This is a genomic window from Streptomyces sp. CBMA156 (genome assembly GCF_014596515.1).
Lineage (GTDB): Bacteria > Actinomycetota > Actinomycetes > Streptomycetales > Streptomycetaceae > Kitasatospora.
In genome coordinates this window covers 1-45,695 of sequence record NZ_MSJQ01000407.1, presented here as the reverse complement: position 1 = coordinate 45,695, position 45,695 = coordinate 1, and the positions used below count along the sequence as shown (strand labels likewise).

Here is a 45,695-nt window from a genome sequence, read left to right as displayed (position 1 = left end):
GTCCACCTGCGGCTGTGGACCGCCGAGCGGCTCGCCGAGCTGAGCGGCGCGGACTCGCTGTCCGGCGCCTGGCTGCTGCGCTACGCCCGGGCGCTGGGCGCCAAGGTCGCGCCCGACGTGGACCTGCACTCGCTGCCGCCGGTCACCGGGATGCTGAAGCTGGGCCGCGGCTGCGCGGTCGAGGCCGAGGTGGACCTGTGCGGCTACTGGCTGGACGGCGACCGGCTGCTGATCGGCCAGGTCAAGATCGGCTCCGGTGCCGTGGTCGGCACCCGTTCGACGCTGCTGCCCGGCGCCCGGGTCGGCAAGCGCGCCCAGGTGGCGGCCGGCTCCAGCGTCGTCGGCCAGGTGCCGACCGGCCAGCGCTGGGGCGGCGCCCCCGCCGTCAAGCTGGGCCGTGCCGAGCGCGTCTGGCCCAAGGAGCGCCCGGAGCGCCAGGCCCGCTGGGCCGCGCTGTACGGCGCCAGCGGCGGCATCCTCGGCCTGCTCCCGGTGCCGCCCGCGCTCGCCGCGCTCGCCGTGCTGTCCCGGTTCGTCGACCAGGGCGCCGCCCTCGGCCCGGCGCTCGGCGGCGCGCTGCTCGGCCTACTGCCGGCGACGCTGGCGTTCGGTGCGGTGTACGCGGCGCAGCTGGTGGTGCTGGTGCGGCTGCTGAGCGTCGGCCTGGTGCCCGGCACCCACCCGCTGCACGGCCGGGTGGGCTGGCAGGCGTGGACCGTCACCCAGCTGATGGACCGGGCCCGCGAGGTGCTGTTCCCGCTCTACGCCGGACTGGTCACGCCGCTGTGGCTGCGCGCCCTCGGGATGCGGGTCGGCCGGGGCGCGGAGGTGTCCACGGTGCTGGCGCTGCCCAGCCTGACCACGGTCGGCGACGGCGCGTTCCTGGCCGACGACACCCTGATGGCCCCGTACGAGCTGGGCGGCGGCTGGGTGCGGCTCGGTGAGGCGAAGGTCGGCGAGCGGGCGTTCCTGGGGAACTCGGGGATGACCGCGCCGGGCCGCTCGGTGCCCAAGCGCGGCCTGGTGGGTGTGCTGTCGGCGACGCCGGCGAAGGCGAAGAAGGGCGGCTCGTACCTGGGCATGCCGCCGATGCGGCTGCCGCGCTCGGCGGACCAGGCCGACCAGAGCCTGACCTACGAGCCGCCGGCCCGGCTGCTGTGGGCCCGCGGGCTGGTCGAGGTGGGCCGGCTGGTGCCGGTGCTTGCCTCGGCGGCGCTGGGCCTGCTGACCGTGGCGGCGATGTCCTGGCTGGCGGCCGGTTCGCCGCTGACCGCCGCCCTGCTGTCCGGCCTGGTGCTGCTGGCGGCCGGCGCCGTGGCCTGCCTGGTCTCGGTGGCGGCGAAGTGGCTGCTGGTCGGCCGGTTCCGGGCGGTGGAGCACCCGCTGTGGAGCGGCTTCGTGTGGCGCAACGAGCTGGCGGACACCTTCGTGGAGATGCTGGCGGTGCCGTGGCTGGTCGGCGCGGTGCCCGGCACCCCGGTGCTGAACCTGTGGCTGCGCTCGCTCGGCGCGCACGTCGGGCACGGGGTCTGGTGCGAGAGCTACTGGCTGCCGGAGGCCGACCTGGTCACCCTCGGCGACGGGGTCACCATCAACCGGGGCTGTGTGGTGCAGACGCACCTCTTCCACGACCGGATCATGCGGATGGATACTGTGGTCCTCCGCGAGGGCGCCACCCTGGGCCCGGGCGGCATCGTGCTGCCCGGCAGCACGGTGGGCGCGCGCAGCACGCTGGGCCCGGCCTCGCTGGTGATGCGCGCCGAGTCCGTCCCCGACGACACGCGGTGGCTGGGCAACCCGATCGAGGCGTGGCAGACCACGTCGTGACCACCTCCCCGACCCCCCGTCCCGGCCCGCAGGAAGTGCACGTCCCCGTGAAGTCCAAGCACGCCCCCGTGACCGCCGGCGCCCCTGACCCGTACTTCCCGGACAGCGGCGACCACCGCTACCGGGTCCACCGCTACGAGCTGGCGCTGGACTACCGGCCCGGGCCCAACCGGCTGGCCGGCTCGGCCCGGCTGAGCGCGGTGGCGGACGCGGCGCTGTCGGAGTTCGCGCTCGACCTGGCCGAGTTCCGGATCGGGCGGGTGCTGGTCGACGGCCGGGCCGCCCGCTACGCCCACCGCGGCGGCAAGCTGCGGATCCGCCCGGCCAGGGCGCTCGCGCCGGGCGCGGCGTTCACCGTCGAGGTGCACTACACCGGCAACCCGCGCCCGGTGCGCAGCCCGTGGGGCGGCCTGGGCTGGGAGGAGCTGACCGAGGGCGCGCTGGTGGCGAGCCAGCCGGTCGGCGCGCCGTCCTGGTTCCCGTGCAACGACCGGCCCGCCGACAAGGCGACCTACCAGCTGGCGGTCACCACGCCGTCCCCGTTCACCGTGGTCGCGAGCGGCCGGCTGCTGACCCGCACCACCAGGGCGTCCAGCACCACCTGGGTGTACGAGCAGAGCGCGCCGACCCCGACGTACCTGGTGACGGTGTCGATCGGGCACTACCGGCCGGTGCCGCTGGCGGTGCGCCCGGCCGTGCCGCAGACCGGGTACGTGCCGGAGCCGCTGGCCGCCGCGTTCGCCCGGGACTTCGCCCGGCAGCCGGAGATGGCGGCGTACTTCGGCGAGGTCTTCGGCCCCTACCCGTTCGGCGAGTACGCGGTGGTGGTCGCGGACGAGGAGCTGGACGTCCCGGTGGAGGCGCAGGGCGTCGCCACCTTCGGCACCAACCACCTCGGCGGCGGCTGGGAGCGCGAGCGGCTGATCGCGCACGAGCTGGCCCACCAGTGGTTCGGCAACAGCGTCACGATCGCCGACTGGCGTCACATCTGGCTCAACGAGGGCTTCGCCAAGTACGCGGAGTGGCTCTGGTCCGAGCACTCCGGCGGCCCGGGCGCCGCCGTGCACGCCGCCGCCGCGCACCGGCTGCTGGCCGGGCTGCCGCAGGACCTGCGGCTCGGCGACCCGGGCCGGAAGCTGATGTTCGACGACCGGCTGTACCAGCGTGGCGGGCTCGTGGTGCACGCGCTGCGGCGGGCGCTCGGTGACGACGCGTTCTTCGCGATGCTGCGGGACTGGACGAGCGCCAACCGGCACGGGGTGGTCGCCACCGCCGACCTGCGAGCGCACGCCGCCCGGTACACCACGACCCCGCTCGGCCCGCTCTTCGAGGCGTGGCTGGAGCGGCCGGAGCTGCCGCCGTTGGCGGGCTGAGCGTTCCGCCCGGGGCCGGGTGTCCGGTCGGCTCCGGGCCCAGGTGTCCGGTCGGCTCCGGGGCACGGTTATTCACTCGGGCCCGGGGCCGGGCTGGGCTACTGTCCGTAGACATGTCGACGAGTCCGCAGGCCCACATGACCGACCTTCCCAACGAGCTGCTGCCCGCCACCCGCCGAGCCCTGCTGCACCGGCTCGCCGTCGCCCAGGCCGAGGGCCGCACACCCTCGATGACCGCCGGGGTGCTGCGCGACGGGCAGCCGGTGTGGAGCGGCGCCCGCAGCATGGTCGACGGGCACGCGCCGACCCCGGACATCCAGTACCGGATCGGCTCGCTCACCAAGACCTTCGTCGCGGTGCTGGTGCTGCGGCTGCGCGACGAGGGCCTGCTGGACCTCGCCGACCCGCTCTCCCGCCACCTGCCCGGTACCCCGGCCGACGACGCGACCGTCGCCCAACTGCTCTCGCACTCCGCCGGCCTGGCCGCCGAGACCCCGGCGCCCTGGTGGGAGCGGAGCGAGGGCACGCTGCGGCCCGCCCTCGACGACCTCCTGGAGGCCGGACAGCCGCTGGTGCACCCGGCCGGGCGGGTGCACCACTACTCCAACCCCGGCTACGCGCTGCTCGGCGCGCTGGTGGCGAAGCTGCGCGGCGAGCCCTGGGGCGAGGCGCTGCGCCGCGAGGTGCTGGCCCCGCTCGGCATGGACCGCACCACGCTGCTGCCCGAGCACCCGCACGCCGGGGGCTTCGCCGTCCACCCGTGGGCCGACGTGCTGCTGCCCGAGCCGCTCACCGACACCGGTCTGATGGGCCCGGCCGGCCAACTCTGGTCCACCGTCGCCGACCTGGCCCGCTGGGCGGCCTTCCTGGCGGCCGGCGACGACAAGGTGCTGTCCGCCGACACCATCGCCGAGATGCGCCGCCCGGCCGTCGCCCCGGACGACGCCGAGTGGACCACCGGCTACGGCCTCGGTCTGCAACTGCGCCGCCACGAGGGCCGGTTGCTGTACGGGCACACCGGCTCGATGCCCGGCTTCACGGCGGGCCTGTGGATCAGCGAGGCCGACGGCCTGGCCGCGTACGCGCTCTCCAACGCCACCAGCGGCGCCAGCGCCGCGACGCTGGCCGCCCAGTTGATCGCGCTCACCGCCGAGCACGAGCCCCGGCTGCCCGAACCGTGGCGTCCGGCGGCCGAGGCGGACCCGGAACTGCTGGAGCTCACCGGCCCCTGGTACTGGGGCGCCGCGCCGACCGCCCTGCGGCTGCGGCCCGGACGGGTCCTGGAGCTGACCCCGCTCACCGGTGGGGGCCGGGGCTCGCGCTTCCGTCCCGGGCCGGACGGTACCTGGACCGGTACGGAGAACTACTACGCGGGCGAGACCCTGCGGGTGGTCCGCCACCCCGACGGCACGGTCAGCCATCTCGACGTCGGCTCCTTCGTCTACACCCGTGAGCCGTACGGCCCGGCCGACGCCGTCCCCGGCGGGGTGGACCCGGAGGGCTGGCGGGCCTTCTGAGCCGCGCGTCCCGACGAGTCGGTCATCCCCATGAGTGGGCCGCCCCGACCGTGATGGCCCGGGGGCGTGCGGCGGAGTCCGTACGCCCCCTCGGTGCGTCTTGTCCACCCCCGGCACACGAGCGCCTGATGCCCGGCAGATGACCGGCGGACCACGGGTGGTCCCATTCAACAGGTGCACATCTGCGCTCCTCCGGGCCGCAACATGAATGCCAACCGACTCGGAGAGACATACGGGGACCGGTTCGCGTCCATTCCCAACCGCCTGCGAACCGGGACGGTGCCCTGGTGATCCACGGCACCGCCGATCGTGCTGCCCTGGAGGGTCCGCCATGACCACCGTCCCCACGTACGCTCCGTCCGCAGTCGCCCCCACCCACGACATCCCGGCGGTCCCCGCGCCTCGCCCCCGGCCCGTCGCCCCGGCCGCCTACACCGTCTCCCTCGCCCGCGACGAGGACGACGTGCGTGCCGCCCAGCGGCTGCGCCACCAGGTCTTCGGCGCCGAGATGGGCGCCGTGCTGCACAGCCCGGTCGCCGGCCTGGACGTCGACCCCTTCGACGAGTACTGCGACCACCTGCTGGTCCGCGAGGGCGAGCACGGCGCCGTGATCGGCACCTACCGGCTGCTGCGTCCCGAGGCCGCCCGCCGGGCCGGCCGACTCTACTCCGACGGCGAGTTCGACCTCTCCGCGCTGGCCCCGGTCCGCCCCGGCCTGGTCGAGCTCGGACGCTCCTGCATCCACCCGGACCACCGCGGCAACGGCGCCGTCATCAACCTGATGTGGGGCGGCATCGCACGCTACCTCGCCGACACCGGCAACACCTGGGTCGGCGGCTGCTGCTCGATCGGGCTGGAGGACGGCGGCGCGACCGCGGCGCGGGTCTGGGACTCCGTCAGCGCCAAGCACCTCGCACCGGCGGAGTTCCGGGTCACCCCGCGCCACCGCTGGGACGCCACCGGGGTGCCGCGCGCCGAGCGGGGCGCGCTGCCGGCCCTGCTCCGCGGCTACCTGCGACTGGGCGCCTGGGTCTGCGGCGAGCCCGCCCACGACCCGGACTTCGACTGCGCCGACCTGTACGTGCTGCTGTCGCTGGAGCGCACCGACCCGCGCTACCTGCGGCACTTCCTGTCCGGCGTACCCGCCTCGGGCGCCTCGTCATGAGTGTCTGGCTGCCCACGGCGACCTGCCGGCCCGAGGTCTGCCTGGCCGAGGCCGCGCCGGAGGTCTCCCACCCCCGGCGGGCGCTGCGACTGACGGCCTGTCTGGTGGTGGTGCTGGCCGGCCTGGTGCTCAGCCTTCCGGTCCGGCTGTTCCCGTACCGCTCCAGGAACGGGCTGATCCGGCTCTGGGCGCGGGCACTGCTGCACACCCTCGGGGTGACCGTCCACCTCGCCGGGCCTCCCGACGACGGCATGGACGGCCGGGCGGGCGACGGTGCGGACGGCCGGGCGGGCGGCCGCGGGGTGCTCGTGGTGGCCAACCACGTGTCCTGGCTGGACATACCGCTGCTCGCCGTCGGCCGTCCCGGCCGGTCGCTGGCCAAGACCGAGGTCCGGCAGTGGCCGGTGCTCGGCCCGCTGGTCGCCTGGGGCGGCACCGTCTTCCTGGACCGCGACCGGCTGCGGACGCTGCCGGACACGGTGGCGGCGGTGGCCCGGGTGCTGCGCGCCGGGTACCCGGTGATCGTCTTTCCGGAGGGGTCGACCTGGTGCGGGCGGGAGAGCGGCCGCTTCCGGCCCGCGCTGTTCCAGGCCGCGGTGGAGGCGGAGGCCGACGTCCAGCCGGTGACCATCCGCTACCGGCTGGCGGACGGGCGGCCGACCAGTGTCCCCGCCTTCATCGGGGACGACGGGCTGCTCACCTCGCTCGCCAGGGTGGTCGCGGCGCGCGGGCTGGTCGCCGACGTGACCTTCCTGACGCCGATCCCGCCGCCGGGCCCGCAGCCCACCCGGGCCGGTGCCCGGCGCGAACTGGCCCGTGCGGCGCAGGCGGCGGTCGAGGGCATCCACTGACGAGCCACCGGTGAGCGTGCGGCACGGGCCACCGGTGCGGCGACGACCCGACGGCAGGCCCGATGGTCAGTCCGATGATCGGCCTGGCGATGAGTCCGGCGATCGGTCCGGCGATCGGTCGAACGGTCGGTCAGGCGGAGCGGGCCCCGGCCGGCTCCGCCGGTCACGGACGGACGGCCTCCTGCGGGGCGACCGGGCCTGCGACCTCCGGCGGGACGACCGGACGGGCCCGGCCGAGCAGGACGGCGACCAGGCCGGCGGTCCCCGCGAGCGCGACCGCCCCGCAGCGCACCGCGAGGTGGATGCCGTCGACGAAGGCGCCGTCCACTGCCGCCTGGAGCGGTCCCGAGAGTGTCGTGGCCGCGCCTCCGTGCGCCGCCCCGGTGGGCACGTCCGCGATCGGGCCGACCGCGTCCGGCGGTACGCCGAGCCGGTGCAGGGCAGCTGTCAGGGAGTCGGTCAGCCGGCCGGTCAGGACGGCGCCCAGTACGGCGATCCCGAGCACACCTCCGAGTTCGCGCAGGGTGTTGACGGCCGCCGAGGCCATCCCGGTCCGGGCCGGGGAGACCCGCTGCATCACCCCGATCGACACCGGCGTGAACGTCAGCCCCATGCCGAGGCCCATCGCGAACAGCGTCCAGAGGTACTCGGGGTAGCGGGCGTGGTCGCCGTACAGCGACAGCCCGCCGAGGCCGGCCGCGCAGAGGAGGAGGCCGAGCACCAGTGGCAGCCGGGGCCCGTGGCGGGCGGTCAGCCGGCCGGAGAGCGGCGCGGCGACCACCAGCATCGCGGTCATCGGCAGTCCGGCGTAGCCCGCGGCGGCCGGGGACCAGCCGAGGGTGCCCTGCATCATCAGCGGCAGGAAGAACAGCGCGCCGAACATCCCGAAGCTGACCATGAACCCGCTGAGCAGCGCGCCGCCCAGCATCCCGTCGCGGAACAGCCGGAGCTCCAGCATCGGCTCGGCCAGGCGCAGTTCGAGCATCACGAAGGCGAGCAGCAGCACGCCGGCCGCGGCGCCGCAGCCGAGCACCCGGGGGTCGGTCCAACCCCGGGACGGGCCTTCGACCAGCGCGTAGACCAGCAGGCCCAGTCCGGGGGCGGACAGGGCGAGGCCACCCAGGTCGATCCGGCGGGCGCGCGGCGGGATGTCCGGGAGCACCCGGGCGGCGAGCAGCAGTCCGACGGCGCCGATCGGCACGTTGATCCAGAACACGCTGGCCCAGCCGAGGTGTTCGACCATCGGGCCGCCGACCACGGGGCCGACCGAGAGGCCGAGCGCGGAGACCCCGGACCAGGTGGCGATGGCCTTGGCCCGCTCGCCCTCGTCGGTGAAGACGTGCCGCAGCAGGGCGAGGCTGCCCGGGGTGAGCAGCGCGGCACCGACGCCCTGGAGCATCCGGGCACCGACCAGCACGCCGATCGTCCCGGCGAGCGCGGCCACGGTGGAGCCGACCGTGAACAGGGCGAGCCCGAGGCGGAACACCCGGGTGCGGCCGTACCGGTCGCCGAGCGCGCCGCCGGTCAGCACGAAGGCGGCGTAGACCAGGCTGTAGCCCTCGGCGACCCATTGCAGCCCGCTGATTCCGGCGTCCAGCTCCTGGCCGATGCGGGGCAGGGCGTTGTTGACGATGACGTTGTCCAGCATGGACATGAACATGGTGACGCAGAGCGTGAGCAGCGCGAGCCGTCGGCGACGGGCGCTCGATTCGCCCATGGTTTCCCTCCCGGTCATGAGTCCCTAACACCGTTAGGGATCGTGCGGCAGCCAGAGTGCACCTAACGGTGTTAGATTGCAAACGGAAACCAAGCGGGAATCCCCCCACACCGCCGGAGGCGTCCGCACAGTCATGCCGCAGAACCACACCGGCACGCCCGGGAACGACGACGCGACACCAGCCCTGACCAGGGAGGCCCTCGCCCAGGCCGCACTGCGGGTGCTGGAACGGGACGGCCTCGCCGGACTGTCCATGCGCAAGGTCGCCGCCGAGGTCGGCGTCAAGGCGGCCTCGCTGTACTGGCACGTCCGCAACAAGCAGGAGCTGCTCGACCTGCTCACCGACGCGGTGATGGGCTCCGCCGAGCCCCCGCCGCGCGAGGGCGGCTGGCGCGAGCAGTTCCACGCGTACTGCCTGCGCTACCGTCGGCTGCTGCTCGACAACCGGGACGCGGCCAAGGTCGTCGCCGGCCGCCTCGCCCCCGGGCCCAACCTGCTCGGACTGATGGAGGACCAGCTGGACCGGCTCCGCGCGGCCGGCTTCTCCGACGCCGACGCCGCCATGGCCAGTTACCTGCTGGGTGCCTTCGTCCAGGGCTTCGTGCTCCAGGAGCAGTCGCCGATCTCGGCCTCCGAGGTGCTCGGCACCAGCCGCCGGGACATCGCCGACGCCGCCGGGGACCTTTTCCGCGCCCTGCCCGTCGAGACCTTCCCCAACCTCGTCGACCTGGCCGACGACCTCACCGAACCGGACATGGACACCCGCTTCGAGTTCGGCGTGCACCGGATCCTCGACGGCCTCGCGGCCCTGCTGCCGCCCGAGCGGCGCTGACCGGACTCCCCGGCGCCGGCTCCCCGACCCCAGCCACCCGACCCGCGGGAGGGCTCCGGCCGCTGCCGCCTGCGGGCCGAACTCCAGCCCCCGGCCACGGGGTAGGCTCACCGGGCCCTGCCCGTACGACCACGGAGGAGTCACCGATGCCCGAGCCGTACCCCCTCTACGAACCCTACGCACAGGGCCTGTTGGACGTCGGCGACGGGCAGCTGATCCACTGGAACGCCTCCGGCAACCCGGCGGGCAAGCCGGCCGTGGTGGTGCACGGCGGGCCCGGCTCCGGCCACAACCCGTCCTCCCGGCGGTACTTCGACCCGGCGCGCTACCACCTCGTCCAGTTCGACCAGCGCGGCTGCGGGCTCAGCCGCCCGCCGGCCGCCGACCCGTCGACCGGCCTGGAGCACAACACCACCGCGCACCTGATCGCCGACATGGAGCGACTGCGCGAGCACCTCGGCATCGACAAGTGGCTGCTGTACGGCGGCTCGTGGGGATCCACGCTGATCCTCGCGTACGCACAGGCCCACCCGGAACGGGTCTCCGAGATCGTGATCTGCGGGGTCACCATGACCCGACCCGAGGAGACCGACTGGCTCTACCGGGGGGTAGGCCGCTTCCTGCCCGGGCCCTGGGAGGCGTTCCGGGACTTCCTCCCGGCCGCCGACCGGGACAGGGACACCTTCGAACTGCTCGCCGCCTACAGCCGACTGCTCAACAGCGCAGACGACTCGGTCCGGTACGCCGCCGCCCAGGCCTGGGCCACCTGGGAAGACGCGGTCATCTCGCACGAGACGCTGGGCAAGCCCAACGCGTACACCGACCGCCCCTCCGAGGCGCTGATGACCTTCACCCGGATCACCGCACACTACTTCTCACACCAGGCCTTCCTGCCGGACGGTCAGCTGCTGCGCGACGCCGGACGGCTGGCCGGCATCCCCGGTGAGCTGATCCACGGCCGACTGGACCTCGGCGGACCGGTCCACACCGCCTGGCAGCTGGCCAGGGCCTGGCCGGACGCCCGCCTGACGGTCATCGACGAGTCCGGGCACACCGGGAGCCCGCGGATGGGCGACGCAGTCCTGGCCGCGATCGAACGCTTCGCCTGAGTTCCGTCGGAGTTCCGCATGAGCCGCGCCGGGCCCCGAGGGCGGCTGGTCCGTTCGTACGAATGGTCCAGACCGAGGAAGGCCTACCATACGACCCATGATCGCCTATGCCCCAGCCGCCCTGTTCTTCCTGTTGTTCGGAATCGGGGTACTGCGCGACCGTCGCCAGTTCAGCAACGCCGTCCTGCTCGGCATCGCCGTCTCCCTGCTCTCCCTCGCCCTGCTCGCCGAACTCCGCAAGGCGCCCAGCATGGTGGTCATGATCGTGGCGGCGGTCATCGTTCTCCTCCCCGCCGTCGGCACGGCGGCCCTGGTCTGGTTCCTGCTCGCCAACGGCCTGACCATGATCCGCAAGGAGGGCAGGCGGCCCGCCAACCTGCTGTCGCTGCTCGCCGGGCTGGGCATCCTCGGGGTCATCGCACTGCTGGTCGCCGCTATCGCCCTCCAGTCAAGGCAGTTGGCCGCCCTGGCGGGCACCGCGGTCCTGGTCGTCGGCTACGTCTCCTTCCTGTTCACCTGCTTCGTCGGCTACGCCTTCCTGTACGGCCGCCACCGACCGCGCCGGGACGTGGACTTCGTGGTCGTGCTCGGCTCCGGACTCGTCGGCGGCGAGCGCGTTCCGCCCCTGCTGGCCAGCCGGCTGAACCGGGGCCGCGAGGTGTACGAGCGGCAGGCCGCACGCGGCAACCCGCCGGTAATGATCACCTCGGGCGGCCAGGGGCCGGACGAGAAGCTGCCGGAGTCCCACGCGATGGCCGACTACCTGGTCGAACGCGGTTTCCCGACGGAGCACATCGAGCGGGAGGACTGCTCGCGCACGACCGAGGAGAACCTCCTCTTCAGCAAGGCCATCATGGAACAGGCCAAGCCGGGCTACCGATGCGTCGTGGTCACCAACAACTTCCACGCCTTCAGGGCCGCACTGCTCGCCCGGGAGACCGGTGTCAACGGACACGTCTTCGGCTCGCCCACCGCCCGTTACTACTGGCCGAGCGCCACCATCCGCGAGTTCGCCGCGATCTTCCTGTCGCACAAGCTGGTCAACTTCGGGATCTGCGGCTTCATCGCCCTCTGCGGAGTGCTCGCGGCCCTCTGAACCACCCCAGGAGTCCCCGGGCAAGCCCCGGTCGCCACCGCGGCCGGGGCCGGGGCCCGCCCGTATCCGGTGCATGGTGCGACGACCGGTCGGGCCACCGGGCGGGGCGGCAGGACTGCTCAGGACGTATGGCGGCCCGCGCCATGCCGGGGCGGCGGACCTCGGATGACCGCCACATGGCCGCGCGGCACCGGGCGGGCCACGCTGCACGGGAACGGCCCCCACTCCTCCCCCACATAGGAGTCCCCATGCCACTGCGCCCCGCCGTCGCGGCGCTGCTCACGGCCGCCGCCCTCGCGGTCGGCACCGCCACCGCCGCACCCGGCTCGGCTGCCGCCTCCCCCAGGGCGACCTCGGCGTCCGCGTCCACACCGACGAACGTTGCCGCCACCGCCGACCCCACGACCGGGAGCTTCCGCCAGGTCACCGGGTTCGGCACCAATCCGGGCAACCTCGCGATGTACACGTACACCCCCGCCGGGCTGCCCAGCGGCGCTCCCCTGGTGGTCGCGCTGCACGGCTGCGTCCAGAGCGCCACCGACTACTACCGCAACTCCGGCTGGACCAAGTTCGCCGACCAGTACGGCTTCACGGTGGTGTTCCCGCAGACCAGCAACGCCAACAACAGCCTCTCCTGCTTCAGTTGGTTCGACACGAACAAGGCCGCCAGGGGCGTCGGCGAGGCCAAGTCGGTGGTCGAGATGGTCACCAAGGCCGAGTCCCTGTACGGCTCGGACGCCCGCCGGGTGTTCGTCACCGGACTCTCCGCCGGTGGCGGGATGGCCGCCGACCTGCTGGCCGACTACCCCGACGTGTTCGCCGGCGGGGCGATCGACTCCGGCCTGCCCGCCCACTGCGCCACCACCCAGGCCGCCGCCTCCGGCTGCCAGAACTCCGACCAGGGGCTCACCCCGGCGCAGTGGGGCGCCAAGGTCCGATCCGCGTACCCGGGTTACACCGGGCCGTGGCCCAAGGTCGCGATCTGGCAGGGCAGTGCCGACACCGTGGTCAGACCGGTGAACGCGACCGAGCTGCGCGACCAGTGGACGAACGTCCAGGGCATCGGGCGTCAGCCGACCGGCACCCGGAGCCTTCCCGGGGGCACCACGCAGGAGTTCTACGCCGACGCGGCCGGACAGCCCGTCGTGACCGTGTTCACGGTCAGCGGGATGGGGCACGGCCTGGCCGTCCACCCGGGCTCCGGAGCCGACCAGTGCGGGGCGACCGGCGCCTACTTCCTCGACACCGTCTGCTCCAGCTACCACACCGCCCGGTTCTGGGGACTGGACGACGGCTCCGGCCCCACCGGTCCCGGACTGCCGGCTCCGACCGGACTGACCGCGACCGCGACCACCCCGGGCTCGATCAGCCTCGGCTGGCAGGCCGTCAGCGGCGCGGCCTCGTACCAGGTCCTCCGCGACGGCGCTGAGGTCGGCAGCCCGACCGGCACGGCCTTCACCGACACCGGACTCGCCGCCGGCACCGCCTACGGCTACACCGTGGCGGCGGTCGACGCGTCGGGTGCCGTCGGCTCCCGGTCGGCGGCCGTGACGGCGACCACCCAGAGCGGCGGCACACCCCAGTGCTTCACCGCCAGCAACTACGACCAGGTCCTGGCCGGCCGCGCCACCCGGAGCGGCGGCCTGACCTACGCGCTCGGGTCCGGCCAGAGCATGGGGCTCTGGAACACCTTCGTCACCCACACCCTGAAGCAGACCGGCCCCGGCTACTACGTACTCGCCGACGGCCAGTGCTGAGCGGGCGACAGCCGAGACGGCGCCGAGCAGCACGGCGAGAACCCACGCCGCCACGCCTGCCGTGATGCTCATCCCGCCCCCGCCCCCGCCCCCGCCCGGAGCCCGGCGAACAGGTCGGTCTCGGCCCCACCGGCCTCCGTCAGCCCACCGGCGTCGGTCGGCCCACCGGCCCCTGACACCGAGGTCCGGGCCAGGTGGTAGTCCTCGGTCGGCCAGACCTCGCGCTCGATGTCCCGCGAGTGGGCCATGAAGGCCACGCCCGGCTGAACCTGGGTGGCGTGCGCGAGCATCGCCGCGTCCCGTACGGCGAACTGCTCGGCGCAGGCCACCCGGGTGGTGGTGGCCAGGGCGGGCGGGGTGTCGGGCCAGCCGGCGAGCAGCTCCCCCATCCCCGAAGGGGCACCCCGTTCCGTCATGGCCTCGTGCAGGGCCAGGAACCAGGCCCGGGACAGCGCCAGGTGGTAGTAGAGCTTGGACACCTGCCAGGGCTCGCCCAGCCCCGGATGGCGCTCCGGGTCCGCGGCGGCCTCGAAGGCCGCCACGGTGACCCGGTGGGTCATCACGTGGTCCGGGTGGGGGTAGCCACCCGTCTCGTCGTAGGTCACCACCACCTGCGGGCGGAACTCCCGGATCAGCGCGACCAGCGGCTCCGCCGCGGTCTCCACCGGCCGGACGGCGAAACAGCCCTCGGGGAGCGGTTCGCCCAGCCCTGGCATCCCGGAGTCGACGAAGCCGAGGAACCGCTGGCGCACACCGAGGATCTCCCGGGCGGCCGCCATCTCCTCGCGCCGGATCCGCGCGATGTCGGCCCGGACCTCGGGCCGGTCCATGGCCGGGTTGAGCACCGAGCCGCGCTCGCCGCCGGTGCAGGTGGCGACCAGGACGTCGACGCCCTCGGCCGCGTACCGGGCAAGGGTCGCCGCGCCCTTGCTGGACTCGTCGTCGGGGTGGGCGTGCACGCTGAGCAGGCGCAGGCCACCGGAGTGACTGGTGAACACGGATACCTCCCACGGTGGGTGATCGGGTGACGGAACTGCGGTCACGGAGAAACTTAGGACGGAGCCACAGATTGGGTCAAGCATAATTACTGTGCCCGACCCAGCGAACTGCGCTACGCTCCTGCCATGACCGACACCGGGACCACCGCGAACCCGACTCCGCCCCCGACGCCGAACCTGCGCGAGCTCAACAAACGCCGCACCCGTGAGGCGATCTCGCACACCGCGACCAGGCTCTTCATCGAGCAGGGCTTCGACCGGACCACCATCGCCGAGGTCGCGGCCGCCGCGGGCGTCGCCAAGATGACCGTCACCAACCACTTCCCGCGCAAGGAAGACCTCTTCTTCGACCTCTACGAGGAGCTCGTCGACCGGCTCGCCGGGACGGTCGCCGGGCGCGCGCCGGGCGAGTCCGCACTGGCCGCACTGCGCCGCGACTGCCTCGCCGGGATCGACCGGCACGACGCCGGGCTCGGCTTCGCCGGACCGGCCTTCGCCCGCACCGTCTTCGACAGCCCCGCCCTGGCCGCCCGGCTCCGCGAGCTGCACGAGCAGGGCGAGACGGCACTCGCCGAGGCGCTGGCCGAGGCGGTGCACGAGATACCCGTCGGCTTCGAGTGCCGGGTCGCCGCCGCGCTGCTCGCCGCCGTCGACCGGGCGGTGTTCGCCGAGGTGTTCCGCCGCACCCTGGCCGGCGAGGAGCACGCCGCGATCGCCGCCGCGGTGCGCCCCTCGGCGGTGCAGGCCTACGACCGCCTGGAGGGCGCCCTGGGAAGCTTCGCCGTCCGAACGTCCTAGAACAAGCCCCGGAGCCCCATGCCGTACCCCGCACCGCAGCACCAGAACACCGCCGGCCTCGGTACTGGTGGGCTCGCGTATTCAACCGTCGCGAGTTGCCCCATCTCGTTCCGGTATTGCTACTGATCGTGACAGCCTTGGGGGGAGATTCTGGATGTCAGGGGCATCCGGTTGTATGAGTACGTGACTGTCTATGACGTAGCTCGCCGGCTCCCTTCCATCGCTGACCTGCGGAACCTGTGCCGCTCGTTGGCGATGCTCGATGCGATCTTGAGCCCGGACTGGGAGGGCCGGTACTACTCCTTCAACGCCGGCTGGGCTGACGGCGAGGAGATGGCATCGATGCGCAACGGCTCGGGGGACGAGTACTCCATCGTGTTCTCGGCGGCCGGGGCCTATATCCGTGGCTTCGACCACGAAGCACCGATGAGCCCATACGGCAACGACGGCGAGCCCTGGCCGGGAGTGATCGACGAGGTTCCGGGAGCCTTCAAGCCCTTCGTCGAGGAGCCCGCGTTCACCGATGAGGACGACGTGCCCGTCGTGACGGCCTGTCTGTGGCGGGAGGCGACGGACGATCGGTGGCGGCACGGCGTGATCGACTTCCCCGCCGGGTGTTCCGACCCCGATGGGGCGGCGGGCCTGTTCGAGCTCCTGGTCGACCGTTCGCCGGAGGCGTTCCAGCGCTTCGCCGAGGACTACTACGAGGTTTCCGTGGACCTGGAAGCGGTGCGCGATGCATATGCCTTGCGACCGCTGAGCCATGAGCTCGTGTCGTCGCTGAACCCGGAGGTCACCCTCGCAGACCTGGCCGAGGACATCGCCGAGATCGGTTACCCGCAGCTGGTCCAGGATGTGATCTGAGCTTCAACCGTCGGTGAGTCGGTGGGGAGCCCAGCCGGATGGCGACCGGAGGCGGTCGCCTGCGGCGTATCGGCTTCAGGTCCCTCCGCTCTCTCCGAGGAGGAGGCTGGTGGTCGCGTCGTCGTAGCCAAAGGCGTCCGCGACGACGGGGGCCGCCGCAACGACGTCATCGACTTCGACCTGATTGAGCCCCAGTTCCGGCACCTGATGCGGGTGGCCGTCTCCATACGCGAGGGCGCCATCTCCGCGCTGCTGCTGTGGTGCCTGCAGGCCGGCTCCCGCGAGAACGCCACCTGCACCGCGTTCCGCGAAGTCCGCCGGGTCATGGGGGTTGGGACTGGTAGGCGCGCATGTCGAGGTGTCGCGTGTTCACTGCCGGGCCGTGGTGGATGTCGCGCTCGGTAGTTGTGGCTAGCGTGAGGGAACCCAGACCGGCGCGGTCGAAGTCGCGACTCCGAGGTCGTCCAGGGTGGAGTCCTCGCCTGACAGTGCCAGCAGGAGGAACCTGGCCATGCCCATGTCGTAGCGGTGCCAGCCGTCGGGGAATTCGCCTCGCAGCCACACCACGACGGGTCAGCGGTCCGGGTCGTCCCCTTCGGTGAGCCAGAAGCAGTGGTCTCCGTAGTAGTTGCTCGCCCAGCACAGCAGGCCGCCGGGCTCGGGGTAGACGGGGTACGGGCAGAGGTCGGGCGAGTCCTCCCGCATCTGCTTGAACGCGGCCCCGGTGTCGTTGATCAGCTCGTTGACCTTGCGGGAGAGAGCACCGACGCCGATGGGTCGGCCTGGAAGCGGCCGCGGAGTCACGACGCCGAGTTCTCCCCGTAGCTCGCCAGGACCGAAGAGGTCGACGAATGCTCGGTAGTCGGCGGGGAACCGGATTCCGGCGACATCCTGGGCCAGGTCCCACGGAAGCAGTGGCTCGGCGGTTGCCGGGTCCAGGCCGGCGAGTCGCGCGAGCCCGACAACGTCCGGCCGCGGGACGCTGTGGTGCACTGTCCGTCCCCGGAAGTCGCGTCGGGCGATCCACAGGATGAGGTCTCGCGCGATCTTCTCGGCGCTGGTCTCCGTGGCCACAACGTGTTCCCGACAGGACGGATCACGCAGGACGACCTCGTAGCCGCCTTCGTCCTCCAACGCGACCGAGGCGTACCAGGAAGGCTCGTCCTCTCCGGTTTGGAGGATCACGAACGTGTTCTCCGTGTTGTCGAGCCCGCTGAGCAGAGTGCGTACGGCAGCTTCGGACGGGTCGTCGAGACGTACGCCTTCCTCGTTCTCGGCGTGACAGAAGTCGGCGGCCAAGCGCCCCTCCCCGGGTAGCGTTTCGGCAGGTCCGTCAGTGCAGTCTGACGTATCCGGCTGACAGTGCCGTTGCCGAGGGCCAGGTTCCAGCACGTGGTTCAGAGCGTCGTCTTCGGAGTGGTTGGCGTCTGCGGTGTCACCGTTCGTGGTCGCCTGGGGCGTATCGGCTCCAGGTTCCGCCGGCCTTGGTGACGAGACGGTTGGTGGTCCTGTCGTGGTAGCCGAGGGCCCGGGCGATCACGGGTGCGGGGGCTTGGAGGACCAGTTGGCGGATTGCTGAGGTTCTGCCGCGCTGGACGGTAGCTCCGGCGGCTCGGATCTGGTCGATCAGGCTGGTCGGGTTCATTGGAAGCCCGGGCTGCCGACCGGGGAAAAGCCAGGCCGAGCTGCGGCTGCTGGCGCGGGCGCAGGACGTGGTCGATGGTGCGGCGGGCGAGCGCCCAGTGCCCGGGGTCCGGGTGGTGTCAGGGCCGGACGGTACTCCTCGAGTCACATCCTTCTTTGCGGGACGCGGCACGCTGACCGCGTTGATCGGGCAGCGGCCGGCGAGGAGGCCCGGACACCGCCCTTCCGCGAGCGACGCGATCGCGGCGCCGAGATCACTCTCAGCCGTCGATGAGCCGCTGGACGGCGTCGCCGTAGTGCGCGACCAGCGCCGTCCGGTCGGCGGAGACGAGCATCTCGTCCTCCACCACGTGCAGGGAGGTGAGGAGCCCGCCGATCTGGGCGGCGATCAGATGGGCGCGCAGTTCGGCGTCCTCGCCGGCGAGGCGGGGGGCGAGCGGATCGGCGAAGGCCCGCTCGATCGTGGTCCGCAGGCTGCGCTGGACCTCGGCACGGTCGGAGGCCCGGAACAGGGCGGCGAGGGAGGCGACGGCCAGCGAGCCCGCGGTCGAGGAGGACAGGTCCACCACATGAGCGACCAGTGCCCGGCCCATGCCGTCCAGCGGGCCCTGGAGGATCCTGGCGGCCGGTAGGTCGACGCTCATCGCCTCGACGAAGAGCCGCTCCTTTGATCCGAAGTACCGGATCACCAGTGCGGCGTCCACTCCGGCCCGCGCGGCGACCGCGCGGATGCCCACGGCGCCGAAGCCGTCCCGGTTGAACAGTTCCCGCGCCGCGTCGTGGATGGCCTGTCTGGTCAGGGCCGAGGACCGGCGCGGCCGGGGGGTTGGTGACTCGCTCACGCCGGGTTCTCCTTCACTCGTCGAAGAAGTCATCATAGATGACTTACCCTTGTCATCAATGATGACCAACGGCTCGACGAGGAGTGGAACCATGGACCGACTCAAGGACAAGACCGCGCTGATCACCGGCGCCGGCAGTGGGATCGGCCGCGCCGCGGCCGAGCTGATGAGCCTCGAGGGGGCCGCCGTGGTGGTCGCCGACCACCACCCGGCCGCCGCCGAGGAGACCGCGCGTCTGGTGGAGGCGGCCGGCGGCCGTGCCCTGCCGGTGACCGTCGACGTCACCGACGACGCCTCGACGGCTGCCGCCGTCGCGGCCGCCGTGCGTGAGTTCGGCGGACTGGACGTGCTCTGCAACCACGTGGGCGGCAGCGACCCCCGCAAGGACCTCGACCTGCTCCGGCTCGACCTTGACGAGTTCGACCGCGCCGTCGCCCTCAACATGCGCAGCACCCTGCTCGGCACCCGGCACGCGCTGCCGCACCTCATCGCGGCGGGCGGCGGGTCGATCATCAACACCGCCTCGGTGGCCGGCCTGGTCGGCGACGTCGTCCAGATCTCCTACGGCGCCGTGAAGGCCGCCGTCGTCAACCTCACCAAGTCGATCGCCGTGCAGTACGGCCCGCAGGGCGTGCGCTGCAACGCGGTGGCCCCCGGGGCCGTCATGACGCCCGCCCTGCGGGACAACCTGCCTGCCGAGGTCGTCGAGTCGCTCCTGGCCTGCAACGCCCTGCCGTATCTGGGCTCCCCCGAGGACATCGGCCACGCGATGGTGTTCCTGGCCTCCGACGAGTCGCGTTACCTGACCGGGCAGCTCCTGGTGATCGACGGCGGGATGACCGTGCAGTCCCCCGCCGCGCCCGGCCGGCGCGCCATGCTCCCGGCCGCCTGAGCCCCGCCCGGCGCGTCCGCCGGCCAGGGACGGGCCGACGGGCAGGGCCGGGGACGGGTACGGGCCTGCGGGCCGCACGGCGGCGCTACGGCGTGCGGACGTTCACCGATCTCGCGATCACCGCTTCTGGAGGCACCCGTCGCACGCGCCCTGGGCATGCGCGATGGACCGTCCGGCCCTGCCCAAGACCGTCCGCGGGCCGGGCGAACGGCCCCGCCCCTATCGCAGCCCTGTGAGAAGTACTGATGAGCACGATCAAGACCGCCGACGTGGCCCTCGCCGCGCTGACCGCCCTCGCTCCGGGTGCCGCCCCGGCCATGGCGGCGGGCGACCGCGACCAGGCCCCGCTGGTGCCCGAGGCCTGCAACGCCAGCGGCGGCACCTTCCACTGCGGCGGCGACTACGGCGACGGCACCGAGCAGCTGTTCGTCATCGGCACCGACTTCGACGTGTGGACCGGCTGGTTCCCGCCGAAGGGCGGGCAGGCCCCGTGGATGTCTCTCGGCGGCGATCACGACTTCGTCGACAAGGTGAAGATCAACAACAAGAAGGGCGACGCGTTCACGATCGGTGCAAGGTCCTTCACCATCGGGGCCGGCCTGTACCGCGACCGCAGCGCCGACGGCAGGCAGGGCTTCTGTTGGCCCTGGGCGTGCCACGAGGCTGACACGTCCGCACTGCCCGAGCGGCCGGATGACCCTCGCAGGGCCGGCGAGAGCCCCGGAGCGGCCGTGCGGGGGACTCCTGTATCGGACGGGGCCACACCACACCGTGCCGACCGCCCCGTGTGAGCCGGTGCCGGCGGCGGCCCCTATGGTGCCTCATGTCCCGTACCAGGAGGATCACATGAGCTTTGCCGAGAGCGTGGCGGTACCGGTCACCGACCGGTGGGGGCCGTGGCTCACCTACGCGGACGCCCTGACCGCGGCAGGTGACCCACGGGGAGAGGCGGTCCGTCTGGAACACCTCCACGACACCGGCGGCGCGAAGGGCACCACCGCCGACCCCGGCGCCGCGTACGTGCGCGTGGAACAGGACCTCGGCCTCGACCGCCTGCGCGCCGACGGTTCCTGGCAGTTCACCTGGTCGCGCGGCTTCGTCGACACGGCCGTCTTCCGGCCCGCGGCGGAGACCGCGTCCCGGCGCGGCGCCCTGGTGGAACGGCTCCTGGCGGACCTGCCCCACACCTGGACGTACGATCCGGCCGACGCCGAGCAGTGGGAGGCCGCGCTGATCGACGTCCTGCTGTCCCACCCGGCGACCCGCCTGTTGGGCGAACTGGAGCTGCACCTCACCGACTACCACCACTCCGCCGAACGCGCCGCGGTCGCTCTGTCCCGCCGCTCCTGGCCCCGGCTCGAAGCCCTGCACTTCGGGCACGACTTCGACCTGCTCCTGGAACTCCACACGACCTCGACCGGCAACCGGGTCGACCCCGAGACGTACCTGAACGACCCGGTGGTGCCCAAGCCGGTGGAACGGGCACTGTGGGCTTCGCTGCCCGCGCTGCGCAACCTGGCCCTCGAAGGCGCGTACCTGTTCGACGACCTGGAACACGACGCCCTGACGCATCTGCGGACCCGAGGGTCCGTCTTCGCCGACGGCTCCCTGTTCGACTTCTCCACACCGGCCCTCGTCTCGCTGGAGGTGGTGTCCGACCACGACGTCCACGGCACCGTGGCTTCGAACGCCCAGCTGGAAGCGCTCGACGCGGCCAGGTTCCCCCGGCTGCGGAGCCTGGACCTGAGCGAAGCGGAGTTCGAGGCCGACGAGGCCGGCCACTTCGTCGTCCTCGCGGAGAGCTCGCTCCTCCCCCAACTGAAGTACCTGAGCATCCGGGACCTGGTGATCGAGGACACGGACGAGGACCGGACCCCGCTGGCCGTTCTGGCCGACCTGGCTCCCCGGTTCGCCCACCTCGACTTCCACGTGTGGGGCGACATCGACGTCGAAGGAGCGGACGGCGAGGACGTCGAACTCATCCTCTCCGCCCACGGCTTGAGTCAGTACGCCGACAGCAGCGACACGGGCGATGACACGGGTGACGACACCGGCACCGGTTGAGCGACGGCGCGCGACGTCGGCACCCCGGGGCAGGCCACCGGCCGACTCGCCGTGAACGACTTCGCCCGGAGGCCGAACCCGGTCACTTCGCGCCGGGCCCTGAGACCTGCCCGCCGGGCGAAAAGAGGGTGCGGGTATGGAGCTGTCCTGGGACCTGCTGCACCCCGTCAGGACATCGCCCGGCTCTCCCCGCTCAAGCACCGCAACCTGACCTCCTCGGCCGCTTCAGCTTCACCGCCGGCGTCCCGGCCGCCGGCGCCCTGCCTCCGCTTCGGGACCCTGATGCGCCAGAGCCGGACGAGCCGGTCGGCTCGGAGTGATTCGGGGCCGTCACTGCCTGCTTCCCTACCGGCCGTCGCCCGGCGTCACAGGAGGGCGCCGCCGGAGACCTCGATGCGCTGGGCGGTGACCCAGCGCAGTCCCTCGGAGGCCAGCGTGGCGATGGCGTCGCCGATCTCCTCGGGTTCGCCGACGCGGCCGAGCGCGGTCTGTCCGGCCAGAACCTGGCGCGTTCCGGCGTCGTCCCGCATCGCTCCGCCGTTGAAGTCGGTGGCGGTCGGCCCCGGGGCGATGGAGTTGACCCGGATGCCGCGAGGTCCGAGTTCTGCGGCGAGGGTGCGGCTCAGAGCTTCGACGGCGGCCTTCGACGCGGAGTAGACCGAGGTGGCGGGGCTGGTGTGGCGGGTCAGTGACGTCGAGACGTTGATGACCTGGCCGCCCTGGGCCAGCAGCGGCACGAGCGACTGGATGAGGAAGAACGTGCCCCGGACGTTGGTGCCCATCACCGTGTCGAAGTCGTCGGTCGTGACAGTCTCCAGCGGCCCGAAGACTCCCACTCCCGCGTTGTTGACCAGGATGTCGAGCCGCGAAGTACCCCAGCGCTCCAGCTGCGCGCCCAGTTCGGAGGTGAAGGACGCGAAGGAGGAGACGTCGCTGATGTCGAGCCGGAGAACAGCGGCCGTCCCACCCACGGCCCGCACCTGTTCCACCGTCTTCTCAGCCCCGGCCGCATCACCGCGGTGGGTGACCACCACCCGCACCCCGCGGGTGGCCAGGGCGATGGCCGCGCTGCGCCCGAGGCCGCGATTCGCACCGGTCACCAAAGCGATCTTGTCGACTGTCATGAACTTCCTCCACCGTACGACGACCAGGATGCGCCCAGGTGCCGCAGCTCAGAGGCGAGTCACTCGACTCGCCTTACTGCTGCACCGTAAGCGGGCCTCCGAGGCGAGTCAAGTGACTCGCCTCGGGGCTGCGGCATACTCTTCGCATGGCAGCAGAACTCACCGCGCATCACCGCAGGCTCGCCCAGCAGAAGCGCGAGGCGATCACCTCCGCGGCCACAGAACTGTTCTTGGACCGTGGCTACGACGGCACCTCCCTCGCGCGGATCGCCGAAGCGGCCGGGGTCTCGAAGTCCACGCTGTTCAAGCAGTTCCCCACCAAGGCGGCCCTCTTCGAGGCCATCGTCACCGAGTCCTGGCAGCGCGACGCCGGCGATACCGCCGCGCGGCCACAGACGGGAGATCTGCGCTCCGGGCTGACAGCCATCGGCCACCGCTACGCCGAACTGATCGGCCAGCCCCGCATGGCAGGCCTGTTCCGGATCGTCATCGCCGAACTGCCTCGTTTCCCCGAGCTGGGACGGATGCAGTTCCAGCTCGGCAAACTGCCCTACTTCGCCTCCGTCCAGCACTACTTGGAATCCGAGCATGAGGCGGGCAACGCCGATGTGCCCGACGCCGAGAGCGCCGCGAACCAGTTCCTCGGCATGATCGCCAACTACGTCCTGTGGCCCCGCATGCTGCTGACCGGCTGGAACCCCGCAGCCTCCGACATCCACAACGCCGTCGAAGAGGCCGTCCAGACCATGCTCGCCAGATACACCCCCGACCCGCCGGCCTGACCCGAAGCCGGAATTTCCACACTGCCGCGCAATGCCAAAGACCGCGACGCCTTCACCCGCGACACCTGTCGGCAAACGATGGCGGGCTCAAGCGATAGCCAAGGGCCGCGAGGGCGGGCGCCGTCCCGCCCTCGCGGCCTCGGGACTGGTAGGCGCGCATGTTGAAGTGTCGTGTATTCCTGATGCCGGGCGATAGGCCTGGGCGGCGGCCGGGGAAGAGCCAGCGGGTGGATAGGTTCACCGCCGGTGCGTGGGCCGGGAGTGAGCGAAGGTAGCCGCGAACGAGAGCGGCGACAGGCTCGGGCAGGGGCGAGGGCGGGTCTCCGAGTCGGAGGTGGACCTGCTGGCCGTCGTCCAGGACGTCGCCGGTCGTCAGGCGGACGACGCGGGTGAGGGGCTGGGCGAACAGCAGGACGAGACTGGCGGCGACCCGGACCCTCAGCGGCGCGGCTTCGTTGCCGAGGACGCAACGGAGGGCGGTCAACCGCTGGTGCTGGCCAAGCGGTAGTGGGTTGGCCGTCGCCTGGTAGGGGATGGCCAGGCGCGGCATGCGCTGCGTGTCCATGCACCAGCGCAGGAAGGGTTGTGCCGCGCGGCGGGTGGCGTAGTTCTCGGTGTGCCAGGCGTCGAGATCGGCTTGGATTGCCGTTGCCGGCGTGCTGCCTCGGCGGGTGAGCCAGGTGAGGAAGGCGTCGGCCTGGGTGGTCTGCTGGCGGTGGTCTGCTGGCGGTGCTGACGCTCAGCGGGCCGGTGTCGGCCTTGACGCGCAGCTTGCGGAGCTGGTGCCAGTGGGCGAAGTGCCGCAGGAACTGCTCGTGTTCGGGGTCCGTGGTCGCCGCGAGCCGTTCGGCCAGCCAGCGTTGGAAGAGAAGGAGCTGGCGGTCCTGGCGGGGCAGGACGCCGCATTCCATGAGCAGATCGCGCAGGTAGGCGGCGGTCCGCCAGTTCGGCACCTGCTGGATAGCCTCGTGGGTGAGGGCGATGTTGCCGGTGGCGAGGTCCCTCAGCAGCGCGGGGACCTGCGGGTTGTTCAGCCGGACGAGGCGGCCCTTGGGCCGGTCCATCCCGACGAGCAGGTCGTGCAGCGGGAGCAGGCGCGGGCCGGTGCGGGTGTCGGGGCCGCGATGCACAAGGCGAACCCGGGGCTGTTCTTCGACCTGGCCGACAGCGCATCCATGTACTGCTACCACTGCGACCGCGAGATGACCGAGCTGTGGGAGGACTGACACCCAGCGCCGGCCGGGGCGGAGACCACTTCGCCGCAGCCCCACCGCCCCCACCGGCCAGGCCGGGCATCCCGGAGGACTGAACCCCCGGACGGCCAGACTCGCCAGCTCGCCTCCCGGGAGAGGGCCGGCCCGCGTTCCGTGACGACGGGCGGCCGGTCGGAGCCCGAGCCCGCTTCCGCTCCGCCCGCGCGGGACGCCGGGCCCCGCCCCCACCCCGGGCGGCAGCGGCGCGAGGTCCTGGGACACCCTTCCGTCCCAGCTGTGATTCACGTCACTGCCGACGGCTCGGTGCAGCACCCGGCCCCGTTCCGCCGTCATAGGGGCAGTGATCGGGACGGGACGAGGAGAGGAGGTCGGCGGGTGAGGTTTCGCAGGAGCGGTCCGGGCAACGGATTCACGGAGTTCGTCGCACATCGGTCGGGAGCGTTGTTCCGCACCGCGTATGCGCTGACCGGTGACGTGCACGTGGCCGAGGATCTGGTGCAGGAGGCACTGGAGCGGGCGTGCCGACAGTGGCGGAAGGTCGCGGTGGCGGACTCGCCGGAGGCGTACGTGCGCAAAGTGCTGGTCAACCTGGCCAACGACCGCTGGCGGCGGCTGTCGCGCCTGGGCGAGCGCCCCGGGCTGTCGGGGGTGCCCGAGACGGCCGACCCCCGGGACCGGTTCGGGCAGGTGGATCTGCGCGCGGAACTGATCGAGGCACTGCTCGGGCTGCCGATGGGCATGCGCAGCGTGGTGGTCCTGTACTACCTGCACGATCTGGACGCCCGGCAGGTCGCCGACGTCCTGGACATCTCTTCGAGTGCGGTGAGGTCCCAGCTCGCCCGCGGCCTGGCCAAGCTGCGCGATTCCGTATCGGGCGCCCAGGCGCCGCACACCCCGTCGGCCGCTTTCGGAGGTACGAAGTGAGGAGCACGTCGTCCGGACCCGCCCCGTTCGAGCCGGGCCTCGAAGACGAGCTGCGTGCCGCGGTGGCCTCCTTCGCCGACGGGCCGACGGCGCCGGTCGTCGACGCGGCCGCGATCGAGCGAGTCGTCAGCCGCAGCCGCACCCGCCGGGCGCTCCTCGGCACCGCTGCGGCGTGCTGCGTGCTGGCGTGCGCCACGGTGGGGTTCTTCGCGCTGAAGCCCGTGCCGCCCGCGCCCGGCGCCTCCCCGTCCCTGTCCCCACCGGCGAACGGGGCGTGCACCCCGCTCGCCACCGGCACCCCCAAGAGCGGAAGCGCCGATGCGACTCCGACACAGGAGCAGGAGCAGACCGCGGGAGCGGGCATCGCGCTGCCGGACCTGGCCGGCATGCCGGTCGAACAGGCCGGAAGCCTGCTGCGCGGACTCGGACTGAGCTGCACGATCATGCGGCACACGGACTGGAACGCTCCCGCCGGGCAGGTGATCAGCAGTGCCCCCCGGGGTGGCGCAGAACCGGTGGCACCGGGCTCGTCCGTCCTCCTGCTGGTCTCGACGGGCAAACCCGGCAGAACCTGAGCGACCGGGCCCTTCGGCCCGCGCACCGGCGGACGGCGCCCCGTCCTGCCGGGCAGGGGAGCCACCCGGAGCGGGGGAACGGCTGCGGGTGGCGGGCTCCGATGCCGTCAGCCGCGCAGCTCGCTCGGCATCGTCTTTGGGTTGCGGAGGTCCTGCCCGAGGCCGCGGCCCCGACCTGCGCGGACGCGGGCCCGGCGCGCCGCGTCCGCGCAGGTCGTACCGGACGCCGGTCGACCGGCGTCCGGTGGTGCTGCCGCCCTATAGAAAGAACCGGGTAAAGAACCCGCCCTCCCTCCCGGAGCGGGAAGGGAGGGCGGGTGGGGGCGTTTCCCCGAGGAGGCCTGTCACCAGCAGCCGGGTACCGGCAGCGGCCGAAGACGGGCCGGGGCCCGATGCGTCATTTCGCCTGCGGGGTGACGACGGACACCAGCGCGGGGAACAGCACGGTGGCGAGCGCGATGGCGGGCAGGGCGGCGAAGCTGGGGGTCGGTACTGGCGTATTCAACCGTCGCGAGTTGGCCCACCTCGTTCCGGCATTGCTACTGAACGTGACAGCCTTCTGGGGTCCGACCGGGCGAGGTGCGTCAGAGAGGAAGCGCCCCATCGACCAGGGCTTTCAGGTCTACTGGCAGATCAGGTGAGTCCCGCCAGTGCTGGGCGATCAACAAGAGCGCAATCCACGAGTCACACGCCTCGTCGTTCGGCTGCCCGGATGACAGCGCGTCCAGCACCGGCCTGCCGAGAGCGTTCACGACCTCGTACAGGGCATTTGCGACCTTGCTCACGTCGTCCAGGGGCGACCCCTCGGCATGAGGCGGAGCGCCGTCGAGCCGGATGGCGACCGAGGCAGCCGAGTAGGTCCTTCCATGGACGAAGTCCCGCAGGCTGGCAAGTTGCCGGCGGGATGGGAGAGGCGGCTGACCAGAACGTTGAGGCACGGCGTCACCCTATTCGGAACCGGAACGTCACTCACGTCCTTCTCGTCCGCCGGCCCCCGCACCGGCAGCGACGGGGCCCGGTGGCGGTGCGGCTTGCTCGCCCGGTCGGCGATGGCCTCCGCCGAGGGCTTGAACGGCCTCGGTACTGGTGGGCTCGCGCATTCAACTGCCGTGGGTTCCCCGGGGAGCCCAGCCCGTTGGTGACCGGGTGTGGTCGCCTGCGGCGTGTCGGCTCCAGGTCCCGCCGGTCTCTCGGAGGAGTCGGCTGGTGGTCTTGTCGTGGTAGCCGAGGGCGTCCGCGACGACGGGGGCGGGCAGTTCGAGGAGTTGCTGTCTGACGGCGGCGCCGCGGGCGGCGGCGACTGGGATGCCGATCTCGCCCAGGAGCGCGGAGAGGTGGTCGGGGCGGGCTGGCTGGCCGGCTCGGCGGCCGGGGAAGAGCCAGCGGGATGCCTGGTTGGTGGCGGTGTTCATGTTGCCGCGGTTCGCGATGTACGCCAGCAGCAGGGCCGCTACCGGTGTGGGGACGGGCGAGGCGGGTTCCCCGAGCCGCAGCAGTGTGGTCTCTCCGTTGTGGAGCACGTCGTCGACTGTCAACTGGACGACCCGGGTGAGGGGTTGATCGTAGAGGAGGACGATGACCCCGGCGACGCGGAGGCGCATCGATGCGTCTGTGTCGGTCAGCAGCCGGCCGAGTGTGGCCAAGCGTTCGTCCTCGCTCAGGGCGGGTCGCCGGGAAATCCTCTGTGCGGGGATGGAGAGGGAGCGTGGGCATCGGCAGCCCTGCATGGCCCAGTTGAGGAAGGGTCTCAGGGAGGTGCGGCCGCGTTCGGTGTTCTCGGCGAACCAGGCGTCGATGTCGAGCCGGCCCAAGGACGCGAGGGTAGTGTTCCGTGCGCTGAGCCACTGCAGGAATGCTGTCGCGCAGGTGATCTGCTCGGCTGCGAAGCCGCGGACGCTCGGTGTGATCCGACTGCGATCGGCTCGTTCACGCAGGTGGGGAAGGACGCGCCAGGTCGCGAAGAGCTTGATCGTCTTGACGTGCTCGGGATCGGCGATGCTGGCCAGGTGGCCGGGCAGCCATCGTTGGAAGGAGCAGATGTACTTGTCGACGGCGGGCAGGACTTTGCTGGCCATCAGGAGTTCTTCCAGGTGAGCCGCTGCCCGCCAGGGCTGGAGTTCGTGGAAGGCATCGTGGGTCAGAGGGATCTCGCCGAGACCGAGCCGCCGCAGTAGCTGCGAGGCGTTTCCGGGATGGCCGCGGCGCATCTCCAGCCAGGCCAGGCCGCTTCTGGGCTTGTCCATCGCCGCCAGCAGGTTGAACAAGGGTGTCAGCGCGGGCCGGACGCGGCCGGTGCCGTCGTCCAGGAGGGCGGTCAGCCGGTCGGTGAGTGTGCAGCGTTCGCAGAGCCGGCCGCCCAGCAGTTTGCCCTCGAAGCCGCAGCGCGAGCAGTCGAAGGTCTGGGAGAAGCCGGCGCAGGTCGTGCAGATCGCGGAGCCGTCGGCGGGGTGACGTCCGGGCAGGGCACGGTCCTGGCCGCATCCCGGGCACGTGCCTCGTGTTCGCACCGCGCGGTCCGAGCAGGTGCGACAGACGTATCCGTCCGGCCAGGTGCCGGCCTTGTGTCTGCGCTGGCTGCAGCGGCAGCACTCGGCCATGTACCAATGCTCGTACTGCTCGTCGGTGGCGTAGGGGCGGCTCATGCGTCGGGCAGGATGCGGGCCGCGCGGGGCCGGAGCTTCGCGACGTTGTCGGGCGGGGTGGGCAGGTCGCCCGTGGCGGTCTTGCGGACACCGGCGTTCTCGGCGGTGGTGGCCACCAGCTCGGCCGGAGTGCAGGAGAGGATGTCGCAGAGCGCCGACAGGACCTGCAGCGACAGCCGCTCCGGGGTTCCGGAGACCAAGCGGTGGACCTGGGAGGCGGACAGGTCGATGCCGCGTTCGCGCAGCAGCGGGACCAGTTCGGTCGCAGTGAAGATGCGGTGTTGGGCCATCACCTCACGCAACCGCCAGGTGTAGCCGACCTTGCGCTTCATGCCTGCTTCCCGTTCTGGGCCCGGAGGGCGGCGGCGACGGTGGCATCCAGGTGCCGGCGCAGGGTGCGGGTGCGGAAGTCCGAGGAGACGCAGGTGTAGATGGACGTGGTGCTGGCGTGCTCGTGACCGACCTGTTCCTGGACGAAGCGGGGATCCCAGCCGTCCTCGATGAGGTGGGTGACGTAGGACCTTCGGAAGGAGTGGTAGTCCAGCCCGTCGTCCAGGCCCAGGCCCTTGCGGTAGGTGATGAAGCGGGAGTTGATGCGCTGGCAGCCGATCCGCAGTCCGCGCTCGGACGGCCAGGCCGCAGGGTTGCCGTCGGTGCCCAGCAGCGGGCGGACCTCGGTGAACCACTCGTCCAGGACATCGGGGGTCCAGCCGAACACGGTCAGCACGCCGCGGCGCTTGGGCGGTGAGCCCTTCTTGGCCTTGCCGAACCGGACCTGGCAGCGGCCGAACCCGCCGAACTCGGCGCCGTGCGGGTTGCGGCCGAAGTCGGCGGCGTCGAGCATCCGCGTCTCGTTGCGCCGCAGCCCGTAGGCGTAGGCGGTCTTGAACAGGGTGGCGTCACGGAACGCCGGCAGCCAGCCCTTGCGACCGAAGGCCCTGATCCGGGCGACCTCGTCGTCGCAGTGCTCGAAGAACGCGTGCAGCTCGGCCTTGGTGAACGCCCGCTTCTTCGCATCGGCCTCGTTGTCCTGGACGTGCACCGCGGTGTTCCACTCATGCACCACCTGGACCGGGTGGGTGCCGAACCGCTCCTCGCACGTGGCCGCCCAGTCGTAGAGCGGGTCGGTGACGAAATGGCAGAACGCCCGGACCGCCTCCGAGTAGGAACGGATCGTGGAACGGCGCAGATCCCTCAGCGAACGCAGGTCACCCAGCCACTCGTCGACCATCGCCGGCGTCCAGTACCACGGGTAGGTGTTCACGTACGCGGCGAACGCCTTGACCGTGTTCTCCCGCCCCTCCACCGTCGTCCGGGCCAGATTCCGCGCGAGCTGCTGGTTGGCGAACCCGGTCAGCATCGCGGTGAAGACCTGTTCCTCCGGCCGCAGCAGCGCGACTCCGTCCACCAGGTGCAGCCGTGCCGCACCTGGGATCGACCCGTTGAACCCCACCGGTCCACCACCCTCCGTCACTCGCGTCGTATGCGAGAAAACCGCATCTGATGCGAGTCGGTGGGCAAATCGCAGGTCAGTCAGCCGGACGAGTGACACCAGCTGGCGTCGCGCTCGCGTCCGTCGCTACGGTCGCCACCAGCAGGCGGGGCCAACTTCACTGGTCAGCGTGCTGGTTGGCGCCGCTGGCCACGACGATTCGCGAACCGTCGCGAGTTCGCATCAGATGCAATTGGCGGCGCTTGGAACATCGGTACAGCGGTGGACGCCAAGCCGGTGATCATGGTCCGGTCGCTGAGAGAACGCTGACACGGTTCTCGACCGCAGCACCGCCACCCACCGGAGCGCCGACGATCACCCCTGGTCAGGGCGCCTTTGACGAAAGGTTGACCTGCTCACGGCAGAAGGTTGACGATCACCGCGCCTATCGTCGGCCCATGCCCTCACAGCCCATCAGGCCCACCGCCCTGCCGGTCCTGCCGTACCGCAAACCCACCAGGGGCCGGGACTACTGGGTCCTGGACAACGTGCTGCCCGATCCGGACGCCGTCCGGGATCGTTGTCTGGCCCGTGAGGACTGGACCGAGGGCTACCCGCACCGTCCCGAGACCTGGCCCGGGCTCCGCACCATGCCGGGCCTGGAGCCCGGGGAACTGGCCCGGGTCGAATCGCTGGTCCGCAAGGCCACCGGCGCCTCCCGGCTCTGGGTGCAGAGCGCCCCGGGCGGCGGCACGCTCAACCACAACTGCGTGCAGGTCGTCGGCGCCGGCGAGTCGGAGTCCCGCCCGCACACCGACTCCCGCGCGCTCTGCCGTTACGCCGCCGTCCTCTACCTCAGCCCGGGCGCCCCCAAGGACGCCGGCACCAGCTTCTACCGCCAGCAGTTCCCCGGCGGCCGTCTCGGTGGCAACCTGGTCAACGCCCCGCACAACAACCTGGTCGAAGCGCTCGGCACCCGGCACGTGCCCGGCGACCACTTCACCGAGGACGTCCGCGTCCCCAACCGCTACAACCAGTTGCTCCTCTACCACGCCAACCTGATCCACAGCGCCACCGGCTACTACGGCACCGAGCTGCCAGAGCGTCGGATGACGGCGGTCTTCTTCTGGATGGCCTGACCCCGCGCCCACCCCCGCACCCGGTCCTGCACCCACCCCCGCGCCCGGTCCCGTACCCGCCTTCTGGACGCCACCCCTCACCCGACCCCGACGTGCACCAGGCTCGCCCGGGTCAGCGCCGCCGCCAACCAGGCCTGCTCCCCCGGCCCGACCAGCGCCGCCAGCCCGTCCGGTTCGCCCGGCAGCCCCAGTACCCGGGCCTCCACCAGCGCCCGCTCGTCGAAGTACGGCCGCAGCGACGGCCAGACCGCCTGCGCCTCGCGCCGGAAGATCCCGGCGCCGACCGGCCCGATCCGGGGGAACTCCCGGAGCAGCTCGCCGATCCGCTCCGGCTCGCCCCCGGCCTCGTCCCGCAGGCGCCGCAGGTCGCCGTGCCAGCGGTCGAGCAGCAGCTCGGCCCCCTGCTCGAGCGCGGTGGCGGTGCTCTCGTCGTAGCGCACGTAGTGGGCCCGGCCCAGGGCGGCGATGAGCGTCCCGCGCCGGGCGTCGGCCATCGCGCGCGCGGGGTCCGCAGCCCGGCGGCCGACAGCTCGCGGGCCGCCGCCGTGGCGGTGACGGCGCTGATCCGCGCCGAGCACAGCACGGTCAGGACGAGCAGCCGGTAGAGCGGCGAGGGCTTGTCGCGCAGCGTGATCCCGGCTTCCTCCGCATAGGTGCGGCCGAACCGTTCCAGCAGCTCGGCGACGGTCGGTTCCATCTCCATCGCCTCCCTCCCCTTCACGCCTGCCCGGATTCGGCCGCCACGCACCCGGGGAGGCTCGCGGCATGAGCCATGACTCCGCACCCGCGACCGAGACCATCCGCCCCGACTGGGCCGCGATCGACCAGCTGCCCACGGTCGGACTGCTCCGCCTGATGAACGCCGAGGACCACAGCGTGCCCGCCGCCGTCGCCGGGGAGCTGGAGCGGATCGCCGCCGCGGTGGACGCCGTGGCCGCCCGGATGGCGCGTGGCGGCCGGCTGGTCTACGCCGGCGCGGGGACGGCCGGTCGGCTCGGCGTGCTGGACGCCGTCGAGTGTCCGCCGACCTTCGGCACCGATCCGACGCTGGTCGTCGGTCTGATCGCGGGCGGGTACTCGGCCGTCACGGCCGCCGCCGAGGGCGCGGAGGACCGCACCGACCTCGCCGAGGCCGATGTGGCCGCGCTCGCGCTCACCCCCGACGACACCCTGGTGGGCGTCTCCGCCTCCGGCCGTACGCCTTATCCGCTGGCCGCCGTCCGCGCCGCGCGGGCCACGGGGGCGCTGACCGTCGGACTGGCGTGCAACCGGGGTTCGGCGCTGGCGGCCGCGGCCGAGCTGGGCATCGAGGTGGAGGTCGGCCCCGAGGTGCTGGCCGGATCGACCCGGCTCAAGGCCGGTACGGCGCAGAAACTGGTGCTCAACCTGCTGTCCACGGCCGTGATGGTCCGGCTCGGCCGCACGTACGGAAATCTGATGGTCGACCTCCGCGCCACCAACGACAAGCTGCGCCACCGCGCCCGACGGATCGTCGCCGAGGCGACCGGCGCCGATCCGGCAGCGGTCGACCGCGCCCTGACCGCGACCGGCGGCCGGGCCAAGGACGCGATCCTGGCCCTGCTCGCGGACGTGGACGCGCCCACCGCCGCCCGCCTGCTCGCGAGCTCCGACGGACGGCTCCGCGAGGCCCTCCGACTCGCCGGAGCGTAGCGGCCCGCCGAGGCCTCACGCCGGCCCGGCCACCGCCCGGCCACCGGCCGACCCGGCACCCGGCACCCGGCACCGCTCAACCCCCCGCCGCCTCCCGCGCGATCTCGCCCCGGAACCCCTCGATCAGCACCCGCAGCCCGTACTCGAAGTCGGCGTCGTGGTCGGTCATCCGCAGCACGTCGACCGCCTCGCGCAACAGCGGCAGTTCACTCAGCGCCGCGTCCGGGAACGGCGGCTGGTCCCGGTCCGCGGCGTCCTGCCGCCAGGCCTGTTCCTCGGTGACCCAGCCCATGATGTACCGGTCGACGGTCAGCAGCAGCCGCAGCGCCGTACGGGGGCGCAGCCCGGCCCGGCAGAGGGCACTCAACTGGGCCTCGACCGCAGGGAGTTCGCCCTCGGTGGGCAGGGTGCCCGCGTGCACCCTGGCGCCGTCGCGGTAGGCGAGCAGAGCGTTCCGCTTGGCGCGGGCGTCGGCGGCGATCCACTCGGGCCAGTGCTCCGGGTCCGGCTCGCGGTCGGGCGGGAGCGCCTCGGCGAGCATCGCCTCGGCCATCATGTCGAGCAGTTCCCGCTTGTTCCTGAAGTGCCAGTACAACGCCGGTGACTGCACGCCGAGTTCGCGGGCGAGCCGGCGGGTGGTGACCCCGTCGATGCCCTCCTCGTCGAGCAGGCGCAGTGCCGTGCGCACCACCTCGTCGCGTGTCAGCGCCATCCGGTCGGCCTCCTGAGATATCCGCTTGCCAGATCCACCTTATCGCCGATAAGTTCCCGAGCCGTAACTTATCAGCGATAAGGAGAGCCGTCGCGACCCCGCCGACGGCAGCGAAGGGACCTCACCCCTCATGACCACCGGGCCGAACCCGACCTCCGAACCGAATCGGACCTCTGAACCGAACCCGACATCCGAACCGACCGCGACTCCCGGAACGGGCACAACCTCGGGAACGGGCACGACCTCAGGACGCCTCCGGACCCGACTGCTGCCGAACACCACGCCCTGGCGCTCCTCCCGGGACTTCCGGCTGACCTGGACCTCCGGCACCGTCACCCTGCTCGGCTCGATCTTCACCATGACCGCGATCCCGCTCCAGATCGCCGACCTCACCGGCTCACCGCTGGCCGTCGGCGCGGTCGGCGCGGTCGAACTGGTGCCCGCCATCCTGTTCGGCCTCTACGGCGGCGTCCTGGCCGACCGCGCCGACCGCCGCACCGTCGCCCTGGCGACCGAGGTCGCGCTGGCCGCGCTCAGCGCCCTGCTGCTGGCCAACGCGTTGCTCGGCACCCCCGCCGTGTGGCCGCTCTACGCCGCCGCCGGGGTGGCGGCGGCGATCCAGGGCATCCAGCAGCCCTCGGTCGAGGCGATGGTCCCCCGGCTGGTGCCCCAGGACCAGCTGGTGGCCGCGGGCGCCCTGCTCTCGCTCCGCTGGAGCATCGGCGGCGTGGCCGCCCCGGCCGCGGCCGGACTGCTGATCGCCACCGCCGGAGTCCCGGCCGCCTACCTGGTCGACCTCGCCACCTTCCTGCTCTCGATCGCCCTGCTCGCCCGGGTCCGGCCGGTCCCATCGGAGCGGGACGCCGAGGCGCCGCGGCTCACCGAGTTCCTCGACGGCGCCCGGTACGCGGCCCGGCGACCCGACCTGATCGGCACCTACCTGGCCGACCTCGCGGCCACCGCCTTCGCCCTGCCCACCGCACTGTTCCCGTTCCTGGCCGCGGACCTGGACGCCGGCTGGGCGCTCGGCCTGCTCTACTCCGCCAGTGCGGCCGGCAGCCTGATCGCCGCCGCGACGGGCGGGTGGACGGACCGGGTGCACCGACACGGCCGGCTGGTCCTGCTCTCCGCCGCCCTGGTCGGCGCGGCGACGGCGGCGGCCGCGTTCGCCCCGGGCGTGTGGGCCGCCCTGCTCTGCCTGACCGTCGCGGGCGGCGCCCACTGGATCGGCGACACCTTCCGCAGCGCCATCTGGAACCAGTCGATCCCGGACGAACTCCGGGGCCGCGCAGCCGGGTTGGAGATGCTGATCGGATCCGCCGGGCCGGCTCTGGGCGATCTGCGGGCCGGTGGCCTGGCCGCCCGGCAGGGCATCAGGGCCGCACTGCGCACCGGCGGCCTGCTCTGCCTCGGCAGCTCGGCCGCGCTGTCCGCCGCGGTTCCCGCGCTCTGGCGCTACGACCAGCGGGCGCACCGGTCCGAACACGCCGCCCCCGAGGACGCCACCACGACCAGCGCCATCACCGAGCCCAGCGAGCCCACCCCGTGACCCACCAACCGGACCACCACTCAGTCCAGGACGACCGCCGTCGCATGCCGACCGATCAGCTCCCCCGGCCGCCGGACGTCCTCTGCCCCACGCTTGGGCAGCATGGTCAGCACCCGCGTCTCCTCGTTCCCGCCCAGCAGCAGGAACAGTCGCCTGCACCCACGCTCACGTCTTCGCCCGCGCCCTCGCCTGCGCTCACGTCCTCGCCTTCGCCCTCCGGCCCTCGTACGCACATCTCCCGACCCCCACGTCGGCGGATCGCAGCAATGGCCGTACGTACCCGACCCGATCGCGTCCACGCCCTCCCGCCCCGAATGCGCCGCTCCCGGCGCGCAACCGTTGACCGACCGCCCCGCCCGACGGTTGGCTCGCCCCGAGCCTGCCGCCGGGGAGTTCGGCGTCCACCGCCGACGCGGCACGGCCGATCCCAGGGGAGGGAACCAATGACCCGAATCCGCCGACCGCTGCGCGCGGCCTGCACCCTCGCGGCCGCCGCACTGGCCGTCGCCGTCGCCGCCCCCGCCCAAGCGGCCCCGACCGATGCGGCCCCGACCGCCTGGCCGGGCGCCCGCATCGAACGCGTCTCCGTCGGCCCCGGGCAGGCGCAGGCCACCGGCGAATCACGCAGCGGCGGCCTGAGCTTCGACGGCCGCTTCGCCGTCTTCACCTCCGAGGCCGCCGACCTGGTGCCCGGCGACACAACGGCAAGTCCGACGCCTTCGTCCGCGACCTGTGGACCGGCCGCACCGAACGGGTCGACACCGGCCCCGGCGGAGTCCAGGCCGACGGTGACGCCTACGAGGCGAGCATCAGCGGCAACGGCCGCTACGTGACGTTCAGTTCCGTCGCCACCAACCTCGCGCCCGGTGCCAACATCGGCTCCGAGGACGTCTACGTCCACGACCGCTGGACCGGCGACACCCGCCTGGTCAGCGTCGGCAGGACGGGGGTGCCGCAGACGGGCAAGCTGGCCGGCGTCCCCTCGATCAGCTGGGACGGCCGCTACGTCGCCTACCAGTCCAACCGCACCGACCTCGCCCCCGGCACGGTCACCTGGTCCGGCGGCAACATCTACGTCACCGACCGCTGGACCGGCGACACCCGCCTGGTCAGCATCGGCGCGGGCGGCAAGGAGGCGAACAGCTCCTCCTCCGCTCCGGAGATCAGCGCCGACGGCAGCACGGTCGCCTTCATCTCCAAGGCGACCAACATGCTCGACCCGGGTCAGCCGGGCGCTCTCTCCGCGAAGGCGCTCGCCGAGCTGTCCGTCGAACCCGACCAGGAGTTCGTCGCCGACTCCTTCCGGCCGGGGGCCCGCGCGGAGATCCTCAAGCCGCACACCTACCCGCTGTACGTCCGGGACCTGCGCACCGAGCGGACGAGCCTGGCCAGCCCGGACGGCGAGGACGGTTACCGGGGCGTGGTCACCCCCTCGATCAGCCCGGACGGCCGCTACGCGGTCTTCTCGTCCTGGGTGCTGCACGGCGACAGCCAGTGGGACCGCCACTTCGAGCTCTACGTCCGTGACCTCAAGCAGGGCACCGAGACGCTGGTCAGCGCCGGCCTGCCCGGGACGAAGACCACCCTCGGCTCGACCGGCGGCCGGATCACGGCGGACAACCGCTGGGTCTTCTTCCAGTCCTCGGCGGCGAACCTCGTCCCCGGCGACACCAACGAGACCGAGGACGTCTTCCGGCACGACCTGTGGACCGGCCGCACCGAGCGGGTCAGCGTGGCGGGCGACGGTTCGCAGACCGCCGGCTCCTCGTACTTCCCGTTCGTCGACGCCCTCGGCACCACGGTGGTGTTCACCTCGTACGACGGCACCCTCGTCCCCGGGGACACCAACCACGTCGACGACGTGTTCGCCCGCCGTCTGCCGCTGTTCTGACCCCAGGCCCGACAGGCCGGACAGGCCGAACAGGCCGGACAGGCCCGACGGACCCATCCCGGCCCACCGCCCCGCCGAACCACAGCTCACCGACCCACCCCCACCCCGGCCCGGCGCGGGCAGCTCCCGGACTCACACCGTGAGCGCCCGCGCCGAGGCCGCGATCGGCGCCGGCAGCTCCGTCCGCCCCCGCAGGTACCGGTCCACCGCCGCCGCCACCGCCCGGCCCTCCGCGATCGCCCAGACGATCAGCGACTGCCCGCGCCCGGCGTCCCCCGCGACGAACACGCCCTCCGCCGCCGTGGCGAACCCGTCGTCCCTCGCCAGAGTGCCCTCCGACCCGATGGCCAGGCCGAGTTGGCCGAACAGCCGCCGGTCCGGCTCCGGCCCGGTGAACCCCAGCGCGAGCAGCGCCAGTTGCGCCGGCAGGCTCCGCGCGGTGCCCGCCCGGGGGCTGCGGTCGCCGGGTTCGGCCTCGGCGAAGCGGACGGCGGCCAGCCGGCCGTCCGGGCCCGGCTCGAAGCCCACGGTGGCCGCGGCGAACAGCCTGGGCCCGGCCTCCGCGGCGCCGGACTCCTCGTGCGAGGTGGTCTCCCGGTACACCTTGGGGTGGACCGGCCAGGGCTGCCCGGGCGGCCGGTCCTCCGCCGGGCGGGGGTTGATGTCCAGCTGGGTGACCGAGGCGGCGTGCTGGCGCAGCGCCGTGCCCAGGCAGTCCGCCGCCGTGTCCCCACCGCCGACGATCACCACGTGCCGCCCCTCGGCGGACACCGGCGAGGCCGGGCGGTCGCCCTCGTCCACCCGGTTCGCCCAGGTCAGGTACTCCATCGCCTGGTGCACGCCGGGCAGTTCACGCCCCGGCACCGGCAGCTCCCGGCCCGCGGTCGCGCCGACCGCGACCACCACCGCGTCGTACCCGGCCCGCAGTTCCTCGCCCGGGACGTCCCGGCCGACCCACACCCCGGTGCGGAAGGCGGTGCCCTCGGCCCGCAGCTGGTCCAGCCGGCGCTCCAGCCGGTGCTTCTCCAGCCGGAACGGCGGGATGCCGTACCGCAGCAGCCCGCCCGCGCGGTCGGCCCGCTCGTACACCGTGGTGGCGTGCCCGGCCCTGGTGAGCTGCTGGGCGGCGGCCAGCCCGGCCGGGCCCGAGCCGATCACCGCGACCCGTCGCCCGCCGGCCCGCTCGGGCCGTTCGGGTGGCCGCGGCCCGTCCCAGCCCTCCGCCCAGGCCCGGTCCGCGATCGCCAGCTCCACGTTCTTGATCGTCACCGGCGCGCCGTCGATCGCCAGCACGCAGGCGCTCTCGCAGGGCGCCGGGCAGAGCCGCCCGGTGAACTCGGGGAAGTTGTTGGTCGCCAGCAGCCGCGCCGCGGCCGCCCGCCAATCCGCCCCCGCGTCCGCGCCCGGTCCCCTGCCCGGCCCCGGTCCCACTCCCGCACCCGACGGCTCGCCCGTCCCCGACTCGGCCACCAGCTGGTTCCACTCCGGCACCAGGTTCCCCAGCGGACAGGCGCTGTGGCAGAAGGGCAGTCCGCAGTCCATGCACCGACCCGCCTGGCTGCCCACCATCGGCAGCAGCGAACCCGGCCGGTACACCTCGCGCCAGTCCCCGAGCCGCTCCCGCGCGTCCCGTCGCGCCCGCTCCGCGCGCGGGGTGGTGAAGAAGGCCATCCGGTCTGCCACAACGGCCTCCGGCGGGGCGTGCCGACACTGACCAGGCGGCCCACCCGGCGGCGTGCCACCGTGTGGCCACCGTACGCCCGCGAAGCACCGCGCGAAAGCGGTGGCCGACGCGGACCGGCCCCGGGAACGCACCCGGAGCACGCCCGGGGCGGGCCGGAGCGCCCTCCTGCCGCGCCACAAGCCGCCGACGGGCGCTGCCGAGCCAAGGTACCGACCGTCGCCGACCCACGGATCGAACCACCGGCCCGGCGGGTCCGGCCCCGGCCCGGCACCACCGGTCCGCACCGCCCGAGGCCCCGGCCACACGCCGCGCGAACCGTGGCCGGCCCTGCACGGCACAGCTCCGACACGGCACAGTCGACGAAGCCGTCAGGCGGCCCGCGTCACCCCCACCACTGCTCCGGCACCGGCTCCGGCTCGGGCGCGTCGGGAACCGTCACCGGTTCGGCGGAGCGCACCAGCAGATCGCCCTCCTCGGTCCCCGAGACCAGGTACCCGCGCTCGCGCAGCACGACCGCGGCCGCGCCGCTCAGCGCCGCGAGCGCCTCCCGGGAGGGCGGCCCCCCGGGCTCCGCGCCCGGCGTCCAGCCGACCACCACGCCCTCGGGGTGGCGGTCGATCCACAGTGGTGAGGAGCCTGGACCGGTGTCGAACCCGGCGCGGGCGAGGGCCTCGGTGACGTCCTCGAAGAGTTCACGGTGATCCACCATTGGCGCAGCGTAGGCCCCGGACCGTACGACCCCCGGACGCGGCGCGCGCCGAAACGGTTCAGCGGCACTCGACCGCAGCATCGGCGCCCGTTGGGCCGACCGGCGGCCAGCCGATCGGGCGTCAGGGCCCTCGTCCGGCCCGACACGAGCGGCCTGACGGGCCGATGGACGTGCACAGTCGGCCCCCTGCCGACAGCATGACAGAGTAAGCGATCCATCACCCTGAGCAACGGGTCCAGCGGAACACCCGGTCCGCGCGCCGGTCCGGCCGGCGGCCCCGTATCGAGAGGTCCCATGATCACAACACTTCGCCGGCCCGCGTTCCCGCCGGCGGGCCTCCAGCACGGCATGCCGAGGACGCCGGGGAGCCCGTCGTGAGAACCGACCAGCAGTCGCAGCCGGGACCGGAGACCAGCACGCGCGCCGAGCCCGCCAACAAGGCCGAGGCCCTGGCCGACTGGACGGACGGCCGGCTCGGCATCTACTCCCTGGCCAAGGCCAATCTGCGCAAGATCTTTCCCGACCACTGGTCCTTCATGCTGGGTGAGATCGCGCTCTACACCTTCGTCATCATCATCCTGACCGGCGTCTGGCTCACCCTGTTCTTCGTGCCGAGCATGGGCGAGGTCGTCTACGACGGGTCGTACGTCCCGCTCAAGGGCATCCCGATGTCCGAGGCCTTCTCCTCGACGGTGAAGATCAGCTTCGACGTGCGCGGCGGCCTGCTGATGCGCCAGATCCACCACTGGGCCGCAATCGTCTTCGTCGCCTCGATGCTGACCCACATGATGCGGGTCTTCTTCACCGGCGCGTTCCGCAAGCCGCGCGAGATCAACTGGGTCTTCGGGGCGCTGCTGCTGATCCTCGGCATGTTCGACGGCTTCATGGGCTACTCGCTGCCGGACGACCTGCTCTCCGGCACCGGCATCCGCTTCATGGAGGGCGCCGTCCTCGCCGTCCCGATCGTCGGGACGTACCTTCAGTTCTTCCTCTACGGCGGCGAGTTCCCCGGCACCGACATCATCCCCCGGCTGTTCACCGTCCACGTCCTGCTGATCCCCGGGATCATGGTGGGCCTGCTCGCGGCGCACCTGATCCTGGTCTTCTACCACAAGCACACCCAGTTCGCCGGGCCCGGACGGACCAACAGGAACGTGGTCGGCATGCCCCTGCTGCCGGTCTACACGGCCAAGGCGGGCGGCTTCTTCTTCCTGGTCTTCGGCGTGGTCGCGGTGATGGCCGCGATCGCCACGGTCAACCCGATCTGGATGTACGGCCCGTACCGTCCGGACCAGGTGACCACCAACGCCCAGCCGGACTGGTACATGGGCTTCTCCGAGGGCCTGATCCGCGTGATGCCCGGCTGGGAGATCAGCGTCTGGGGCGGGCACACCCTCAACCTCGGGGTGTTCGTCCCGCTGATGGTCTTCCCGACCGTGCTGCTGGCCATCTGGTGCTACCCGTTCCTGGAGGCCTGGATCACCGGGGACCGCGGCGAGCACCACATCGCCGACCGGCCGCGCAACGCCCCGGTCCGCACCGCCTTCGGCGCGGCCTGGATCAGCCTCTACCTGCTCCTGCTGGCCGGTGGCGGCAACGACCTGCTGGCCACCCACTTCCACCTCTCGATCAACGCGATCACCTACGCGGTGCGGGCCGGCTTCTTCACCGTGCCGGTGGTCGTCTTCGTGATCGCCAAGCGGTGGTGCCTCGGCCTCCAGCGGCGGGACAAGGAGAAGGTCCTGCACGGCCGGGAGACCGGCGTCATCAACCGGCTCCAGCACGGCGAGTTCGTCGAGGTGCACGCCCCGCTGCCGCAGGGCCGCCTCTACACCCTCACCTCGCACGACCAGCCGCAGCCGTCGGAGCTGCCGCCCGAGGTCGACGAGAACGGGGTGGCCCGCAAGGCCGGGCTGTGGACCCGCGCGCGGGTGAAGCTCTCCCGCGGCTTCTACGGCAAGTACAGCCAGATCTCCAAGCCCACCGCCGAGGAGCACGAGGAGATCAGCAGCGGCCACGGCCACCACTGACACCCGCCGGCACCGAAGGGGCCCGCTGCGCCGGAACCGGCACAGCGGGCCCTCGTCGTGCGGGGCGGCGCTCAGCCGCCCAGGACGGCCGGGACGACGGCGAACAGCGCCGCGACCAGGGCCACGGAGAGGCAGAGCGCCGCCCAGCGGGCGCAGATCCGGCGGCACTCGACCCGGTACCTGGCGGCCAGCCGCCGGCAGCGCTCGACCGCCCGGTCCACGACCTCCTCGGCGTAGCGCAACCGGTCGGCGGCGTAGGCCTGTTCGAGGATCTCCCGCTCCGCCGCGGGCAGCCACGGGAACTGCGCGGCGAACGCGCGGGCGTCCCGCTCGGCCGCCGCGACCTCCGCCTCCCAGGCCAGGAATCCCTCGATGCGGGCGAACGCCGCGCGGGAGTTCACCCGGGCACCGCCGCCGGCGGGCCTGCCCTGGCGAGGGGCCCGCGCTCTCGGCGGACGCTGTCTGCCACCCATGACCGCTCCTCAAGTCCTGTCGAGTCGTCCTGCCGGAAAGCCTGCGGGGACGGGCTCCCGACGGGGATCGCTCCGCGACCAGGCAACTACTATCAGCGACGAACCGCAGGTGGCGGGCGGCTCGCCACAGCCCGTCGCGCCGGGAAAAACTTGCGTGCCACGCACTATTGCGTGACACGCACCTTTTCCGGGACAGTGGAGCCCATGACGAAGGGTCAGCCCGGGCTGCGGGAACGGAAGAAGGCCGCGACGCGGGAGGCACTCAGCTGGGCGGCACTGCGCCTGGCGGCGGAGCGGGGGCTGGAGAACGTGCGGGTGGAGGACATCGCGGCCGCCGCCGGAGTCTCCCCCCGCACGTACAACAACTACTTCTCCAGCAAGGCCGAGGCGATCGTTCACCGGCAGCGCGACCGCATCCACCGGTCGGCCGAGGCGCTGCGGGAACGGCCCTCCGGGGAACCGCTCTGGGAGGCGCTCACCCTGGCCCTGCTCGCCCCGTTCGGCGACCTGCCCGGACAGCCGGACCGGCAGTGGACCGCCGCCGTACGGCTGCTGCTGCGCGAGCCGGCGCTCCAGGCCGAGCTGACACGCGGCGGGGCGGGTGCCGAGGCCGAACTCGCGGCCGCGGTGGCCGCCCGGACCGGCACCGACCCGGACCTGGACCTCTACCCGAAGCTGGTCGCCGCGGCCTCGCTGGCCGCGGTCAGGGCCGCCAACGACCAGTACCTCACCGCCGACCCGCCGGTGCCCTACCAGTCGCTGCTCGCGGAGGCGCTGCGCCAGCTGGCAACCGGGCTGCCGGACCCTTCGTCACACTGAACCCATGGTCCCAGAGGGGGAGTTCGAGATGATCCACGACGTCGTCATCGCCGGCGCGGGCCCGAACGGGCTGCTGCTGGCCTGCGAACTGGCGCTCGCCGGAATCCGACCGGTCGTGCTGGAGCGGCTGCCCGGACGCGTACCGGTCCAGAAGGCCAACGGGCTGGTCGGCCAGGTGAACCGGCTGCTCGACCACCGCGGCCTGTACGAGCCGCTCCGCGGCGCCCCGGGCGCACCCCGGCCCACGCCCCGCTTCGTGTTCGGCGCCTTTCCGCTGGACCTGCACCTGCTCGACGAGAACCCGCTGCACACCCTGCCCGTGCGGCAGCACCGGATCGAGGAGGTGCTGGAGGAACGCGCCCGCGACCTCGGCGTCACCGTACGCCACGGCCACGAGGTCACCGGCTTCACCCAGGACGAGGCCGGCGTGACGATCGGACTCCGGGGCCCGACGGGCGACGAGCAGCTGCGCACCCGCTACCTGGTCGGCGCGGACGGCGGCCGCAGCACCGTCCGCAAGCTCGCCGGGATCGGCTTCCCCGGGGTGACCTCGACCGATCCGGTCTCGCGGATCGCCCACGTGCTGCTCCCTGAGGACGTGCGCAGGACCGCCGACGGCGACTTCCTGCTGCCCGGCTGCCCCGTCCCGTTCCGCCCGTTCACCCACACCAGGACCGAGCACGGCGTCATCGCCCTCGCCCCCTTCACCCCGGACGCCACCATGGTCGCCACACTGGAGTGGGGCGCAGCGCCGGTGGACGAGACCGTGCCGCTGACCCTGGCCGAGCTGCGCGCCAGCATCCACCGGGTGACCGGCGCCGACCTGGCGCTCACCCAGGCCCGCACGCCGGGAACGTTCACCCCGCGCCGCCAGGTCGGCCACAACACCCGGCTCGCCGACAGCTACCGGCGGGGCCGCGTGCTGCTGGTCGGCGACGCCGCCCACGTCCACGCCGCGACCGGCGGCCCCGGCCTCAACCTCGGCCTCCAGGACGCCGCCAACCTCGGCTGGAAGCTCGCCGCCGAACTCCACGGCTGGGCCCCGCCCGGTCTGCTGGACAGCTACCACCGCGAACGCCACCCGGTCGGCGAGCGGGTGTTCATGCACTCCCAGGCCCAGATGGCCCTGATGGCCCCCGGCCCCGACACCACCGCGGTGCGCGCCCTGTTCGGCGAGCTGCTGGCGCACCCGGACAACCTCGCCCGGATCGCCGCGCTGATGGCGGGCAGCGACGTGCGCTACGACGTCGGCTGCCCCCACCCGCTCGCCGGGCGCTTCGTTCCCGAGCTCACGGCCACCACCCCGGACGGGCCGGTCCGGATCGCCGAACTCGCCCGCACCGCACGCCCGTTGCTCATCGACCTCAGCGGCGGGCGCCTCCCGCTCGCGGACCTGGCGGCCGGCTGGAAGGACCGGGTGGACCTGGTGCCGGCCGACTGCCCGCAGCCTCCGGCCGGCGCGCTCCTGCTCCGCCCCGACGGCTACGTCGCCTGGGCCGTCGAGCCCGGCCGGACGGACCCGGACGGACTGCGGCGAGCCCTGCACACCTGGTTCGGCGACGCCCGTCCCTGAGCCCGGACCGCGGCGGGGCACCCGGTCCGGCCGGATGTCCGGAGCCGGCCCCGCAGCCCCCGCGCCGGGCGGGCCGAGGGCCGCGCGACGGGTGGGGGACAATGGACGGCATGTCCCGACGTCGTCCCGCCCCCCGCGCCGCCGCGCCCCGGCTGCTGCCCTCCTCCCCCTGCCCGTGCGGCCTGCCCGCCGCCTACGGCGACTGCTGCGGCCGGCTGCACCGGGGCCAGACGGCGGCCACCACCGCCGAGTCCCTGATGCGCTCCCGGTTCAGCGCCTTCGCCGCGCAGGACGAGGCGTACCTGCTGCGCACCTGGCACCCGGACACCCGGCCCGCCGAGGTCGACTTCGACCCGGCGCTGCGCTGGACCGGACTGGAGGTGGGCGTCACCACCGAGGGCGGCGCGTTCCACGCCCAGGGCACGGTCGCCTTCCGGGCGCACTGGACCGAGGGCGGCGAGGCCGGCGTCCTCACCGAGAACAGCCGCTTCGTGCGGTACGAGGGCGCCTGGGTGTACCTCGACGCCCTCTCGCTCGGCTGAGCCCCCGCCCGGCGGTCGCCGCGGGGCGCGCTACAGGTAGTCGTCCAGCCTGGCCAGGGCGAAGCCCTGTTCGGTGACGTCGTTGACGACCTTGCGCAGCAGGTCAGGCATGGAGGCCTTCCAGATGTCGGTGCCCCGGAAGTGGGTCAGGATGATGTCGCCCGGGTGCAGCTTCCGGTCGTCGTAGCGCCACTCCATGTGGTCGGGGAAGGCCTCCTCGTTCCACAGCGGCACCGCCTGCACCCCGCAGGAGGCCGCCGCGCGCAGCGTGTCGTCGTTGTACTCGCCGTACGGCGGCCGGAACAGCCGGGGGCGGACGCCGATCTGCTGCTCCAGCTGGTCCTGCTGGGTGCAGATCTCCCGGCGCTGGGTCTCGTAGTCCAGGACCTTCAGGTTGCGGTGGTTGATCGTGTGGTTGTTGATCTCCACGCCCTGGGCGTGCAGGTCGCGGAAGTAGTCGTAGTTCTCGCGGGCGAGGTAGTCGGAGACGTAGGTGCTGAGCGGGATTCCCAGTTCCTCGGCCATCCGGGAGAACTCGGGGTCCTTCTCGGCGCCGTCGTCGACGGTCAGGAAGACCACCTTGTCGTCGGTCGGCACCCGGTAGACGACCGGCGGGCGGCCGTCGGCGAGCTTGACGCCCTGGACCGGGGTGAGTGCGGCCCTGGCCGCCGGGCGCGGCGGGGCCTTCAGCGGGGGCCGTTCCAGGCCCCAGCGCCGGGCGGTCTCCAGCGCCGCGCGGACGGCCGAGCGGGACGGCGGGGCGAGGTCGGCGGTGGCCCGGCCGAGGTGACTGCCGACCAGGTCGGTGGTGAGGCCGAGCCGGTGGTAGGCGGAGAGGGCGTTGGGGCTGGCGTAGGTGACCAC

The 45,695-nt window shown here is 72.8% G+C and carries 44 protein-coding genes and 1 pseudogene; 29 read left to right on the top strand and 16 right to left on the bottom strand.

Annotated features, from left to right (window positions below; all coding sequences use genetic code 11):
• The 5 genes from BU198_RS36355 to BU198_RS36335 all read left to right on the top strand — a co-directional run.
• Positions 1 to 1,827: Pls/PosA family non-ribosomal peptide synthetase (locus BU198_RS36355; protein ID WP_317620474.1), on the top strand; the 1,827-nt coding region annotated here is incomplete at its 5' end.
• Positions 1,828 to 1,874: 47 nt separating this feature from the next.
• Complete coding sequence (locus BU198_RS36350; protein ID WP_411293276.1) at positions 1,875 to 3,200, top strand: M1 family metallopeptidase; 1,326 nt, start codon at positions 1,875 to 1,877, stop codon at positions 3,198 to 3,200.
• A 137-nt stretch (positions 3,201 to 3,337) separates the two neighbouring features.
• Positions 3,338 to 4,717: a serine hydrolase domain-containing protein gene (locus BU198_RS36345; protein ID WP_188301076.1), complete on the top strand. Its 1,380-nt coding sequence runs from the start codon at positions 3,338 to 3,340 to the stop codon at positions 4,715 to 4,717.
• A 331-nt stretch (positions 4,718 to 5,048) separates the two neighbouring features.
• Positions 5,049 to 5,882 carry a GNAT family N-acetyltransferase gene (locus BU198_RS36340; protein WP_188301070.1) on the top strand — a complete coding sequence of 278 codons (834 nt, stop codon included), beginning with the start codon at positions 5,049 to 5,051 and terminating at the stop codon, positions 5,880 to 5,882.
• Entirely contained in the window at positions 5,879 to 6,733 is an 855-nt protein-coding gene (locus BU198_RS36335) for a lysophospholipid acyltransferase family protein (RefSeq protein WP_188301069.1), read from the top strand. The genes BU198_RS36340 and BU198_RS36335 overlap by 4 nt, the downstream gene beginning before the upstream one ends.
• Before the next feature lie 163 nt (positions 6,734 to 6,896).
• On the opposite strand, the gene BU198_RS36330 is transcribed toward BU198_RS36335, so the two are convergent.
• The gene (locus BU198_RS36330; RefSeq protein WP_223245411.1) at positions 6,897 to 8,450 is read right to left on the bottom strand and encodes an MFS transporter; all 1,554 of its coding nucleotides are present in this window, start codon (positions 8,448 to 8,450) and stop codon (positions 6,897 to 6,899) included.
• A 133-nt stretch (positions 8,451 to 8,583) separates the two neighbouring features.
• On the opposite strand from BU198_RS36330, the gene BU198_RS36325 reads away from it, so the two are divergent.
• The 4 genes from BU198_RS36325 (at position 8,584) to BU198_RS36310 (ending at position 13,244) form a co-directional block, all read left to right on the top strand.
• Positions 8,584 to 9,282, top strand: coding sequence for a TetR/AcrR family transcriptional regulator (locus BU198_RS36325; RefSeq protein WP_188301067.1), 699 nt, complete (start codon positions 8,584 to 8,586; stop codon positions 9,280 to 9,282).
• A gap of 146 nt (positions 9,283 to 9,428) precedes the next feature.
• A complete protein-coding gene (pip, locus tag BU198_RS36320; RefSeq protein WP_188301066.1) occupies positions 9,429 to 10,391 on the top strand; it encodes a prolyl aminopeptidase in 963 nt (320 codons plus the stop codon).
• A gap of 97 nt (positions 10,392 to 10,488) precedes the next feature.
• Entirely contained in the window at positions 10,489 to 11,487 is a 999-nt protein-coding gene (locus BU198_RS36315) for a YdcF family protein (RefSeq protein WP_188301065.1), read from the top strand.
• 248 nt (positions 11,488 to 11,735) lie between these two features.
• On the top strand, positions 11,736 to 13,244 hold the full coding sequence (locus tag BU198_RS36310) for an alpha/beta hydrolase family esterase (RefSeq protein ID WP_188301064.1): 1,509 nt from the start codon (positions 11,736 to 11,738) through the stop codon (positions 13,242 to 13,244).
• A 68-nt stretch (positions 13,245 to 13,312) separates the two neighbouring features.
• Here the strand turns inward: BU198_RS36310 and mca are convergent, their stop codons facing one another.
• Positions 13,313 to 14,242, bottom strand: a complete 930-nt coding sequence (mca, locus tag BU198_RS36305; RefSeq protein ID WP_317620473.1) for a mycothiol conjugate amidase Mca — start codon at positions 14,240 to 14,242, stop codon at positions 13,313 to 13,315.
• A gap of 126 nt (positions 14,243 to 14,368) precedes the next feature.
• Between mca and BU198_RS36300 the strand changes: the two genes are divergently transcribed.
• The 3 genes from BU198_RS36300 (at position 14,369) to BU198_RS44375 (ending at position 16,309) form a co-directional block, all read left to right on the top strand.
• Positions 14,369 to 15,040 (top strand): TetR/AcrR family transcriptional regulator, encoded by a 672-nt coding sequence (locus tag BU198_RS36300; protein ID WP_188301062.1) that lies wholly within the window; start codon positions 14,369 to 14,371, stop codon positions 15,038 to 15,040.
• Between the two features lie 183 nt (positions 15,041 to 15,223).
• Positions 15,224 to 15,904 (top strand): hypothetical protein, encoded by a 681-nt coding sequence (locus tag BU198_RS36295; RefSeq protein ID WP_188301061.1) that lies wholly within the window; start codon positions 15,224 to 15,226, stop codon positions 15,902 to 15,904.
• 21 nt (positions 15,905 to 15,925) lie between these two features.
• Complete coding sequence (locus BU198_RS44375) at positions 15,926 to 16,309, top strand: Tn3 family transposase (RefSeq protein WP_188301060.1); 384 nt, start codon at positions 15,926 to 15,928, stop codon at positions 16,307 to 16,309.
• Positions 16,310 to 16,477: 168 nt separating this feature from the next.
• On the opposite strand, the gene BU198_RS44065 is transcribed toward BU198_RS44375, so the two are convergent.
• The 3 genes from BU198_RS44065 to BU198_RS44060 all read right to left on the bottom strand — a co-directional run bounded on the left by BU198_RS44065 (position 16,478) and on the right by BU198_RS44060 (position 18,390).
• Positions 16,478 to 17,203 (bottom strand): hypothetical protein, encoded by a 726-nt coding sequence (locus BU198_RS44065; protein ID WP_317620472.1) that lies wholly within the window; start codon positions 17,201 to 17,203, stop codon positions 16,478 to 16,480.
• A gap of 136 nt (positions 17,204 to 17,339) precedes the next feature.
• Complete coding sequence (locus BU198_RS36280) at positions 17,340 to 17,549, bottom strand: hypothetical protein (protein WP_188301059.1); 210 nt, start codon at positions 17,547 to 17,549, stop codon at positions 17,340 to 17,342.
• A 259-nt stretch (positions 17,550 to 17,808) separates the two neighbouring features.
• Positions 17,809 to 18,390, bottom strand: coding sequence for a TetR family transcriptional regulator (locus BU198_RS44060; RefSeq protein WP_317620471.1), 582 nt, complete (start codon positions 18,388 to 18,390; stop codon positions 17,809 to 17,811).
• Between the two features lie 91 nt (positions 18,391 to 18,481).
• Here BU198_RS44060 and BU198_RS36270 point away from each other — a divergent pair, with 91 nt between their 5' ends.
• The 3 genes from BU198_RS36270 (at position 18,482) to BU198_RS36260 (ending at position 21,346) form a co-directional block, all read left to right on the top strand.
• Complete coding sequence (locus BU198_RS36270; RefSeq protein WP_188301058.1) at positions 18,482 to 19,282, top strand: SDR family NAD(P)-dependent oxidoreductase; 801 nt, start codon at positions 18,482 to 18,484, stop codon at positions 19,280 to 19,282.
• 245 nt (positions 19,283 to 19,527) lie between these two features.
• Positions 19,528 to 20,073: a hypothetical protein gene (locus BU198_RS36265; protein WP_188301057.1), complete on the top strand. Its 546-nt coding sequence runs from the start codon at positions 19,528 to 19,530 to the stop codon at positions 20,071 to 20,073.
• A gap of 55 nt (positions 20,074 to 20,128) precedes the next feature.
• Positions 20,129 to 21,346: a hypothetical protein gene (locus tag BU198_RS36260; protein ID WP_188301056.1), complete on the top strand. Its 1,218-nt coding sequence runs from the start codon at positions 20,129 to 20,131 to the stop codon at positions 21,344 to 21,346.
• 365 nt (positions 21,347 to 21,711) lie between these two features.
• Here the strand turns inward: BU198_RS36260 and BU198_RS36255 are convergent, their stop codons facing one another.
• Positions 21,712 to 22,470 (bottom strand): SDR family NAD(P)-dependent oxidoreductase, encoded by a 759-nt coding sequence (locus tag BU198_RS36255; RefSeq protein ID WP_188301055.1) that lies wholly within the window; start codon positions 22,468 to 22,470, stop codon positions 21,712 to 21,714.
• A 146-nt stretch (positions 22,471 to 22,616) separates the two neighbouring features.
• On the opposite strand from BU198_RS36255, the gene BU198_RS36250 reads away from it, so the two are divergent.
• The 5 genes from BU198_RS36250 (at position 22,617) to BU198_RS36230 (ending at position 25,965) form a co-directional block, all read left to right on the top strand.
• The gene (locus BU198_RS36250) at positions 22,617 to 23,252 is read left to right on the top strand and encodes a TetR/AcrR family transcriptional regulator (protein ID WP_188301054.1); all 636 of its coding nucleotides are present in this window, start codon (positions 22,617 to 22,619) and stop codon (positions 23,250 to 23,252) included.
• Positions 23,253 to 23,586: 334 nt separating this feature from the next.
• Positions 23,587 to 23,760, top strand: coding sequence for a hypothetical protein (locus BU198_RS36245; RefSeq protein WP_188301053.1), 174 nt, complete (start codon positions 23,587 to 23,589; stop codon positions 23,758 to 23,760).
• Positions 23,761 to 23,923: 163 nt separating this feature from the next.
• On the top strand, positions 23,924 to 24,478 hold the full coding sequence (locus BU198_RS36240; RefSeq protein ID WP_188301052.1) for a hypothetical protein: 555 nt from the start codon (positions 23,924 to 23,926) through the stop codon (positions 24,476 to 24,478).
• Positions 24,479 to 24,907: 429 nt separating this feature from the next.
• A complete protein-coding gene (locus BU198_RS36235; RefSeq protein WP_223245410.1) occupies positions 24,908 to 25,390 on the top strand; it encodes a SigE family RNA polymerase sigma factor in 483 nt (160 codons plus the stop codon).
• Positions 25,387 to 25,965 carry a PASTA domain-containing protein gene (locus BU198_RS36230; RefSeq protein ID WP_188301050.1) on the top strand — a complete coding sequence of 193 codons (579 nt, stop codon included), beginning with the start codon at positions 25,387 to 25,389 and terminating at the stop codon, positions 25,963 to 25,965. Before BU198_RS36235 ends, BU198_RS36230 begins: the two co-directional genes overlap by 4 nt.
• A 584-nt stretch (positions 25,966 to 26,549) precedes the next feature.
• On the opposite strand, the gene BU198_RS36225 is transcribed toward BU198_RS36230, so the two are convergent.
• From BU198_RS36225 to BU198_RS36210, 4 genes are all read right to left on the bottom strand, one after another.
• On the bottom strand, positions 26,550 to 26,750 hold the full coding sequence (locus BU198_RS36225; RefSeq protein WP_188301049.1) for a hypothetical protein: 201 nt from the start codon (positions 26,748 to 26,750) through the stop codon (positions 26,550 to 26,552).
• A gap of 315 nt (positions 26,751 to 27,065) precedes the next feature.
• Entirely contained in the window at positions 27,066 to 28,607 is a 1,542-nt protein-coding gene (locus tag BU198_RS36220; RefSeq protein WP_188301048.1) for a hypothetical protein, read from the bottom strand.
• Entirely contained in the window at positions 28,604 to 28,939 is a 336-nt protein-coding gene (locus BU198_RS36215) for a helix-turn-helix domain-containing protein (protein WP_188301047.1), read from the bottom strand. Before BU198_RS36215 ends, BU198_RS36220 begins: the two co-directional genes overlap by 4 nt.
• Complete coding sequence (locus tag BU198_RS36210; protein ID WP_188301046.1) at positions 28,936 to 30,060, bottom strand: tyrosine-type recombinase/integrase; 1,125 nt, start codon at positions 30,058 to 30,060, stop codon at positions 28,936 to 28,938. The genes BU198_RS36215 and BU198_RS36210 overlap by 4 nt, the downstream gene beginning before the upstream one ends.
• A gap of 437 nt (positions 30,061 to 30,497) precedes the next feature.
• Here BU198_RS36210 and BU198_RS36205 point away from each other — a divergent pair, with 437 nt between their 5' ends.
• Positions 30,498 to 31,178, top strand: coding sequence for a DUF6445 family protein (locus BU198_RS36205; protein ID WP_188301045.1), 681 nt, complete (start codon positions 30,498 to 30,500; stop codon positions 31,176 to 31,178).
• 77 nt (positions 31,179 to 31,255) lie between these two features.
• Here BU198_RS36205 and BU198_RS36200 read toward each other — a convergent pair.
• Positions 31,256 to 31,881 (bottom strand): annotated as a pseudogene (locus BU198_RS36200) (endonuclease).
• 62 nt (positions 31,882 to 31,943) lie between these two features.
• Between BU198_RS36200 and murQ the strand changes: the two are divergent.
• A complete protein-coding gene (murQ, locus tag BU198_RS36195) occupies positions 31,944 to 32,849 on the top strand; it encodes an N-acetylmuramic acid 6-phosphate etherase (RefSeq protein ID WP_188301044.1) in 906 nt (301 codons plus the stop codon).
• Positions 32,850 to 32,925: 76 nt separating this feature from the next.
• On the opposite strand, the gene BU198_RS36190 is transcribed toward murQ, so the two are convergent.
• Positions 32,926 to 33,561 carry a TetR/AcrR family transcriptional regulator C-terminal domain-containing protein gene (locus BU198_RS36190; protein WP_223245409.1) on the bottom strand — a complete coding sequence of 212 codons (636 nt, stop codon included), beginning with the start codon at positions 33,559 to 33,561 and terminating at the stop codon, positions 32,926 to 32,928.
• A gap of 130 nt (positions 33,562 to 33,691) precedes the next feature.
• Between BU198_RS36190 and BU198_RS36185 the strand changes: the two genes are divergently transcribed.
• From BU198_RS36185 to BU198_RS36175, 3 genes are all read left to right on the top strand, one after another.
• Positions 33,692 to 35,110: an MFS transporter gene (locus BU198_RS36185; protein WP_188301043.1), complete on the top strand. Its 1,419-nt coding sequence runs from the start codon at positions 33,692 to 33,694 to the stop codon at positions 35,108 to 35,110.
• A 443-nt stretch (positions 35,111 to 35,553) separates the two neighbouring features.
• The gene (locus BU198_RS36180; RefSeq protein WP_188301042.1) at positions 35,554 to 35,943 is read left to right on the top strand and encodes a hypothetical protein; all 390 of its coding nucleotides are present in this window, start codon (positions 35,554 to 35,556) and stop codon (positions 35,941 to 35,943) included.
• On the top strand, positions 35,940 to 37,001 hold the full coding sequence (locus BU198_RS36175; protein WP_188301041.1) for a PD40 domain-containing protein: 1,062 nt from the start codon (positions 35,940 to 35,942) through the stop codon (positions 36,999 to 37,001). Before BU198_RS36180 ends, BU198_RS36175 begins: the two co-directional genes overlap by 4 nt.
• Positions 37,002 to 37,133: 132 nt before the next feature.
• Here BU198_RS36175 and BU198_RS36170 read toward each other — a convergent pair whose 3' ends face one another.
• Both BU198_RS36170 and BU198_RS36165 read right to left on the bottom strand, forming a co-directional pair.
• Positions 37,134 to 38,684 carry a glutamate synthase subunit beta gene (locus BU198_RS36170; protein WP_317620470.1) on the bottom strand — a complete coding sequence of 517 codons (1,551 nt, stop codon included), beginning with the start codon at positions 38,682 to 38,684 and terminating at the stop codon, positions 37,134 to 37,136.
• Between the two features lie 383 nt (positions 38,685 to 39,067).
• On the bottom strand, positions 39,068 to 39,394 hold the full coding sequence (locus tag BU198_RS36165) for a hypothetical protein (protein ID WP_188301040.1): 327 nt from the start codon (positions 39,392 to 39,394) through the stop codon (positions 39,068 to 39,070).
• 449 nt (positions 39,395 to 39,843) lie between these two features.
• Between BU198_RS36165 and BU198_RS36160 the strand changes: the two genes are divergently transcribed.
• Positions 39,844 to 41,424 carry a cytochrome b gene (locus BU198_RS36160; protein ID WP_223245413.1) on the top strand — a complete coding sequence of 527 codons (1,581 nt, stop codon included), beginning with the start codon at positions 39,844 to 39,846 and terminating at the stop codon, positions 41,422 to 41,424.
• 71 nt (positions 41,425 to 41,495) lie between these two features.
• Here the strand turns inward: BU198_RS36160 and BU198_RS36155 are convergent, their stop codons facing one another.
• A complete protein-coding gene (locus BU198_RS36155) occupies positions 41,496 to 41,825 on the bottom strand; it encodes a cytochrome C oxidase subunit I (RefSeq protein WP_188301039.1) in 330 nt (109 codons plus the stop codon).
• A 276-nt stretch (positions 41,826 to 42,101) separates the two neighbouring features.
• Here BU198_RS36155 and BU198_RS36150 point away from each other — a divergent pair, with 276 nt between their 5' ends.
• The 3 genes from BU198_RS36150 (at position 42,102) to BU198_RS36140 (ending at position 44,831) form a co-directional block, all read left to right on the top strand.
• Positions 42,102 to 42,716: a TetR family transcriptional regulator gene (locus BU198_RS36150; RefSeq protein ID WP_188301038.1), complete on the top strand. Its 615-nt coding sequence runs from the start codon at positions 42,102 to 42,104 to the stop codon at positions 42,714 to 42,716.
• 4 nt (positions 42,717 to 42,720) lie between these two features.
• Positions 42,721 to 44,289: an FAD-dependent monooxygenase gene (locus tag BU198_RS36145; protein ID WP_223245408.1), complete on the top strand. Its 1,569-nt coding sequence runs from the start codon at positions 42,721 to 42,723 to the stop codon at positions 44,287 to 44,289.
• Between the two features lie 110 nt (positions 44,290 to 44,399).
• Entirely contained in the window at positions 44,400 to 44,831 is a 432-nt protein-coding gene (locus BU198_RS36140; protein ID WP_188301037.1) for a YchJ family protein, read from the top strand.
• Positions 44,832 to 44,861: 30 nt separating this feature from the next.
• On the opposite strand, the gene BU198_RS36135 is transcribed toward BU198_RS36140, so the two are convergent.
• Positions 44,862 to 45,695, bottom strand: an 834-nt coding sequence (locus BU198_RS36135; RefSeq protein WP_188301036.1) for a polysaccharide deacetylase family protein, incomplete at its 5' end; no start/stop codon positions are given.

Excerpts from the sequence above, each read along its gene's own strand:
- BU198_RS36345 (WP_188301076.1), top strand. The coding sequence starts at position 3,338 with ATGACCGACCTTCCCAACGAGCTGCTGCCCGCCACCCGCCGAGCCCTG.
- BU198_RS36340 (WP_188301070.1), top strand. The coding sequence starts at position 5,049 with ATGACCACCGTCCCCACGTACGCTCCGTCCGCAGTCGCCCCCACCCAC.
- BU198_RS36335 (WP_188301069.1), top strand. The coding sequence starts at position 5,879 with ATGAGTGTCTGGCTGCCCACGGCGACCTGCCGGCCCGAGGTCTGCCTG.
- BU198_RS36330 (WP_223245411.1), bottom strand. The coding sequence starts at position 8,450 with ATGGGCGAATCGAGCGCCCGTCGCCGACGGCTCGCGCTGCTCACGCTC.
- BU198_RS36325 (WP_188301067.1), top strand. The coding sequence starts at position 8,584 with ATGCCGCAGAACCACACCGGCACGCCCGGGAACGACGACGCGACACCA.
- pip (WP_188301066.1), top strand. The coding sequence starts at position 9,429 with ATGCCCGAGCCGTACCCCCTCTACGAACCCTACGCACAGGGCCTGTTG.
- BU198_RS36315 (WP_188301065.1), top strand. The coding sequence starts at position 10,489 with ATGATCGCCTATGCCCCAGCCGCCCTGTTCTTCCTGTTGTTCGGAATC.
- BU198_RS36310 (WP_188301064.1), top strand. The coding sequence starts at position 11,736 with ATGCCACTGCGCCCCGCCGTCGCGGCGCTGCTCACGGCCGCCGCCCTC.
- BU198_RS36300 (WP_188301062.1), top strand. The coding sequence starts at position 14,369 with ATGACCGACACCGGGACCACCGCGAACCCGACTCCGCCCCCGACGCCG.
- BU198_RS36280 (WP_188301059.1), bottom strand. The coding sequence starts at position 17,549 with ATGAACCCGACCAGCCTGATCGACCAGATCCGAGCCGCCGGAGCTACC.
- BU198_RS36270 (WP_188301058.1), top strand. The coding sequence starts at position 18,482 with ATGGACCGACTCAAGGACAAGACCGCGCTGATCACCGGCGCCGGCAGT.
- BU198_RS36265 (WP_188301057.1), top strand. The coding sequence starts at position 19,528 with ATGAGCACGATCAAGACCGCCGACGTGGCCCTCGCCGCGCTGACCGCC.
- BU198_RS36260 (WP_188301056.1), top strand. The coding sequence starts at position 20,129 with ATGAGCTTTGCCGAGAGCGTGGCGGTACCGGTCACCGACCGGTGGGGG.
- BU198_RS36255 (WP_188301055.1), bottom strand. The coding sequence starts at position 22,470 with ATGACAGTCGACAAGATCGCTTTGGTGACCGGTGCGAATCGCGGCCTC.
- BU198_RS36250 (WP_188301054.1), top strand. The coding sequence starts at position 22,617 with ATGGCAGCAGAACTCACCGCGCATCACCGCAGGCTCGCCCAGCAGAAG.
- BU198_RS36220 (WP_188301048.1), bottom strand. The coding sequence starts at position 28,607 with ATGAGCCGCCCCTACGCCACCGACGAGCAGTACGAGCATTGGTACATG.
- BU198_RS36215 (WP_188301047.1), bottom strand. The coding sequence starts at position 28,939 with ATGAAGCGCAAGGTCGGCTACACCTGGCGGTTGCGTGAGGTGATGGCC.
- BU198_RS36205 (WP_188301045.1), top strand. The coding sequence starts at position 30,498 with ATGCCCTCACAGCCCATCAGGCCCACCGCCCTGCCGGTCCTGCCGTAC.
- murQ (WP_188301044.1), top strand. The coding sequence starts at position 31,944 with ATGAGCCATGACTCCGCACCCGCGACCGAGACCATCCGCCCCGACTGG.
- BU198_RS36190 (WP_223245409.1), bottom strand. The coding sequence starts at position 33,561 with ATGGCGCTGACACGCGACGAGGTGGTGCGCACGGCACTGCGCCTGCTC.
- BU198_RS36185 (WP_188301043.1), top strand. The coding sequence starts at position 33,692 with ATGACCACCGGGCCGAACCCGACCTCCGAACCGAATCGGACCTCTGAA.
- BU198_RS36180 (WP_188301042.1), top strand. The coding sequence starts at position 35,554 with ATGACCCGAATCCGCCGACCGCTGCGCGCGGCCTGCACCCTCGCGGCC.
- BU198_RS36165 (WP_188301040.1), bottom strand. The coding sequence starts at position 39,394 with ATGGTGGATCACCGTGAACTCTTCGAGGACGTCACCGAGGCCCTCGCC.
- BU198_RS36150 (WP_188301038.1), top strand. The coding sequence starts at position 42,102 with ATGACGAAGGGTCAGCCCGGGCTGCGGGAACGGAAGAAGGCCGCGACG.
- BU198_RS36145 (WP_223245408.1), top strand. The coding sequence starts at position 42,721 with ATGGTCCCAGAGGGGGAGTTCGAGATGATCCACGACGTCGTCATCGCC.
- BU198_RS36140 (WP_188301037.1), top strand. The coding sequence starts at position 44,400 with ATGTCCCGACGTCGTCCCGCCCCCCGCGCCGCCGCGCCCCGGCTGCTG.